The organism is Kinneretia sp. DJ1R-11, from assembly GCF_025717595.1.
Classification (GTDB): domain Bacteria; phylum Pseudomonadota; class Gammaproteobacteria; order Burkholderiales; family Burkholderiaceae_C; genus Paucibacter_A.
Map to the genome: position 1 here is coordinate 568369 of NZ_JAJIRR010000001.1, position 57671 is coordinate 626039.

General features: G+C 67.0%; 42 protein-coding genes (2 of these 42 only partly in view). 27 read left to right on the top strand and 15 right to left on the bottom strand.

Annotation, left to right across the window (positions count from 1 at the left end):
* The 12 genes from LNV23_RS02410 to LNV23_RS02465 all read left to right on the top strand — a co-directional run.
* Positions 1-396: the 3' end of a TerC family protein gene (locus LNV23_RS02410; protein WP_263561482.1), read on the top strand. The gene continues 597 nt to the left of window position 1, outside the view; the window shows 396 of its 993 coding nt (coding positions 598-993); its start codon lies off the left edge, out of view; it ends in the stop codon at positions 394-396.
* 493 nt (positions 397-889) lie between these two features.
* Positions 890-1366 (top strand): CopD family protein, encoded by a 477-nt coding sequence (locus LNV23_RS02415; protein ID WP_263561483.1) that lies wholly within the window; start codon positions 890-892, stop codon positions 1364-1366.
* A 347-nt stretch (positions 1367-1713) separates the two neighbouring features.
* The gene (locus LNV23_RS02420) at positions 1714-2256 is read left to right on the top strand and encodes a gamma carbonic anhydrase family protein (RefSeq protein ID WP_263561484.1); all 543 of its coding nucleotides are present in this window, start codon (positions 1714-1716) and stop codon (positions 2254-2256) included.
* A gap of 316 nt (positions 2257-2572) precedes the next feature.
* Positions 2573-4243: an OFA family MFS transporter gene (locus tag LNV23_RS02425; protein ID WP_263561485.1), complete on the top strand. Its 1671-nt coding sequence runs from the start codon at positions 2573-2575 to the stop codon at positions 4241-4243.
* Positions 4244-4395: 152 nt separating this feature from the next.
* A complete protein-coding gene (locus LNV23_RS02430; protein WP_263561486.1) occupies positions 4396-4848 on the top strand; it encodes a formate dehydrogenase subunit gamma in 453 nt (150 codons plus the stop codon).
* Complete coding sequence (locus LNV23_RS02435; RefSeq protein ID WP_263561487.1) at positions 4848-6416, top strand: formate dehydrogenase beta subunit; 1569 nt, start codon at positions 4848-4850, stop codon at positions 6414-6416. The genes LNV23_RS02430 and LNV23_RS02435 overlap by 1 nt, the downstream gene beginning before the upstream one ends.
* Before the next feature lie 27 nt (positions 6417-6443).
* Complete coding sequence (gene fdhF, locus LNV23_RS02440; protein WP_263561488.1) at positions 6444-9356, top strand: formate dehydrogenase subunit alpha; 2913 nt, start codon at positions 6444-6446, stop codon at positions 9354-9356.
* Positions 9346-10272 (top strand): formate dehydrogenase accessory sulfurtransferase FdhD, encoded by a 927-nt coding sequence (fdhD, locus tag LNV23_RS02445; RefSeq protein WP_263561489.1) that lies wholly within the window; start codon positions 9346-9348, stop codon positions 10270-10272. Before fdhF ends, fdhD begins: the two co-directional genes overlap by 11 nt.
* A complete protein-coding gene (locus tag LNV23_RS02450) occupies positions 10262-10489 on the top strand; it encodes a formate dehydrogenase subunit delta (protein ID WP_171827186.1) in 228 nt (75 codons plus the stop codon). The genes fdhD and LNV23_RS02450 overlap by 11 nt, the downstream gene beginning before the upstream one ends.
* A gap of 107 nt (positions 10490-10596) precedes the next feature.
* Positions 10597-10842 carry a hypothetical protein gene (locus tag LNV23_RS02455; protein WP_263561490.1) on the top strand — a complete coding sequence of 82 codons (246 nt, stop codon included), beginning with the start codon at positions 10597-10599 and terminating at the stop codon, positions 10840-10842.
* Between the two features lie 63 nt (positions 10843-10905).
* Positions 10906-11457, top strand: coding sequence for a GNAT family N-acetyltransferase (locus LNV23_RS02460; RefSeq protein WP_263561491.1), 552 nt, complete (start codon positions 10906-10908; stop codon positions 11455-11457).
* Between the two features lie 143 nt (positions 11458-11600).
* The gene (locus LNV23_RS02465; RefSeq protein ID WP_263561492.1) at positions 11601-11810 is read left to right on the top strand and encodes a hypothetical protein; all 210 of its coding nucleotides are present in this window, start codon (positions 11601-11603) and stop codon (positions 11808-11810) included.
* An 8-nt stretch (positions 11811-11818) separates the two neighbouring features.
* Here LNV23_RS02465 and LNV23_RS02470 read toward each other — a convergent pair whose 3' ends face one another.
* From LNV23_RS02470 to LNV23_RS02495, 6 genes are all read right to left on the bottom strand, one after another.
* Positions 11819-12367, bottom strand: a complete 549-nt coding sequence (locus LNV23_RS02470) for a GNAT family N-acetyltransferase (protein ID WP_263561493.1) — start codon at positions 12365-12367, stop codon at positions 11819-11821.
* Between the two features lie 56 nt (positions 12368-12423).
* A complete protein-coding gene (locus tag LNV23_RS02475) occupies positions 12424-12747 on the bottom strand; it encodes a hypothetical protein (RefSeq protein ID WP_263561494.1) in 324 nt (107 codons plus the stop codon).
* Positions 12748-12941: 194 nt separating this feature from the next.
* On the bottom strand, positions 12942-14312 hold the full coding sequence (locus LNV23_RS02480) for a patatin-like phospholipase family protein (RefSeq protein WP_263561495.1): 1371 nt from the start codon (positions 14310-14312) through the stop codon (positions 12942-12944).
* Between the two features lie 60 nt (positions 14313-14372).
* On the bottom strand, positions 14373-15803 hold the full coding sequence (locus tag LNV23_RS02485; RefSeq protein ID WP_263561496.1) for a TolC family protein: 1431 nt from the start codon (positions 15801-15803) through the stop codon (positions 14373-14375).
* An 11-nt stretch (positions 15804-15814) separates the two neighbouring features.
* Positions 15815-18880, bottom strand: coding sequence for an efflux RND transporter permease subunit (locus LNV23_RS02490; RefSeq protein WP_263561497.1), 3066 nt, complete (start codon positions 18878-18880; stop codon positions 15815-15817).
* A gap of 31 nt (positions 18881-18911) precedes the next feature.
* Positions 18912-20030 (bottom strand): efflux RND transporter periplasmic adaptor subunit, encoded by a 1119-nt coding sequence (locus LNV23_RS02495; RefSeq protein WP_263561498.1) that lies wholly within the window; start codon positions 20028-20030, stop codon positions 18912-18914.
* A 326-nt stretch (positions 20031-20356) separates the two neighbouring features.
* Between LNV23_RS02495 and LNV23_RS02500 the strand changes: the two genes are divergently transcribed.
* The 3 genes from LNV23_RS02500 (at position 20357) to LNV23_RS02510 (ending at position 23123) form a co-directional block, all read left to right on the top strand.
* Complete coding sequence (locus LNV23_RS02500) at positions 20357-21403, top strand: AraC family transcriptional regulator (RefSeq protein ID WP_263561499.1); 1047 nt, start codon at positions 20357-20359, stop codon at positions 21401-21403.
* Positions 21404-21468: 65 nt separating this feature from the next.
* Positions 21469-22296: a ChaN family lipoprotein gene (locus LNV23_RS02505; RefSeq protein ID WP_263561500.1), complete on the top strand. Its 828-nt coding sequence runs from the start codon at positions 21469-21471 to the stop codon at positions 22294-22296.
* A 122-nt stretch (positions 22297-22418) separates the two neighbouring features.
* Positions 22419-23123: a glycine zipper 2TM domain-containing protein gene (locus LNV23_RS02510; protein ID WP_263561501.1), complete on the top strand. Its 705-nt coding sequence runs from the start codon at positions 22419-22421 to the stop codon at positions 23121-23123.
* A 16-nt stretch (positions 23124-23139) separates the two neighbouring features.
* Here the strand turns inward: LNV23_RS02510 and LNV23_RS02515 are convergent, their stop codons facing one another.
* The 4 genes from LNV23_RS02515 to LNV23_RS02530 form a co-directional block, all read right to left on the bottom strand.
* The gene (locus tag LNV23_RS02515) at positions 23140-23781 is read right to left on the bottom strand and encodes a Crp/Fnr family transcriptional regulator (protein WP_263561502.1); all 642 of its coding nucleotides are present in this window, start codon (positions 23779-23781) and stop codon (positions 23140-23142) included.
* 70 nt (positions 23782-23851) lie between these two features.
* Positions 23852-25189, bottom strand: coding sequence for an ATP-binding protein (locus LNV23_RS02520; RefSeq protein WP_263561503.1), 1338 nt, complete (start codon positions 25187-25189; stop codon positions 23852-23854).
* A 47-nt stretch (positions 25190-25236) separates the two neighbouring features.
* Positions 25237-25929 carry a response regulator gene (locus LNV23_RS02525; protein ID WP_263561504.1) on the bottom strand — a complete coding sequence of 231 codons (693 nt, stop codon included), beginning with the start codon at positions 25927-25929 and terminating at the stop codon, positions 25237-25239.
* A 330-nt stretch (positions 25930-26259) separates the two neighbouring features.
* Positions 26260-27195 carry a GNAT family N-acetyltransferase gene (locus tag LNV23_RS02530; protein ID WP_263561505.1) on the bottom strand — a complete coding sequence of 312 codons (936 nt, stop codon included), beginning with the start codon at positions 27193-27195 and terminating at the stop codon, positions 26260-26262.
* 73 nt (positions 27196-27268) lie between these two features.
* On the opposite strand from LNV23_RS02530, the gene pyrF reads away from it, so the two are divergent.
* From pyrF to LNV23_RS02570, 7 genes are all read left to right on the top strand, one after another.
* Positions 27269-28117, top strand: a complete 849-nt coding sequence (pyrF, locus tag LNV23_RS02535) for an orotidine-5'-phosphate decarboxylase (protein WP_263561506.1) — start codon at positions 27269-27271, stop codon at positions 28115-28117.
* Between the two features lie 182 nt (positions 28118-28299).
* Complete coding sequence (locus LNV23_RS02540; RefSeq protein ID WP_263561507.1) at positions 28300-31593, top strand: PAS domain-containing hybrid sensor histidine kinase/response regulator; 3294 nt, start codon at positions 28300-28302, stop codon at positions 31591-31593.
* 534 nt (positions 31594-32127) lie between these two features.
* Positions 32128-32607, top strand: coding sequence for a cache domain-containing protein (locus tag LNV23_RS02545; protein WP_263561508.1), 480 nt, complete (start codon positions 32128-32130; stop codon positions 32605-32607).
* An 87-nt stretch (positions 32608-32694) separates the two neighbouring features.
* The gene (locus LNV23_RS23940; RefSeq protein ID WP_318023201.1) at positions 32695-34239 is read left to right on the top strand and encodes a methyl-accepting chemotaxis protein; all 1545 of its coding nucleotides are present in this window, start codon (positions 32695-32697) and stop codon (positions 34237-34239) included.
* 57 nt (positions 34240-34296) lie between these two features.
* On the top strand, positions 34297-35013 hold the full coding sequence (gene ypfH / locus LNV23_RS02560; RefSeq protein WP_263561509.1) for an esterase: 717 nt from the start codon (positions 34297-34299) through the stop codon (positions 35011-35013).
* A 219-nt stretch (positions 35014-35232) separates the two neighbouring features.
* The gene (locus LNV23_RS02565; protein ID WP_263561510.1) at positions 35233-36873 is read left to right on the top strand and encodes an ankyrin repeat domain-containing protein; all 1641 of its coding nucleotides are present in this window, start codon (positions 35233-35235) and stop codon (positions 36871-36873) included.
* Positions 36874-37116: 243 nt separating this feature from the next.
* The gene (locus tag LNV23_RS02570) at positions 37117-37746 is read left to right on the top strand and encodes an FxDxF family PEP-CTERM protein (RefSeq protein WP_263561511.1); all 630 of its coding nucleotides are present in this window, start codon (positions 37117-37119) and stop codon (positions 37744-37746) included.
* Between the two features lie 59 nt (positions 37747-37805).
* Here LNV23_RS02570 and LNV23_RS02575 read toward each other — a convergent pair whose 3' ends face one another.
* Entirely contained in the window at positions 37806-38213 is a 408-nt protein-coding gene (locus LNV23_RS02575; protein WP_263561512.1) for a GNAT family N-acetyltransferase, read from the bottom strand.
* Between the two features lie 8 nt (positions 38214-38221).
* Positions 38222-40606, bottom strand: coding sequence for a winged helix-turn-helix domain-containing protein (locus tag LNV23_RS02580; RefSeq protein ID WP_263561513.1), 2385 nt, complete (start codon positions 40604-40606; stop codon positions 38222-38224).
* 370 nt (positions 40607-40976) lie between these two features.
* On the opposite strand from LNV23_RS02580, the gene LNV23_RS02585 reads away from it, so the two are divergent.
* The 5 genes from LNV23_RS02585 to LNV23_RS02605 all read left to right on the top strand — a co-directional run bounded on the left by LNV23_RS02585 (position 40977) and on the right by LNV23_RS02605 (position 54133).
* Positions 40977-45674 (top strand): beta strand repeat-containing protein, encoded by a 4698-nt coding sequence (locus tag LNV23_RS02585; protein WP_263561514.1) that lies wholly within the window; start codon positions 40977-40979, stop codon positions 45672-45674.
* Positions 45675-45708: 34 nt separating this feature from the next.
* Positions 45709-46578, top strand: coding sequence for a hypothetical protein (locus LNV23_RS02590; protein WP_263561515.1), 870 nt, complete (start codon positions 45709-45711; stop codon positions 46576-46578).
* A 46-nt stretch (positions 46579-46624) separates the two neighbouring features.
* Complete coding sequence (locus tag LNV23_RS02595; RefSeq protein WP_263561516.1) at positions 46625-49396, top strand: beta strand repeat-containing protein; 2772 nt, start codon at positions 46625-46627, stop codon at positions 49394-49396.
* Positions 49397-49538: 142 nt separating this feature from the next.
* A complete protein-coding gene (locus LNV23_RS02600) occupies positions 49539-53189 on the top strand; it encodes a hypothetical protein (RefSeq protein ID WP_263561517.1) in 3651 nt (1216 codons plus the stop codon).
* On the top strand, positions 53186-54133 hold the full coding sequence (locus tag LNV23_RS02605; RefSeq protein WP_263561518.1) for an OmpA family protein: 948 nt from the start codon (positions 53186-53188) through the stop codon (positions 54131-54133). The genes LNV23_RS02600 and LNV23_RS02605 overlap by 4 nt, the downstream gene beginning before the upstream one ends.
* 262 nt (positions 54134-54395) lie before the next feature.
* Here the strand turns inward: LNV23_RS02605 and LNV23_RS02610 are convergent, their stop codons facing one another.
* The 3 genes from LNV23_RS02610 to LNV23_RS02620 form a co-directional block, all read right to left on the bottom strand.
* A complete protein-coding gene (locus tag LNV23_RS02610) occupies positions 54396-56099 on the bottom strand; it encodes a M14 family metallopeptidase (RefSeq protein ID WP_263561519.1) in 1704 nt (567 codons plus the stop codon).
* Between the two features lie 103 nt (positions 56100-56202).
* Positions 56203-56979 carry a LytR/AlgR family response regulator transcription factor gene (locus LNV23_RS02615; protein WP_263561520.1) on the bottom strand — a complete coding sequence of 259 codons (777 nt, stop codon included), beginning with the start codon at positions 56977-56979 and terminating at the stop codon, positions 56203-56205.
* A gap of 28 nt (positions 56980-57007) precedes the next feature.
* Positions 57008-57671: the 3' portion of a sensor histidine kinase gene (locus tag LNV23_RS02620; RefSeq protein ID WP_263561521.1), read on the bottom strand. It continues 497 nt past the right edge of the window; 664 of the gene's 1161 nt are visible here — the last part of the coding sequence; the start codon falls outside the window, past its right edge; it ends in the stop codon at positions 57008-57010.

The window sequence follows — 57671 nt, forward strand, 5'->3', positions numbered from 1 at the left end:
ACCAGGACGGGCAAGCTGGAACGCTTCGCGACACCGCTGTTCCTGGCGCTCGTGCTGGTGGAGTTCGTCGATCTGATCTTCGCGGTTGATTCGGTGCCGGCCATCTTCGCGATCACCACCGACCCCTTCATCGTCTACACCAGCAATATCTTCGCGATCCTGGGCCTGCGCGCGCTCTACTTCGCGCTGGCAGCAATGATCCACCGCTTCAAGTACCTGAAGTACGCGCTGGCCCTGGTGCTGGTGTTCATCGGCAGCAAGATTTTCCTGGTGGGCATCATCGGCAAGATCCCGGCGGTGATCTCGCTCAGCGTGACCTTCGGACTGATTGCCGGGGGGGTCCTGGTATCGCTGTGGAAGACGCGCGGGCAGCCCGCGGTCGCCGAGTCCACATGAGGCTGCCAAACGTGCAGCAGCCTCGCGACGCAGCCGCTGCCGTGCGTGAGGAACGGGGTCGATGCAGGCGATGGCACAAGCCCACGGCACGGAGGCGCACGACCTTGCAACTGCTGGCCATGCCCCTGCCTGCCACAAGGGGTGGCCAAGCTCGAATTGCTGCGCCACTGGGCCCTGCGCGTGCGGGTCGGCTTGCCTTCTGCCTACACTCGGGCCGGGCGCCACGCCCGGGCCCGACTGAGCCATCTCGCCATGTCCGGCCCGAGGTGGGCGACGGCGCTCGCGCTTGGGCTTGGGCTGATGGCCATCATCGTCGCGATGCCGATTCCCTCGGCAAGCTGTTTGCGGCCGGGGCGCTGATGTTCATCGAGCTGGGGCTGGTGTTTCGCGATGGGCTTGGCAGTGGCGGCCACGAACGGCCTGCTGCTGACGGCATGGGTCTGAGGTGGCGAGTGGCTTCTGGACTGGGTTTGAACTTGAACGGGACTGATCGATGATTTACGCGACTCTCAAGACTTTGCACGTGCTGTCCATCGTCGTTTGGATCGGTGGCATGGTGTTTGCACACTTCTTCCTACGACCGGCGGTCGCTCAACTGGAAGCACCGCTGCGCCTGCGGCTGATGCACGATGTGCTCGGGCGCTTCTTCCAAGCGGTGCTGGTGGCCTCGCTGCTGACTCTGGCCAGCGGCGTGTGGATGCTGGGTCGTGTGGCCAAGCAAGTGGTGCAGTCGGGGGGCAACTTCGAGATGACGCTGGCCTGGACCGTCATGGCGGTGCTGGGTGTCGTCATGGTGGCGATCTTCATGCACATCCGTTTCGCGCTTTACAAGAGGTTCAGCCGGGCTGTAGCAGTGTCTGAGTGGGCCACGGCTGGCGCGGCCCTGGCGCAGATTCGCACATGGGTGTCCGTCAACCTCGGCCTGGGTGTCCTGGTGGTGATCGTGGCGCTGATGCGCTGGTCGACGTGAGTCCGGAGCCGGCAGATCATTGGCCACATACTGGCGCATAGCTGTTGCGGACAAGTACGAGAGTAGGTTTTTGATTCGAATCGAGGATTTGAATGGGTGGTCCACATTTGACTCGGCACCGTTGGAGCAGCAGTTGCTGCTCCAGAGCCGGGGTGGCCTGGGCAAGGAAAGCTGCATGGTGCAGGGCTGCAGCCAACTCGTCGTCCTGAGTTCTGCGTTCTGCCTTGCGCACACCTATGAACGAGATGTCCGAAAATGAGCTTTAACCTATCAGTCAAGCGCGGACCGCCTGCGGCGTCCGATTACTCTGGACGTTTTTCGGTGCCACACACACCACCCGCTCAAGCATGTCTTTAAGCACATACCTCGGCGCTCAGCCATCTCTTGCAGCAGGCGTATACGTCCATAGCTCAGCCCAAGTGATAGGTGACGTGAAAGTCGGTCGCGACAGCTCTATTTGGTGTAACACCGTGCTGCGGGGGGACGTCAATCACATCGTCATTGGCGATTGCAGCAACATCCAAGACTTCGCCATGGGACATGTATCCCACAAAAGCACGGCCAAGCCGGCCGGCTCGCCACTCCTCATCGGAAACTACGTCACCGTCGGGCACTCGGCGATCCTTCATGGATGCACGATCGGCGACGAGTGCCTCATTGGAATGGGCTCGATCATCATGGACGACGTCATCATCCAAGCCCACGTCATGGTGGGTGCAGGCAGCCTTGTGACGCCGGGAAAAGTGCTTGAAAGTGGCTACCTGTATGCAGGCAGACCGGCAGTACGGGTGAGGGCACTCACCGTGGAAGAGATGGTCTATCTCAAATACTCTGCCGAGCACTATGTACGCGTCAAAGACAACTACGCGTCCGAAGCGAGCGGCGGCTAGAGCCTGTTAACACTACGTCGATCGGCCGGGAAGGCGTTCCTTGGGACATCCATTCCTACGGCGTTGCCGTCTCAACATGGCGGGCCTGCTGCGAACGGCAGATCGAGTTCAGCTGAAGCCGGCCGGTCGCCCTCGCAGGCCACCATGCGCCCGAGGCTCGCTTCTCCGCCTGGCTCGGGCAAACCCTGATTTTCCAAACTGATCGCCCCATTTCCCGAATCAATTGGACGGGCGGCGGCCGCGCGGCCAACACTCCGCCTGCACCGACGAGTGCACAAGCAAAAACGATTCGGAGACAAAACTTATGTCCACTGTGATGACAGGCGAGCCTGGCCGCCTGAGCGGGGCCAAATCCGGCTTCCTCGACAAAGAGCGCATCATTGCCGCCCCCGGCTTCAACCGCTGGCTGGTGCCACCGGCCGCCCTGGCCATCCATCTGTGCATCGGCATGGCCTATGGCTTTTCGGTGTTCTGGCTGCCTCTGTCCAAGGCGCTGGGCATCAAGGAGGCGATCAAGTGCGGGCCCGATGTGGGCTTCTTCCAGGAACTGTTCATCAGCAGCTGCGACTGGAAGATCTCCACCCTGGGCTGGATGTACACCTTGTTTTTCGTGCTGCTGGGCAGCTCGGCCGCCATCTGGGGCGGCTGGCTGGAGCGGGCCGGCCCGCGCAAGGCCGGCGTCGTCAGCGCCCTGTGCTGGTGCGGCGGCATGCTGATCTCGGCCCTGGGCGTGCACCTGCATCAGTTCTGGCTGATGCTGCTGGGCTCGGGCGTGATCGGTGGCATCGGGCTGGGCCTGGGCTATATCTCGCCGGTGTCGACCCTGATCAAGTGGTTCCCGGATCGCCGCGGCATGGCCACCGGCATGGCCATCATGGGCTTTGGCGGCGGCGCCATGATTGGCTCGCCGCTGGCGGCCGAGCTGATGAAGCAGTTCGCCACCCCCACCGACGTGGGCGTGACGCAGACCTTCATCGTCATGGCCCTGGTGTACTTTGTCTTCATGATGGGTGGCGCACTGTCCTACCGCGTGCCGGCCTCGGGCTGGAAGCCGGAAGGATGGACGCCGCCCAAGGCGCAGGCCAGCAACACCATGATCACGCAAAACCATGTGCATGTGAAAAAGGTCTGGGGCATTCCACAGTTCTGGCTGATCTGGATGGTGCTGTGCATGAACGTGTCGGCCGGCATCGGCGTGATCGGCATGGCCAGCCCCATGCTGCAGGAGGTCTTCGGCGGCAGCCTGATTGGCTTGAGCGGTGAGGCGGCCAAGTTCGGCAATCTCGACAAGACGCAGCTGACAGCCATCGCCGGCGTGGCGGCGGGCTTTGCGGCGCTGATCAGCCTGTTCAATATCGGCGGCCGCTTCTTCTGGGCCAGCTTGTCGGACAAGCTGGGCCGCAAGATGACCTATGTGGTCTTCTTCGTGCTCGGTGGCCTGATGTACGCCAGCATCCCGGGCAGCGCCATGGCCGGCAACAAGCTGCTCTTTGTGGGCGCGATCTGCATCATCCTGAGCATGTACGGCGGCGGCTTTGCCACGGTGCCGGCGTATCTGGCCGACCTCTTCGGCACGCAGATGGTGGGCGCCATCCACGGCCGCCTGCTGACCGCCTGGGCCACCGCCGGCGTGCTGGGCCCCATCGTCGTGAACTACATGCGCGACTACCAGCTGGGCCTGGGCATCCCGCGCGAGCAGGTCTACAACCAGACCATGTACATCCTGGTGGGCATGCTGGTGATCGGCCTGATCTGCAATCTGCTGGTGCGGCCGCTGGACCCCAAGCACTTCATGAGTGCGGCGGAGCTGGCCGAGGAAAAGCGCCTGGCGCATGACCGCGCGGTCGCCTCCGAGCTGGGCAATGTCACCATGACCCATCACCAGAGCAGCCTGGCCCTGGTGCTGCTGGCCTGGGCTGCGGTGGGCATTCCGCTGGCCTGGGGTGTGTACCGCACCGGTCTGAGCGTCACCAAGTTCTTCAACTGAAGGCCTGAACGCATGAAGTCAAGCGAGACGAGCCCGATATGACGAGCAGCCGACCCCACCGGGTCGGCTTAAGCTCAGCGGCGGGCTCGCTCTCTTGCTCTCTCTCAGTCTGTTTTGCACTTGCTGTCTTCGCTTTACCCCACAATTTCCCCATGGACGAATCAATACACGAACTGCTGGCCGCGCACCCGGCCCGAGACGGCGCCCTGCTGCCCCTGCTGCATGCCGTGCAGGAAGCCCTGGGCCATGTGCCGCCGGCCGCCGTGCCCCTGATTGCCGAGCACCTGAGCCTGTCCCGGGCCGAGGTCCATGGGGTGATCAGTTATTACCATTTCTTCCGCAGCACAGCGCCGGGCAAGCAGGTGCTGCAAGTCTGCCGTGCTGAAGCTTGCCAGGCGCGCGGCGCCGAAGCGCTGCTGGCCCATGCCGAGGCGCGCCTGGGCTGCGCCTCGCACCACACGCGCGCCGATGGCGCGGTGACGCTGGAGCCGGTCTACTGCCTGGGCCTGTGCGCCTCGGCCCCGGCCCTGCAGATCAACGAGCGCCTGCATGCCCGCATGACGCCGGCCAAGCTCGACGCCCTGCTGGCCAAGGAGGGCCTGTGATGACGAGCGCTATCGTGACGAAAGTGTTTGTGCCGCGCGATTCCGCCGCGCTGGCGGTGGGCGCCGACGAGGTGGCCGAGGCCTTGCGCCATGAATGCCAATGCCGCGGACTGAGTATCGAGCTGGTGCGCAATGGCTCGCGTGGCCTGTTCTGGCTGGAGACCCTGGTTGAGGTGCAGACGCCGCAAGGCCGCATCGCCTACGGCCCGGTCGAGGCCGCCGATGTGCCGGGCCTGCTCGATGCCGGCCTGCTGCAGGGCGGCGAGCATCCGCTGCGCCAGGGCGTGACCGAGCAGATCCCTTTCCTGGCCCTGCAGGAGCGATTGACCTTCCGCCGCGTCGGCGTCATCGACCCGCTCTCGCTGGCCGACTACGAAGCCCACGAGGGCTGGGCCGGCCTGCGCCGCGCGCTCAGCCTGGACGGCAGCGCCATCATCCAGGAGATGCTGCACTCAGGCCTGCGTGGCCGCGGCGGCGCGGCCTTCCCGGCCGGCATCAAGTGGAAGACCGTCCGCGAGGCGCAATCGGCACAAAAGTATGTGGTCTGCAACGCCGACGAAGGCGACTCGGGCACATACTCCGACCGCATGACCATGGAGGGCGATCCCTTCATGCTGATCGAGGGCATGACCATCGCCGCGCTGGCGGTGGGCGCCACCGACGGCTACATCTACATCCGCTCCGAGTACCCACATGCCATCGCGACGATGAACGAGGCCATCGCCCGCGCCACCGCGGCCGGCTTCCTCGGCGACAGCGTCTGCGGCAGCGGTCAGGCCTTCCATCTGGAGGTGCGCAAGGCGGCGGGCAGTTATGTTTGCGGCGAAGAGACCGCCATGCTGGAGAGCATCGAAGGCAAGCGCGGCGTGGTGCGGGCCAAGCCGCCGCTGCCGGCGCTCTCGGGCCTGTTCGGCCAGCCGACGGTCATCAACAACGTCATCACCTTTGCCAGCGCGCCCATCATCCTGGCGCGCGGCGCTCAGGCCTACCGTGACTTTGGCGTGGGCCGCTCGCACGGCACCCTGCCCTTCCAGCTGGCCGGCAATATCAAGCATGGCGGTCTGGTCGAGAAAGCCTTCGGCCTGACGCTGCGCGAGCTGCTCTACGGCTTCGGCGGCGGCACGGCCAGCGGCCGGCCGATCAAGGCGGTGCAGGTCGGCGGCCCGCTGGGCGCCTACGTGCCCGAGTCGCAATGGGATGTGCCGCTGGACTATGAGGCCTACGCGGCCATGGGCGCCGTGGTCGGCCACGGCGGCATCGTCGTGCACGACGACACGGCAGACCTGTCCCAGCTGGCCCGCTACGCCATGGAGTTCTGCGCCATCGAGTCCTGCGGCAAGTGCACGCCTTGCCGCATCGGCTCGACCCGCGGCGTGGAGGTCATCGACCGCATCCGCAAGAACCAGAACCGCGCCGAGCAGGTGATCCTGCTGCGCGACCTCTGCGACACCATGACCCACGGTTCGCTCTGTGCCATGGGCGGCATGACGCCGTTCCCGGTGCTCTCGGCGCTGAACCACTACCCGCAGGACTTCGGTCTTGCCGCGCCCGACCAGGCCGCGGCCTGAACACGGCCCGCTCAGGAGCAGATCACCATGTTGGATCATCTCAAGCAAGACATCGACCACGGCACCCCGCGCCGGGAATCGACCGAAGAAGTGACGCTGGAAATCGACGGCTTCCCGGTCACCGTGCCCAAGGGCACCTCGCTGATGCGCGCCGCTGTGGACGCCGGCATCAAGGTGCCCAAGCTCTGCGCCACCGACAGCCTGGAGCCCTTTGGTTCCTGCCGGCTCTGCCTGGTGGAGGTGGAGGGCCGCAAGGGCTATCCCGCCAGCTGCACCACGCCGGCCGAGGCTGGCATGAAGGTCAAGACCCAGAGCCCTAAGCTGCAGGATCTGCGCAAGGGCGTGATGGAGCTCTACATCTCCGACCACCCGCTGGACTGCCTGACCTGCTCGGCCAATGGCAATTGCGAGTTGCAGGACATGGCCGGCGTGACGGGGCTGCGCAATGTGCGCTACGGCGTTGGGGCCGCGGCCGGCGCCCACCACTGCGATTCGAAGAAAGACGAGTCCAACCCCTACTTCACCTACGACCCGAGCAAGTGCATCGTCTGCAACCGCTGCGTGCGCGCCTGCGAAGAGACGCAAGGCACTTTTGCGCTGACGATCTCGGGCCGCGGCTTTGAGTCGCGCGTGTCGCCGGGCCAGGACCAGCCCTTCATGGAATCGGAATGCGTGAGCTGCGGCGCCTGCGTCGAAGCCTGCCCCACGGCCACGCTGCAGGAAAAGTCCGTCATCTGGCTGGGCCAGCCCGAGCACAGCGTCATCACCACCTGCGCCTACTGCGGCGTGGGCTGCGGCTTCAAGGCCGAAATGAAGGGCACGCAAGTCGTGCGCATGGTGCCCTGGAAGGACGGCAAGGCCAACGAAGGCCACAGCTGCGTCAAGGGCCGCTTTGCCTGGGGCTATGCCACCCACCAGGACCGCATCACCAAGCCCATGATCCGCGCCAGCATCCAAGACCCCTGGCAAGAGGTCAGCTGGGAGGTGGCGCTGAACCACGCGGCCAGCGAGTTCCGGCGCATCCAGGCCAAGCATGGCAAGGATTCCATCGGCGGCATCACCTCCTCGCGCTGCACCAACGAGGAAACCTACCTCGTGCAGAAGCTGATCCGCGCAGCCTTCGGCAACAACAACGTTGACACCTGCGCCCGCGTCTGCCACTCGCCCACCGGCTATGGCCTGGGCCAGACCCTGGGCACCTCGGCCGGCACGCAGACCTTCAAGTCGGTGGAGAAGGCCGATGTGATCATGGTCATCGGCGCCAACCCGAGCGAGGCGCACCCGGTGTTCGCCTCGCGCATGAAGCGCCGTTTGCGCGAGGGCGCCAAGCTCATCGTCGTCGACCCGCGCCGCATCGACCTGGTCAAGTCGCCCCACATCCAGGCGGCTCACCATCTGCAGCTCAAGCCCGGCACCAATGTGGCGGTGATCACCGCCCTGGCCCATGTCATCGTCACCGAGGGCCTGGTCAATGAAGCCTATGTGGCCGAGCGTTGCGACCCGAAGAGCTTCAATCAGTGGCGTGAGTTCGTGGCCCGGCCCGAGAACTCGCCCGAGGCGCTGGAGGCCGCCAGCGGCGTGCCGGCGGCCGAGCTGCGCGGCGCGGCGCGGCTGTACGCCACCGGCGCGAGCGATGGAACGGCCGCCGTCACGCGGCGGCCGAATGCGGCCATCTACTACGGCCTGGGCGTGACCGAGCACAGCCAGGGTTCGACCATGGTGATGGGCATTGCCAACCTGGCCATGGCCACCGGCAATGTCGGCCGCGAAGGCGTGGGCGTGAACCCGCTGCGCGGCCAGAACAATGTGCAGGGCAGCTGCGATATGGGCAGCTTCCCGCATGAGCTGCCGGGCTACCGCCATGTCTCGGACAGCAGCGTGCGCGCGCAGTTCGAAGCGGCCTGGGGCGTGAGCATCAACCCCGAGCCGGGCCTGCGCATCCCGAATATGTTCGACGCGGCGCTCTCGGGCAGCTTCAAGGGCCTGTACTGCGAGGGCGAGGACATCGTGCAGTCCGACCCCAATACGAAACATGTGGCCGCGGCCATGATGGCCATGGAATGCGTGGTGGTGCAGGACATCTTCCTGAACGAGACCGCCAAGTACGCCCATGTCTTCCTGCCCGGATCGAGCTTCCTGGAAAAGGACGGCACCTTCACCAATGCCGAGCGCCGCATCAGCCGCGTGCGCAAGGTCATGCCGCCGCTGGCCGGCTATGCCGATTGGGAGGTGACCCAAAAGCTGGCCCAGGCCCTGGGCTACCCGATGGATTACAAGAATCCCGAGGAGATCATGGCCGAGATCGCCGCGCTGACCCCGACCTTCGCCGGTGTCAGCTACGAGAAGATCGAACGCCTGGGCAGCGTGCAATGGCCGTGCAACGAGCACACCGAAGAGGCCGGCACGCCCATCATGCACGTGGACAAGTTCGTGCGCGGCAAGGGCCGTTTCATCATCACCCAGTACGTGCCCACCGATGAAAAGGTGACGCGCAAGTTCCCGCTGCTGCTGACCACTGGCCGCATCCTGAGCCAGTACAACGTGGGCGCACAGACCCGGCGCACGCCCAACAACCAGTGGCACAGCGAGGACCGACTGGAGATCCACCCGCATGACGCCGAAGAACGCGGCATCAAGGACGACGACTGGGTCGGCATCGCCAGCCGCGCAGGCGACACCGTGCTGCGCGCCACCGTCACCGAGCGGGTGCAGCCGGGCGTGGTCTACACCACCTTCCACTTCCCCGAGTCCGGTGCCAACGTCATCACCACCGACAACTCCGACTGGGCCACCAACTGCCCCGAGTACAAGGTGACCGCCGTGCAGGTGATGCCGGTGCAGCAGCCGTCCGACTGGCAGCGCGAGTACAGCCGCTTCAACCAGGCCCAGCAAGACGCGCTGCAACAGGCCCGCCAGCCCGAGGGCGCCCATGGCAAGTGAGCGCAGCGGCAAGCCGCCAGCCCCGGCCCCAGCGCTAAGCGCCGGGGCGGGCGCGGCGCGGCCCACGTTCTGCGAGGGCGCACGCGTGCTGCCGGTGCAGGGCGTGCGCGCGGGCGCGGCCTTTGCGGTGGACGACTGGGTGGCCGAAGAGGTGCCGGTGGCCCTGGAGTACAACGGCATCTCGCATGCGGTGATGCTGGCCACGCCGCTGGACCTGGAAGAGTTCGCGCTCGGATTTTCGCTCAGCGAAGGCATCCTCAGTGCACCGCATGAGCTGTTCAGTGTCGAGGAAGAAAGCAGCGAGCAAGGCATCACCCTGCACCTGCGCATCGCCGGCGAGGCCTTCGCCCGACTGAAAGACCGCCGACGCTCCATGACCGGCCGCACCGGCTGCGGGCTCTGCGGCACCGAGAGCCTGGCTCAGGTGGCGCGCCATCTGCCGGAGCTGGCCATGCCGGGCCAGGGCCGGCTGTTCAGCCGCGCTGCGATTGCCCGGGCCATGGGTCAGTTCGTCGAGCACCAGACCCTGCAGCAGGCCACCGGCGCCGTCCACGCGGCTGCTTGGTGCTCGGCCGAGGGCGAGGTGAAATGGCTGCGCGAAGACGTCGGCCGCCATAACGCCCTGGACAAGCTGATCGGCGCCCTGGCTCGGCATGAAGTCAAAGCCGGTGAAGGCTTCATCGCCGTCACCAGCCGCGCCAGCTTCGAAATGGTGCAGAAGACCGCCAGCGCCGGCGTGCCCCTGCTCGCGGCCGTGTCCGCCCCCACCTCCTTCGCCGTGGCCACCGCCGCGCGCGCCAATATGACCCTGGTCGGCTTCGCCCGCCGCCAGGACCTGGTCGTCTACTGCCACCCCGAGCGGCTGGACCTCCACGACTCCGAACCTCAGCTTCTGCACCCTCCCCATGGACATTGAAAAACTCGTCCGCATGGCCAACCAGATCGGCACCTTCTTCCAGGCCATGCCCGACCACGCCGAAGCCCTCGACGGCATCGCCACCCACATTCAAAAATTCTGGGAGCCGCGCATGCGGCGGGAGCTGCTGGCGGCGATGGAGGGCACCGGCGCAGCCAGCGAGCTCCTGCCCATCGTCAGAGAGGCGATTGAGTTGCGCCGGGCCAGCTTGGCCTGATCGAGAAGCGCGGTCAACCGGCTTTCATCTGCAACGTTCATGAATCACCTGCTCCATGTTCTTGAGCCGGCAATTCGAAGCAACGATTGAAAGAAAGCCAAAGCACCATGACCACGCTGACCCTCACCTTCAATGGCGCACCGCTTCAGGCTCGCCAGGCCTTGGGTGAACTGCTCTTGCGTTTCAAGAGCGCCTACTTCGTCGAGCGCAGCAACACCGAGTTTCTGGTCACCGCCGATGAAGCCACAGCCTCGGAACTGGCCCGGCAGAAACAATGGTCGAGCGCGGTTTCCCACAGCGAAGCAGGCAAGAGCCCGAGCATGGGCACAGTGGCCCGCAAGCGCACGCACTGAGTGAGTGAGTGAGGGGGCGCCGGCAGCGGCTAAGCTGAGCGCCTGGACACCTGACCTGCCGCCATGCCCCAAGCACCCCTCTCCGGTCTCACCATCCCCAGCTTCGAGTCCGAGCGCCTGCGGCTTCGGCCTTTTGCCGAGGCGGATTTCGAGGGAATGGCCCGATTCTTTGCCGACCCAGTCTCGGCCACCTACGGCGGGCCCTGCGGGCGCGACGAGGCCTGGCGCAAGTTCGCGGCCTATTTCGGGCATTGGGCTTTGCGTGGCTACGGCCCCTGGGCGCTGGAACGCAAAGCCGACGGTGTGTTTCTGGGCCTGTCAGGGCTCTGGTTCCCGGAGGGCTGGCTGGAGCCCGAGATCACCTGGGCCTTGCTCCCCGAAGCCCAAGGCCAGGGCTATGCCACCGAGGCCGCCCGCGCCGCACTGCGTGCGGCATACAGCGACTTTGGCTGGCGCAGCGCGGTCAGCGTGATCGCATCGGGCAACCAAGCCTCGGTCCAGGTCGCTGAGCGCCTCGGCGCCACGCTGGAGCGCAGCATCCCCTTCCGTGGCGGCGAAGGGCTGGTGTACCGGCATCTGGGGCCTGAGGCGCTTGAGGCCTCGCACCCGCACTGAAGGCCAGCGCCGTCACATTCAGTCAAAGTCGCTGCACACAAGGGCCACGGACAAATCCGGCTCAGTTTTTGACAATGCGTCTCCTTTCCCTGAAGCCCGCTTCGTTCCGTCCATTTCAATGACGAAGCACGCAGAGACGACGCATGAAGATCCTGAACCCCAACCACAAGCACCTCGATTTTTCTTGGGTGAAGCTAACTGCTTCCGCCCGCAGCACGCTGACGCTGATCGCAGCGGTGGTGGCTTTGTCGAGCGTGTCGACACTCTTCGCCCTCTTGCTCTTCACCAAGGCTGCCGCCGCCTCGGAACCGGGCGCCGCCAACACAGCCCTGGCTGCAGAAGAGTCGCTCTGAACGCGAACTCAGGCCTCGGTGCGAGGCATGGGCAGTGCCAGTGACATGTGCACCTTGCCCTTGAGGCCAGCGTCGGTGCGAATCGCCTCCGCCTGAATGCCCCAGGTGACGAAGCCCACGGAGCGATACAGCCGAAGTGCGGGTTCATTGCCTTCGGTCAGAGTCAGGTTCAAAGACAGGATGTTCGGTCGCGACGCCGCGGCCGCCAATGCCGCCTTCATCAGCGCCAGACCTACGCCCTGTCCACGCTGAGAGGCTTGGACATACATGCCCAGCACCAGCGCTGCATGGCGGGTCTTGGGTTTGGCCGAGTACTCCAGTGCCACCGTGCCGACCAATTGCTCGTCTTGCCACGCCCCCAAGCTCGTGGCCAGGCCGACAGCGCTGCCGATCCGCTTGATCCACCAGGACTCGGGTTCCGCGCGGCGTTCGGCAGCCGTGGTCGTGAACGCATCCGGCGCTTGCTCGTAGGCCTCGAGCATGAGGCTGCGGTAGGCGCTGGCGTCTGCGGCGGTGAGGATGCGGATCGGGGGCATGCCGGGCTCGATGAAATGCATGGCGGAAGACAGGGAACCCGCGGAGCCCCCTGCGAACTTGGGATCTGTGCAGAGGCCTAGGAAATCCGGATCCGAAACTCGGATTCGATCTCCTGGTCCGCTGCTGCAGGCAAGCACTCGAAGGCGCGGATGGACTCCGCAATGGCACGGCGGAAGCTCTCGGGGCCCTTGCCCTCCACCGTGATCTGCTCGATGGCGCCGTCGGCCTTCAACAGATATCTCGCCTTCATGAAGAACTCGCCGTTCGGCAGCCGCTTGTCGCTGAGCTGCGGCGGTGGCATGATCGGGCAGCGCCAGCGCTCCAATTTTGATGGAGCCGCGCTGGCCGCCGAGGCCACCGCGCTCAACATCACGGCCATGACAAATTCAAGAGCTCTCATCTTTTCTCGTCCTGCAATCTCGCTTCGCCAGGCGTTTCCGCGGCGAAACCCACCCCTGAGATGAAGCCAGCATGGCGCCAGATTCTCACAGGCATTTGAGCATGGAAAATCGGCTTCACCGGCGATCCAACGCCAAGAATGAGCGGCATACCAACGCGGCAGCGGCAAGACATTGCAGGCCTTCAATACGTCCCTCAGTTCGGCGCGGGCTCCCGAAGCCGCAGCAAAGCACGCTCCAACTCGACAAACGCTTCGGCGCTGCGCAGGGCGCGGCGGCCGGCGGCTTGCAGCTCTCGCACATCCGCGGCTTCGATGGTGAAGGCGGTGGGCACGCGCAGCAGTCGGTCGCGGATGCGGTCGTCGCGCTCGTCATGCAGGCTGATGCTGACCACTTGCAGCTCCGCATCGGCCGCGAAGGGGCTGCCCGGCTGGCCACGGCTGCGCTGCAGTTCCCCGCGCCAGCGGCGCAGGTCGTCGCCGAGGATGCCCAAGGTGATCTGTGATTCGCGGGCGCCGGCCCCAAAGATCAGCGACTCCAGCACCTGGCCCGTGCTGGGCACGCGGTCGCTGCTGTCGATGCGCTCGGCCAGGCCCCGCTCGGAGTTCACCGTCACCAGCACCAGCTGACGGATCGATCCGGGCGGCGCGTCGGCAAAGTTGGCGTGCATGGAGCCACGAGCCACCAGGCGGTCGAGCAAAAGGCGCACGCCCAGGTTGTCGGTCACGCCGCCGTCCACCAGGTGGATGAAGGGCCGCTCGGCCGCATTGCGGTAGCCCTCGACCGAGCGCTTGAGCAGCTCAGCGCGGTAGCTGCCCGCCGCGCCGTCGCTGGCCAAGGCAGCGCGCGCGGCGCCATCGGGGCAATGGCTGGCATGGTTGCGCACCGTCATCGGCGACAGCAGCAAGGGCACGGCCGAGGAGGCGGCCACCGCGAAGGACAAGGGGGTGCTGTCGAGATCGGAGCAGATCAATTCGAACTGCTCGGCCGTGAAATCAAAGGGCGCGCCGGTGGTGAGATCGGTGGCGGTGATCATCAGTTCGGGCGCGCCGGGGCGGCGTCGGACATCGGCAAAACTCATGCCGCGGTACAGCGCGTCCAGACGCGCAGCCAGGATCTGGCTGCGCCCATACCAGGGCGAGCTCAGCTGGTAGAGCCGCTGTGGCCAGAGCAGCTCCTGCAGCAGCCGGCCCTCAAAGGGCGCGAGCAGAAAATCATGCTCAAAGCGGGCCAGGCTTTCATCCCCCAAGGCGGCGTAATGTGCGGCCAGGATGCTGCCGCCGGACACCCCGCTGATCAGGCTCACCTCGTCGAGCAGGTTGGTGCGGCGCCCCGGCAAATCGAACTCGGTCGCTTTCAAGGCCTGCAGCACGCCCAAACCAAAAGCCGCCGCGCGAGCGCCGCCGCCCGAGAGCGCCACGGCCACCACCACCGGCCGCGCAGGGGCGGATGCCGGCGCCACCAGCGTAGCGGCAGTGGGCGCCTCTGGGGCGCTGGGCAAGCGCACTTGGTTGATCCAGGGCCGGTAGCTGGAGCAGGCACTGAGCAGCAAGGCAAGGGCGAACATCGCCGCCGCCCGTGCGGCGCGCCATCGCCGGCCTGCTTCTTGGAAGAGCCCCGCCATGCCTCAAGCCGGCTGCCAGGCACCCAGGGCCAGCTGCACCTGCACGAAGGCCTGCAAGGCCTGGGCCTGTTGCGACAGGCTGCGCTGGCGCGCGTCCAGGCGCTGGGCCTCGGCGGTCAGCGCCTGAATGGCCGGCTCCATCCCGGCGCGCTGGCGCTCGCGGGCATAACGCGCCGCCTCGGCGGCTGCTCGCTCGGCCGCCTGGGCTTCTTCCCAGCCGCGGGCCTTAGCGTTCCAACCGCGCAGCGACGAGTCGCCTTCGGCCAAGGCCTGCAGCACGGTCTGCTCAAACTGGGCCCAGACCCGCTCGCTGCCGGCCCGGGCTGCAGCCTCGCGTGCCTGGCGGCGGCCGGCATCGAACCAGTCCCACTGCAGAGCCGGGCCGGCGGCATAGCGCAGGGCGCCCGCCTGGCCCAGGCGCGAGGCGCTCTCGTTCAAGCCCACCGTGGCCGCCAGGCTCAGGCGCGGCAGGTGGGCGCGCTCGGCCAGCACCTGCTGGCCCAGGCTGGCGCGCAGGGCAGCATCGGCACGCGCCACCTGGGGCAGCTTCTGCAACCAGCCCTCGCCGAGCTGCACGCTCTGTTGCAAGGGCAAGGCCGGCAAGGCCTGCGGCTGGCGCAAAGCCGCCAGCTCACGATCCAGGGCCGCCGGCGCATGGCCGCACAGCAGGGCGATGGCGACCAGAGTTTGCTGCAGCTGGGCCTGCAGGCCGGCGCGCTCGGCGCTGCGCTGGGCCTGCTCGGCCTCGACAGCGCGCAGCTCGCGCGCATCGGCCAGGCCGGCGTTCACACGCGCCTGCAGCTGCTGGCGGCGGGCCTCGGCCAACTCCAGCTGCTGGGCACTCAAGCCTTCCAGCTGCTGCAAGGCGCGCAGCTGCACATAACGGTTGACCAGCTCGGCCTGCACCAGGGCCTGGGCGGCATGGAGATCGGCTCTCGCCATGTCCAGCTCGCGCTCGGCCACGGCCTGTGCGGTGGCCACGCGGCCGAACAGATCGAGCTCCCAGCTCAGGCTTTGGCTGAGGCCGATCAGGCGCTGCTCGGGCGGGCGCGGCTGGCCGCTGCGGTAGGGGTCGACCTCGGGCATGGAGGCGCGCGAGACCTGGGCCGTGGCGCCCAGGCTGGCCTGCGGGCCTCCCTCGCGGCGGGCCAGGCCGGCCAGGGCGCGGGCTTCCTGCACGGTGGCCAGCGCGGCCTTGAGGTCCAGGTTGCGGGCTTGCGCCTGCTCGACCAGGGCGTTCAGTTGCGGGTCTTGCAAGGCCTGCCACCAGGCGGTGCTGGCCATGGGGCCGGGCTGCAGCCCGGCGGCGGCCGGCAGGCGGCTGTCGTGGCGTGCTTGCAGCGCCGGCAGCTGGCTGGGCGGCGCCACGCTGGCGCAACCGACCAGGCTCAGCGCCAGCAGCAAGGGAAAGAGAGGCGTTTTCATCGGCAACATGGCAGGCAAGTTCAATGGCTGACCGTCGCCTGGGGCGCCGGCACACGGTAGAAAGCGGCATACAGGGCCGGGATCAGGCCCAGGGTGATCAAGGTGCCCAAGGCCAGACCGCCCATCATCACCACAGCCAGGCTGGTCCAGACCGCGCCGCCGAAAAAGTAGAGCGGCATCAGGCCCAGGATGCAGACCGCCTTGGTCATGACGATGGGGCGCAGGCGCTTGGAGGCCGCATCCTCGATCGCGGCGGCGGGCTCCAGGCCATGGGCGATGGCCTCGTCGATGGCATCGAGCAGCAGCACCGCGTTGTTGACGATGATGCCGGCCAGGGCCAGCAGGCCCAGGGTGCCGACAAAGGTCAGGGTCGTGCCGGTGAGCTGGAGCGCCAGCGCCGCGCCGATGCTGACGAAGGGGATGCTGGTCATCACGATCAGGCTCTTGCGCAGGCTCTCGAACTGCCAGACGAAGAGCAGGAACATGGCGACGACGCAGGCCGGCAGCAAGGCGGTGATGGCCTGGTTGGCGCTGGCGCCCTCTTCGATTTCACCGCCCAGCTCGATCTGCACCCGGCCGTCCTTCTGCAGACGATCCAGCTCGGGCTGCACCGCATCGGCCAGGCTCTGTGCCGTCCAGCGGGCATGGCGGGCGCTCAGGGTGACCACGCGCTTCTGGTCCACGCGCTGCAGCACCGAGGGCTGGCCAGCCAGCTCGACCCGAGCGATCTGGCCCAGCAGCACGCGGCCTTGCCCATCGGCCCGTTCCAGCGGCGCTGCCTGCAGCTGCTGCAGCCGCTCGCGCAGCTCCAGCGGGCCGCGCACCAGCACCGGCAGCAAGGTGTCGCCCTCGCGGAACTGCGTGACCGCCTCGCCCGAGAGCAGGCGCTCCAGGCTGCGCGCCACCTCGGCACTGCTGATGCCGGCGGCGGCCGCCTTGACCTGATCCAGCTCCACGGCCACATGCAGGATCTGGCGTTCGGCATCGCTGCGCACTTCCACCATCTCGGGCAGGGCATTGAGGGCTTGGCTCAGCTGCTCGGCGGCGGCGCGGTGCGAGTGAGCATCGCTGCTGCTGATGCGGAACTCGGCCGTGCCCGATTCGGTCGAGCCCATGGAGAAGCGCTTGGGTTCAAAACGCACCTCGGGGAAGAGCGCGGGCAGCTCGCTGCGCAAGCGTTGCAGCGCCTGCTCATGGCTGTAGCCGGGCGCCAGGGTCAGCACGGCATAGGCGCGGTGGCTGGCCGGCGTGGGCGGGTTGAGCGCCAGGATGAAACGCGGGCCGCCATCGCCCACGTAGACGGCCTGGCTTTGCAGCTCGGGAAAGCGCTTGTCGTCGCTCAGGGCCTGGCTGATGCGCTGGGCCGTGGCCAGGGTGGTGTTGCCGCTGGTGTCGGGTGCGAGCTCGATGGCCATCTGCAGCTGGCGGCGCTCGGAGGCCGGCATCAGCTCGGACGGCACATGGGCGAAGAGCCAGCCGGCAGCGGCCAGCAGCGCCACCATGGTGCCGATGTATTGCGTCTTGTGGCCCAGCACCCAGCGCACCTTGCCGCGATACCAGCCGGTCAGCGCCTCGACGGCAAGCGCCATGCGGCTCAGCTCGGCATGGTGGTGGGCGAAGCGCTGGCACAGCAGCGGCGTCACGGTCACCGCCAGCAGCAGGGACAGCAGCAGCGCAATCGCCATCACCAGGCCCAGGCTGCGCAGGTACTCGCCCGTCTCGGTCTGGCTCAGCACCAGGGGCATGAAGGTCAGGATGATGGCCAGCGATGACACCAGCAAGGGGATGAACATGGTGCGGCCGGCCGCGGCGGCGGCCGAGCTGCGGTCTTCGCCCAGGGCGAGGCGGCGCTCCATGTCCTCGGCCACGACGATGGCGTTGTCCACGAACAGGCCCAGGGCAATGATGATGGCGCCGATCGAGATGGTGTGCAGCTCGATGCCCAGCAGCTTCATCACCACCAGGCTGCCCAGCACCGTGGTGGGCACGATGGCCCCGACGATCAGGCCGGTGCGCAGGCCCAGGAAGAGCACCACCACCCCCATGACGATGATGGTGGTCTCCAGGAACACCTGGCTGACCTGCTTGAGCTGCTTGGTGACGATCTGCGCCTGGTCGGTGATGGGCACCAGCTGCATGCCTGCCGGCAGCTGGGCCTGGATCTGCGCCACCTCGCCGCGCAGGCGCTCGGCAAAGCTGATCACATTGAGGCCGCTGTCCATGGCCACGGCAATCACCGCGGCCGCCTGGCCATCGACAAAGGCGCCGGTGGACGCCGGATCTTGCGGCACGCGCTCGATGCGGGCCAGCTGGCTCAGCGGCAGCCAGCCGCCGCCGGGCAAGGCTACGGGCGTGCGGCCCAGATCGGCAATCTCCTGCGCATCGCCGCTGACCGTCAGCGCCAGCTCGGCACCGCCCACCTGGGCGCGACCAGCCGGAGCCAGCACATTGCGCTCGGCCAGGGCCTTGGACAGGGCCGCCACCGACAAGCCCTTGGCTTGCAAGGCGGCGATGTTGGCGACCACCTGCACCTGCTCCTCGCGCAGGCCATGCAGGCTGACCCGGTCCACACCGTCCAGGCGGTAGAGCCGGTCGCGCAGCTGGCGGACCTGTTCGCGCAGCTCGCCAGCGCTGTAGCCGGGTCCGGTCAGGCCCAGCGTCAGCACGGCAACGCGGCCGAACTCATCGTCCACCAGCGGGCCGGTCGCGCCTTGCGGCAGGCGCGGCTGCAGCTCGGTCATGCGGTTGCGCAGGCGCTGCCAGACGCCGGGCAGGGCCTGGGCGCTGACCTCGGGCTTGAGCTCCACATAACTGAACACAAAGCCGGGTCGCACCGTGGTCTTGATGCGCTTGACCTCGGCGATGCTGCGAATGGCTTCCTCGGTAGGGCGGGCCACCAAGTCCTCCATGCGCTCGGTGCTGGCACCGGGCACCAGGCTCAGCACGGTGGCGGTGCGGATGGTGACTTGCGGTTCTTCGGTGGACGGGAAATCCAGCGCCAGCCACAGGCCCGTGAGGACCAGCAGCAAGGCGGCGAGGAATGCGAATCGCGGGCGCTGGAGCGCGTAATCGGAAAGACTGCTCATGATGGGTGGGTTCTGACGGCTCTTTCCGGGCTCAGCGCAAGCTGCTGACGGGCTTGACGCGGGCATCGGCCGCCAGGCTGTGGCCGCCAGCCAGCACCACGCGCTCGCCGGCCTTCAGGCCCGACACCACCTCAACCAACTCAGCGCTCGTGGCACCCAGGCGCACCTCCACGCGCTCCAGCGACTGGCCGTCGGCCTTGAGGCGCAGTACCTTGGCGGCGCTTTGTGCGCTCGGGCCCTCGATGGCCCGCAAGGGCACCCAGACCGTGCCGCTCACGGCCGCCGGACCGAGCAAGCGCAGGGACACGGTGTCGCCCACGCGGGCCTGCTCCGGCAGCTCAAAGACCGCACGGCGCGCACCGCCAGCTTCCTGGCGCGCAGCCAGGCGCAGCAGGCGGCTGTCCAACTCACCTTCAGCGGTCAACAGGCGGGCCTGCTGGCCCACGCTCACGCCCCTGAGGCCTGCGGGCAGCAGGGCCCAGAGCTCGCGCCCGGCGCCGTCTACCGTGATCACGGGCAGGCCCGAGCCCACCGCCTGGCCCACTTCCAGCTGGCGCACAGCCACCACGCCGTCAAATGGCGCGCGCAGCTCGGCCTGGGCACGGTTCCAGGCGCTGTTTTCGCGCTGCGACCGGGCGGCGGCCAGTGCGGCCTCGGCCATGCGCAGTTCGGCTTGTGCGGCCGTCCATTCGGCTTCGCTGGCGGCCTGGCGCTCGCGCGCGGCCTGCAGGCGCTGCTGCTTGCGGCGGGCCTCGTCCAAGCCCGCTTGCAGGCGCTGGATCTCGGCCTGGGCGGTGCCCAGCTGGGCTTGCACCGGCGCCGGGTCCAAGCTGGCCAAGAGCTGGCCGCGCTTGACCGCATCACCGGGCTCCACCAGAACCTGGCGCACCAGGCCGGACAGCGCAAAGGCCAGCTCGGCGCGCTGACGGGCGTGCACCTCGCCGATGAACTCCGGGCCCTGACTGGCGGACGACTGAGCGCTGGCCACCAGCACAATGCGCGGCGGCTGGCTGGCGGCAGCGGCCGCACTTTCCTCCTTGGCTGCCGGGCTGCAAGCGGCCAGGCCGAGCAAGGCCAGCGCCAGCATGCACAGCACATGGGCAGAAGGAACAATGGGCATGCGCTGGGCAGGAGAAGAAGAAGGTGACATGGCGGTTTACTTCGAGGACGTCGGTCTGAGGCGAGGAGGCATTGGCTCATTCGTGAACGGGCGAACTCTAGTGGCACCATTTCCCTGATCAAGGAACTATTTCGGCCATGCATGGCGCACTTTCGGACAAGCAATATGACGCTGCTGTCACAGTGCGAATTGCGCCCGCATTGCGGCGTGTTTTTGAATTTACATAGGTAATAAGAACACTCCAGCCGCGAAAATGGCCTTGTGAGGCAGCCACAGCGTGCGTCCAAGATGGCACAAAATCGGTCAAACTTTTCAGTTATCCGTTCTGTTCATCTCCAGTTCCGTGATCATTCCCCATGAGCTTCAAGAGCCCCCTGTCTGAGAACGAGGCCCATGCCGACCCGCGCAGCCAGGCCAATCTGGTGCCCTCGGTGGCGCGCGTGCTGCTGGCCCTGGCCGAGGAACGAGGCCTGTCCATTGAGCGCCTGTGCCGTGGCCTGGGCCTGACGCCGCAGACCCTGGCCGAGGAAGACGTGCTGATCTCGCACCAGCAAACCCGGACTCTGATCCTGCGGGTACAGCAGGAGCTGAACGAGCCGGCCTTGGGCCTGGCCGTCGGTGCGCGCGAGACGCCGGTGTCATGGGGCCTGGCCGGCCTGGCCATGCTCAGCTGCGAAACCCTGGGCGAGGCGGTCAGCTACGGGCTGGAACGCCAGACCGTCATAGGCACCATGACGCCGCATTTGCTCAGTATCGAAGGCGATCGCCTCTACCTCAGCTCCACCCCCCACATCTTCGACCGCGAGATCGAGAGCTTTCTGGTCGAGGAGTCTTTCGCCGGCGTGGTGGCGGTGACGCGGGCTATGGTGGGTGCGAACTTCAAGCCACTACGGATTGAGTTCGCCTTTGCCTGCCCGGCACAGCCACGGCTGTACGAGCGCTTCTTCCGCTGCCCGGTTCATTTCAATGCCGACGAGCACCGCATGACGGTGGACGCGCAATGGCTGCAGATGCGCATGCCCGGTTACGACCGGCTCAGCAGCGAGCTGGTGCGCAAGCAGCTCAACCGCCTGCTGCCCGCGCCCATCGGCCGCGACGATCTGCTGGCCTCGGTGGTCAGCCGCATCCGCTACGGCCTGCAGGACAGCCCCTCGCAGCGCGAGATGGCGGCGCAGGTCAATGTCAGCGAACGCACGCTGAGACGCCGCCTGGTGGACCAGAACGCCAGCTACCGCGATCTGCGCGACGAAGCCCGCTACGAGCGCGCACGCGACCTGCTGATCAACTCAGAGCTCAGTATCAGCGAAGTGGCCCAGGCTCTGGGCTATGCCGACCCGCGCTCCTTCCGGCGCGCCTTCAAGCGCTGGTCGGGCGAGTTGCCCACGGCGTTTCGCGCCAGCTGAACGCCGGCTCGCCGTGGCAAGATCAGCCCCCCGTTCTCGGCCGCAATTCTTGGCAAAGGTATGCAATGAAAGCTCTGACCCTGGCCCTGGTTCTCGCGCTGGGCGGCCTGAACAGCAACCCGGCCCTGGCCGCAGACGGCGGCGCGACGGGCGTCCGCTTCATCCTGCTCGGTGAAGTGCACGACAACGCCGAACAACACCGCCTGCGCGCGGCCTGGATGGCCGAGCAGCTGAAGGACGGGCGGCGCAGCACCGTGGTGTTCGAGCAGATCCCTGCAAAGAACGCGGCCGCCTTGGCAGCGCTGCCGCCCGAGGCGCTCACGGACGTCGAGGCCCTGGTGGAGCTCGCCCAACTGGACAAGAAGAACTGGCGCTGGCCGCTGCACAAGCCCCTGTTCGAAGCCAGTCTTCATGCTGGCGCGGCGGTGGCCGGCGGCAACCTCAGCCGCGAGGAGCTGCGCCCGCTGATGAAGGGCGTGTCGGCCGAGACTTGGCCCGCTGATCTGCGCCGCCTGCTGGAGCAGACCCCTTGGGGCGAGGCCCAACAGACCGCCATGATCCAGGCCATCGACGAAGGCCATTGCGGCGCCCTGCCTGCGGCCATGCAAGCGCCCATGGCCCTGGCTCAGCGTGCGCGTGATGCCGCCATGGCCCGGGCCATGCTGGCGGCACGCGAAGGCGGCGCCCAGCGCGTGATCTTGATTGCCGGCAACGGCCATGTGGACCGCGAGCTTGGTGTGCCGCGCTATCTGGAGGCGGCCGGTGTACCAGCCAGCGAGATCCGCGCCATCGGCTATCTGGAGCAAGGGCAGGAAGGCCCGGGCCGCTTTGACAGCCGCGTGCTGACGGCGCCGGCCGAGCGCGAAGACCCCTGCAAATCGCTGCGGCGCTGAGGCTAGATGCCAGCGCCGGTCACAGTTGGTCAAACTCGGCGCACGCAAGCGCTACAGACATTCAGGGCGAGGTTTTTGACAATGCTGTTCATCGACACAACAGCTTCATCGGAGACCTCACCATGCACGCACTGGCCACCACCCTCAGCCCCTTCCAGCGCAAATTCAGCAGCCGCCTCGCCCGCCCCCAAGCCCGGCCCCTGCAGAACCTGCCCGTGTTGGCGGAACAGGCCATCGCCGACCGCAGCGCGGCGCAGAACATTGCCGCCAGCGCCCTGGCACTGGCCTTGAGCGCCGTCTTGTTCGCCGGCCTGCCCGCCGAAGTCCGGGCGCAAACCCTGGCCCCGCAAGCCAGCAGTGGCAGCAGCACCTTGGTGCGCGTGATCTCATCCACCCCGAATCTGGAGCGCATCACCGAGACGCGCCAGCAGTGCAGCTATGAGACCCAGCAGGTGGTGCAGCCGCCCGTGGCCAGCCAAGCCGGCATGGGCAGCACCGGCGGCGCCTTGCTCGGCGCCCTGGCTGGCGGCCTGCTGGCCAGCCAGGTCGGCAAGGGCAATGGCAAGCATGTGGCGATCGCCGCCGGCAGCGCCACCGGCGCCCTGATCGGCAAGAACATGGCCGAACAGTCAGGCTCGACGGCGAGCTACCCCAGCTACAGCCAGCAGCAGGTGCAGGTCTGCCGCCCGGTCAGCGTGCAGCGCGAGCAGGTGCGCGACTACTCGGTGCGCTACGAGCACCAAGGTCAGGAGTACCAAGTGCAACTGCCTCAGCAACCAGGCCAATGGCTGAAACTCAATATCAGCCACACCGTCCAACCGGTTTAAGGCTGACGCCCGGGGCTCACCAGCCCGGCGGCAGCTTCTTCAGCAAGACCATGCGCCGGCCCTGGCGCTCGATATAGCCACCCTTGACCAGCTGCTGCAGGATGCGGCTGATCATTTCGCGTGAGGCACCGACGCGTTCGGCCAGGTCTTGCTGGGTCAGCTTGTGCGGCACAACCAGGCGGCCGCTGGCATCGGGCTCGGCCATTTCCTGCAGCAGCTTGGCCAGGCGCGAATAGACGTCGTCCAAGGCCAGGCTCTTGACGCTGTCGGTCGCGCGGCGCAGCAAGCCGATCAGGTGGCGGATCAGGTGCAGAGCGAAATCCGGGTGCTGCGCCAGGAAGGCGCGCATCTCGGTGCCGCGCACCAGCACGCAGTGAACCGGCTCCAGGCTCTGCACCGAGGCCGAGCGGGGCGACCCGTCGAGACTCAGCTCGCCGAAATACTCGCCCGGACCCAGAGTGTTGTAGACCACTTCACGGCCCTTGGCGTCGGTGCCGAACACTTTCACCCGACCCGAAAGCAGGATGTAGAAAGCGTCGGTGGTGTCGCCTTCGCGCAGCAAGGTGCTCAAGGCCGGAAAGGCGCGTACATCACCGCGCCGGGCAATCTCGCGCAACATTTCGTCCTGCAACACGTCGGTGTATGGGCTCAACATCATGGTCGGTTCAGGGATGAATTCCGGGCTGGGTTCGGTTGGCCGTTCAGGCATTTGCGCAAACAGTCCGGCGCTATTCTCTGTCAGGCCAGCGCATCAACAGGCGAGCGCCGGCCAATTCGGGCGCTTTCTGCATCAAGGCCTGGCCGCCATGGGCTTCGGCAACCCTGCGCACGATCGCCAGACCGAGGCCGAAGCCGCGGCTGCCGCGCTCCTTCGGGCCGTCCAGGCGCTTGAAGGGCGTGAACACGGCCTCGCGCTGGGACTCGGGCACGCCCTCGCCGTCATCGTCCACGGCCAGGCAAATCTGACCGCGCTCGTCCAGCCAAGCTGACAAACGGATCCGCTCGCGCGCATGGCGGGCCGCATTGCGCAAGCCGTTGCGCAATGCATAGGGCAAGAGGCGGGCGTCGAAGCGCAAGGGCTGCGGCCCGAGACGAATGTCGGTACTGAGCTGCTTGCCGTCCAACAAGGGAGCCAGGCTGGCCGCTTCCTGGGCCAGCAAACTGCCCAGGTCGCCGGGGGCGCAGGCCACTTCAAGTGCCCCCATGTCCAAGCGGGCCAGCATCAGGCTGGCGTCGATCAAGGCATCAAGTTCGTCGATATCACGCTCGCAGGCCTGCACTGCGAGCTCGCGGCGGCCGGCATCGTCCTCATCCACCAGGGCGTCAATAGCGAATCGCAGGCGGGCCAGGGGTGTGCGCAACTCATGCGAGACCGCACCGGTCAGTTCGCGCTGGGTGGCCAGGGCCATGGCCAGGCGCTCCAGCGTGGCGCGGGCACCGGCGGCCAAAGGGGCAAACAAACGACTCTCGGGCTCGCGGATGGTGATGTCGAAACGGCCGGCTGTCATGCCCTCAGCCGCCTGTTGCAGGGCTCGCATATCGCGCCAGACCGGGCGCAACAGCCAGGCGGCCAGCCCAAACACCGTCAGGCCCAGCAGCAGCGAAGCCGCGAGCTGCAGCCAGAGCTCGCGCGGCACCTGCAGATGACCGGCCGGGTGGCCGTCAGCGTTCAGCGGCCCGAGCAGCAAGACCTGACCCCCGACTTCGTTAAGCCCGGGCAGGGAGGCATAGATGCGCCGGTTGAAGCCCTGCACCACCAATTCACCACGGCTCAAGGTCACCAAGTCCTCAGGCCGCAAGCCGGCCGCAGGCACCAGGGTGACCGGGTAGGCGAACAATTGATCCAGCACCTGCACCCGGCGGGCACGCTGCTCCGGCTCCAACGGCGCCAGCTCGTGCTGCAGCATGTCCACCGTGCCGCGCATGAAGCGACGCACATAGTCATCGGTCACGCCGTCCACGGCCAGCATCAGCAGGCCCTGGACCAGCAGCACCAGGGCCAGCACCGACACGCCAAGGCCCAGGGCGACCCGGGTCATGGGTGAACGGATGCTGAGGGCGGGCATGGCGGGGCAGAGTGGGGGGTCAGGCGATCCGTTGATTGATCCATCGATCAATCACGCGCGAACAGATAGCCCTGGCCGCGCACGGTCTTGATGCGCTCGGCGGCCTGGGCGTCGTCGCCGATCTTCTTGCGCAGGCGCGAGACGCGGGCGTCGATGGCGCGGTCCAGGCCGTCGAACTCCAGGCCGCGCAGGCCTTGCATGATGTCGTCGCGGCTGACCACCTGGCCGGCCCGCTCGGCCAGAAAGAGCAGCAGCTCGTACTCGGCCGTGGTCAGCTCGACCCGCTCGCCGCCGCGCAACACATCACGTGCCGCGGGGCGGATCAGCAGCTCGCCGAAGCGCAAATTGGCGTCGTCGTCTGCCTCGCTGGCCGCCGCCACCTCGCGGCGCAGCAAAGCCTTGAGGCGGGCCAGCAACACGCGCGGTGCCACCGGCTTGGTGATGTAGTCGTCGGCGCCGCCCTCCAGGCCCAGGACCTGGTCGATGTCGTCGTCGCGCGCGGTCAGCATCACGATGCGGCCATGGAACACCGGCCGCACATCGCGCAGCACATCGAAGCCGTCCTTGCCGGGCAGGTGGCCGTCCAGCAGCACCACATCGAAAGGCTGTTCGCGCATCAGGCGCTCACCCTCGGGGCCGGTGGCGGCGAGGCTGACCTCGTAGCCGGCCTTGCGCAATGCCTCAGCCACCAGTTCGGCCAGGCGTTCATCGTCTTCCACGAGCAGGATGGAGGAGGCCATAGTTCAGAGGGTCATGTCTTGACAGCCCGCAGTGTAGCCAGCCCCTTGCGGCGCAACCCCGCTTTCAAAGCTTGAGAATTTTTGTAGCGAGCGGCGGCACGGCTAGGCTGAGCCCGGACAGAAGCAGTCCTGAGGCCTGCTTCTGCCTGGCGAAGGCCGAGGCCTCTGGCCGAGGCGGACGGAGCGCAGGAACCGGAACGTACTTCCTGTACATGAGGATTCCGACAACGAAGTTGCGGCGAGACTCATATTCGCAGAGCGAATGTGATGTCGGAGCCAACACCGGACCAACGACGCATGACAGTCGCGCAGTAGAAAATTCACAAGCCCTCAAGCTTGATCTTGCCAGGCCATGGCGGCGATCTTCCAGCGCCGCCCCGGCTTGACCAGCTGCACGGTCTTCTCGCCCGCGCCCTCGAAGGGCTCGCCGTCGAGGATGCCGCTCTTGCGGTAGCGCAGCCAGACTTGCGCAACCCGGCCGCTGATCTGCACCTGCTGCTCGGTTACCCACTCGGAAAACTCCTGCAGGCGGCCGCCTTCGGCGAGCATGCGGGCGCGCGGCTCGACGAAGTCACGCACGCTCATGCGTTCCACGCCGGCCGGCTCCCCGGTTGCGTTGGCACGGCTGAGCACCGCCTCGGGCAGCAGAAAGAAAGGCAGGGCCGCCAGCGGCGCGAGGCGGCCGACCCGGTTGTCGAAGACGGCAAAGAAGCGCGCCAGCAAGTCGCGCACCTGACCGTCGTCATTGAGGCGCCCGGCCTCGCCGACGCCGTAGAGATGGCTGGGCTCGGGGCTTTCGCCCAGAGGCCCAGTGGACAGCAGGTGCATGCCGATGTCCTTCAACACCGCGCCCGAATCCTCGTTGAAGGTGGCCGTGGTGCCGAACAGCAGGGGCTCGCCCAGCACCTCATGGGCATAGGCGCGGCAGGCTCGGGCGGCCTCGCGGGCATATCCGGCACCCTCATAGCGCGGCAGCAGGGCGTAGCCGATGTCGGGCGCCTGCAAGTGATCGCGCTGCAAGAGGCCGCACATGCCGACCACCACCCCGTCACTGAGCCGCTCCACGGCCCAGAGACCCAGGCCCTGCGGCCAGTACCAGTTGTAGAGCTTGGCCGCCATCCAGTCATGGGCGGCGGCCAGATCGCTGACGCCGGGATCGCTGATATTGCGCTTCCAGCCGGCCTCGTTGATCTGCTCCAGCACATAGGGCGCATCGGCGGGCTCGAACCAGCGCAAGCTCAGTCTCTCGGTCTTCAACACCTGCATGATGGCGCTCCCGGATTGAAAAATTGGACAATATGCCACCCAGCCCTGCCACCACCTCAAGGTCATAGCCCCCATGAACTTCATCCAGCAACTGCACGCCGCACAAACCCTGAACGACTCGCTGCTGTGTGTGGGCCTGGACCCGGAACCGAACAAGTTCCCAGGCGCATGGAAGGGCGATACCTCGCGCATCTATGACTTCTGCTCGGCCATCGTCGATGCCACCAAGGACCTGGTGATCGCCTTCAAGCCGCAGATCGCCTACTTCGCCGCCCACCGCGCCGAGGACCAGCTGGAGCAGCTGATGGCCCACATCAAGCGCGTGGCGCCAGGCGTGCCCGTCATCCTCGACGCCAAGCGCGGCGACATCGGTTCCACCGCCGAGCAGTACGCCCGCGAGGCCTTCGAGCGCTACCAAGCCGACGCCGTGACGCTCTCGCCCTTCATGGGTTTTGACTCGATCGAGCCCTATCTGCGCTACCCGGACAAGGGCGCCATCCTGCTCTGCCGCACCTCCAACCCCGGCGGCAGCGATTGGCAGAACCAGCGCCTGGCCGATGTGGCAGGCCAGCCGCGCCTGTACGAGCATCTGGCCCGTTTGGCTCAGACCGACTGGAACCAGAACGGCCAATTGGGCCTGGTGGTGGGCGCCACCTACCCGGCCGAGATCGCACGCGTGCGCGAGCTGGCACCGACCCTGCCGCTCTTGATCCCGGGCGTGGGCGCCCAGGGCGGCGACGCCGAGGCCACGGTCAAGGCCGGCTGGCGCGCCGGCGCCGGTGGCCGCGAAGGCCAGGGCGGCCCCATCATCGTCAGCAGCTCGCGCGCCGTGCTCTACGCCAGCGCCGGCGAGGACTTTGCCGCTGCCGCCCGCCGCGTGGCCCTGGCCACGCGCGAAACTCTGAACGCTGCCCGCCGCTGAGTCTCGGCGGCAGGGATGCCACTTCCTGCACGCTTTGCGCCCGGCCGTGCGTCGGCGGCGAAATAGCGTGGTTTTACCCGTGCAGTCCCGATGTTCAGGCGCCCCGGAGTCGGGGAGACTGCGTTGTTCGTCGGGGGCAGGCCCCGGCGTGAGCGGCATTGCCGCCAAGCCAGGGCGCAGATGTGAGCAGCAGCGGTACCGATTCCCTCGATGATTTGAGCAGCCTGGTCGGCCAGGACCTGAGCCCGGCCGAGCAGCAGGCCGCCATAGAGCGCAAGGTGCGCTGGCATGCCGTGCGCTTGTTCCTGATGACTTGCGGCGTGATCATGTTCTGCGGAGCCCTGGTGCTGCTGCTGACCCGCCCGGGCAATGAACCGCTGGACGGCTTGCTGCCACCGGCCGCCTGCGCCTTGCTCGGCGGCCTGAGCTTTCTGAGCCTGTGGAAGCTGCCGCGCCAGCATGGCGGGGCCGTGGTGGCCAGCTTGCTGGCCCTGGTGATCGGCGTCGCCACCCTGATCGCAGTCTCACGCGGGGTCGGCCTGTACTCGATCGCCCTGGCCGTGGGCGGGCTGATCGCCGCGTTCGCAACCGGCATGCTGGGCCTGCGCATTGGCCTGGCCCTGGCCGGCCTGGGCCTGGCCGCCATCCTGGGCTTGGGCTGGGCCGAATATCAGGGCTGGGCGACCAGCGTCACGGCCATGCAGCCCCTGGGCACGCGCATCGCCATCCACACTTTGCTGCTGTGCGCCGGCGTGTTGGTCGGCGTGGCCACGGAGCGCATGGTCAAGCGCTCGACCAAGGCCGCCAGCGACCGCAGCGCCCGTTTCCGTGGCCTGCTGAGCATGGCGGCCGACTGGTACTGGGAGATGAACCGCGACTACCGCTTCACCCATCTGGCCGAGGACAAGGCCGGCAGCTCGGGCCTGGACCTGCAGGCCCGCCTGGGCAAGACACCCTGGGAGGTGGACCAGATCGGACTGAACGACGAGGACATGGACGCGCACCGCGCCGACCTCGAATCGCACCGCCCCTTCAACGGCCTGGTGGCGCGGCGCCGCGCCCTGGACGGCAGCGTACGCTATGTCTCCATCAGCGGCGAGCCACGTTTCGACACGGCCGGCAATTTCCGCGGCTACTGGGGCGTGGGGCGCGATGTCACGGCCGAGGTGCAGGCCGAACAGGCCATCCACGCCACCGAGACCCGCTACCGCGAGCTGTTCCGCCGCTCGCCCAGCCCCCTGGTGCTACATCGTTGGGGCCGGGTGCTGGACGCCAACCCGGCCGCCATGGCCATGTTTGGCTACACCCAGCGTTCGAGCATGATCGGCCAGGACCTGTTCTCCCACTACGAGCCCGGCGACGACGAACGCGCTCGCCAGCGCGCTGCCAAGATCGAGGCCATGCCGGTCGGCGGCATGCTGCCCATGGCCGAGTTCCGCTTGCGCACCCTGTCGCGCCGCCACCGCCTGGTGCAGGCCACCAGCGTGCGTGTGGACGCCGCCAGCGGCCCGGCCACCTTGTCCTTCTTCATCGACCAGACCGAGCAGTCGCGCGCCCAGGACGCCCTGCGCCGCAGCGAGGGCCTGCTCTCGCATCTGGTGGCCACCAGCCCCGATGTCATCACCCTGACCGAAGTCGCGTCCGGCCGCTACGCCATGGTGAACAAGACCTTCGAGCGCCTCAGCGGCTACAGCAGCGAAGAGGTGCTGGGGCGCAGCTCGGAAGAGCTGGGCATCTGGAAGAACCGCGCCGAACGCGAGCACATGCTGGAGCTGATCCGCACGCAAGGCCGGGTGTCGGAGCTGCCGGTGACCTTTGTCTGCAAGAACGGCGAGGCCATTTCCATGCTGATGTCGGCGGCGCCGTTTGCGCTCGACGGCCAGCAGTACCTGGTCATCAACGCCCGCGATGTGACCGAAACCGAGCGCACGCGCCTGGTGCACCAGGCGATTCTCGAAAACGCCTCGATCGGCATCACCCTGACGCGCGAGCAGCATTTCGTGCAGGCCAACCGACTGGTCGAGACCATGTTCGGCTGGCCACCGGGCGGCTTGGTCGGCCAGCATGGCAGCGTGGTCTGGCCCAATGCCGAGGACTACAGCGCCATCGGGCGTGAACTGGGCCCACGTCTGGCCCTGGGCGAGCAGGTCGAGACCGAACGGCCCATGCGTCGGCGCGACGGCACGACCTTCCTCTGCCGCCTGCTGGCACGCGCCGTGGACCTGAATCACCCGAGCCGCGGCGGCACCATCTGGATCATGGAAGACGTGACCGAGCGCCGCCGTGTCGAAGCCGCCCTGGCCCAGGCCAAAGACGAGGCGCAGGCCGCCAACCGAGCCAAGAGCGCCTTCCTGGCCAACACCAGCCACGAGATCCGCACGCCGCTGAACGGCCTGCTGGGCCTGGCCCGCATGCTGCAGCAGCCCGACTTGCCCGAGGCCACGCGGCGCGAGTACCTGGACCAGATGCTGGACAGCGCCGAGAGCCTCTCGGGCCTGATCTCCGACATCCTCGACCTGTCCAAGATCGAGGCCGGCCGCCTGACCCTGGAGGCTGCGCCCTTCGCCCTGCGCGACATGCTGGCCACCATGCGCATGGCCTACCTGACCCTGGCCCATGCCCATGGCCTGGCCTTCAAGATCGATGTGGCGCCCGAGATCCCGGCCTGGGTGGTCGGCGACCAGGTGCGCATACGCCAGATCCTCAGCAACTACTTGTCAAATGCGCTGAAGTTCACCGAGTCGGGATCGGTGGCCGTGCGGGTGATGGCGCTGGCCGGCGAGCGCGTGCGCATCGAAGTCAGCGACACCGGCCCCGGCATTGCGCCCGAGCTGCATGAGCGCCTGTTCGAGGCCTTCACGCAAGCCGACGAATCGACCACGCGCCGCTACGGCGGCACCGGCCTGGGCCTGTCGATCTGCCGCGAGCTGGCCACCCTGATGGGCGGCGAAGTCGGTGTGCAGAGCGCGCCGGGCCAGGGTTCGACCTTCTGGGCCGAGCTGCCCCTGCCCGCGGCGTCCACGCCCATCAGCAGTCAGCCACGCGAGGCACGCGACAACCAAGACCTGCAAGGCCTGCGCGTGCTGATGGTGGAAGACCACCCGGTGAACATGATGATTGCCGTGGCCCAGCTGCAGCAATGGGGGCTGGAAGTCTCGCAGGCCAACGACGGCAGCCAGGCGGTCGAAGCCATCTTTGCTGCTGCCAGCATGGGCCGGCCTTTCGACGCGGTGCTGATGGATGTGCAGATGCCGGTGATGAGCGGCCACGAGGCCACCCGCCAGGTGCGCCAGCGTTTCGACGCCGAAGCGCTGCCCATCGTCGCCCTGACCGCCGCCGCCCTCGTCTCCGAGCGCGACGAAGCCCTGGCCGCCGGTATGAACGAGTTCCTGACCAAGCCCATCGACGCGCCCAAGCTGCGCGCCACCCTGGTGCGCCTGATCGGCCACAAGGACAACGACCAGACGCGTTCCTGAGCGCCGCGCCGGCCTAGCCCGGATGTTTCACGAGCTCGGCCCTGGCCGGTCCGCAGCACCGATGAGCACGATGATCTCTCGCTTCGAGCTTCGATCCATTTTGGACACTGGGCCTACGCGGGCTTGCGCGGCCCAGACCTTGCCCCTGACGCCTCAACTCCTCGCCGATGCCACTGGGCATCGGCTGCGGCCTGGATGCACGCAATTCCCGCGTCCCTCGTGAAATAGCTAGAACAGAACACAACACCGCCCGTCTAAAGCGCGGAAATGCGCCTCCGAAACGGCCGCTTCGATGCAGCGGGCTCAGTCCACAAGAAGGAAGATGGCTCAGCGATGGGTGCCAGGCCGGTGCACAGCGATTGGGGCCCGCGGAGATTCAATGCCATGCGCGGTTCCCTGCTGGCACCGAAAGGCTTAGGATGAAACGAGCCGAAGGGGCAGGTCTGCAAGGCTCGCCCTGAAGCAGAGCTCTCGGTCAAGCGCCGGGGCCTCTGGCCTGGCCCTCCGTCGTTCACCCTCAATCAGGAGCAACCGATGACATTCTTCAGCGCACTCAAAAAAGTTCTGCACATGATGCTGGCCAGCCTGGCCAGCCTCGCCTTGGCGGGCGCTGCGCATGCGGTCGAGAACGGCACGGCGGCGGAGGCTGAAGCCATGGTCAAGAAGGCAATCAGCTACATCAAGGCCCAGGGGCCAGAGAAGGCCTACGAGGAATTCACCAACGGCAAGACGTTCAAGGACCGGGACCTGTACATCATCGTCTACGACCTGAACGGCAAAAACCTGGCCCAAGGTGCCAACCCCAAGCTGGTGGGCAAGGACCTGATCGGCCTCAAGGACCCGGATGGCAAGCCGCTGATCCAGATGTTTGTGGACCTGGCCAAGACCAAAGGCAAGGGCTGGGTCGAAGGCTATAAATTCCTCAACCCGGTGTCCCAGAAGATCGAGGGCAAGGCCATGTATCTGGAACGCGTCGGTGACACCCTGGTCGGCTGCGGCATCTACAAGAACTGAAGCCGGCCCAGCCTGCGCACTGTTGCAACGCCCATCTGCCACCCTTGAAGGCTGGCAGGTTTTTGAACGGCCTTCCGGAGCATGCGGATGAACTTACGCGATATGAAAATCGGCCTGCGCCTGGGCCTCGGCTTTGGCGCCATTCTGCTGGCCGCCATCGTGCTGCTGCTGGGGGCGCTGCTGAGCAATCGCTCCAGCAGAGCCACACTTCTGGATACCCTGCAGCGCTCGGTCGCCCGCGAAGAGCTGGCATTCGAAATGCGCAACTCCCTGCTCAGCAGTGCTGTTGCGGTGCGCAATATGGGTCTGCAGACCGAAGTCAGCGGGGTACAGAAGGACGAAGCGGAAGCGAAAAAGCAACGTGCCGCTTACCTCGCCGCCAAAGGCAAGTTGGAGTCGGCCGAGCTCGTGGCCGAAGAGAAAGCCATCTTCGCCCGCCTGGCCGACATCGATCAGCAGATGGATGTGCAGTTCAAGGAAGCCGTCGATCTGGCGGCACAGTTCAACACCGAACAGGCGGCCAAGGTCATCACCAGCAAAATCGATCCCTTGCTCAACAAAGCGGTGGTCGAGCTGCTGGCCTTCATCGACCTGCAAAAGCAGCGTGGCAGCGAGGCGACCGCCCAAGCCAATGAGCGCAACGCGACCACCGTCGGTGTGATCAGCGTGGCCGGTGTGCTGGTCCTGGCCATGTCGGCCCTGATGGCCTGGCGCCTGACGGTCAGCATCACCCAACCGCTGCAAACAGCCCTGGGAGCCACTGCCCGCGTGGCCAACGGCGACCTGGTCAGTGAAATCGAGATCAGCGGCAAGGACGAGGCCGCGCAGTTGCTGAGTGGCCTGCGAGATATGCGCAACGGCCTGGCCCGTATGGTCAGCGAGGTCCGCAGCGGCGCCGAGAACATCTCCACCGGCGCCAGCGAAATCGCCAGCGGCAACTCCGATCTGTCTCAGCGTACCGAAAGCCAGGCCAGCAACCTCGAACAGACGGCCGCCTCTGTCGAGCAGCTCAGCGCCACGGTGAGAAATAACGCTGAAACTGCACGCCAAGCCAATGCGATGGCCAGCTCAGCCAGCACGGCTGCGGTCAAGGGCGGCGAGGTGGTCGGTCAAGTCGTGGCAACGATGCAAGAGATCAGCACCTCGTCGAAGAAGATCTCCGACATCATTGGCGTCATCGATGGCATCGCCTTCCAGACCAATATCCTGGCGCTCAATGCTGCGGTCGAAGCGGCACGGGCCGGCGAACAAGGGCGCGGCTTTGCCGTGGTTGCCAGCGAAGTGCGCAGCTTGGCCGGGCGCTCGGCCGAGGCCGCGCGGGAAATCAAGACCCTGATCGGCGCCAGCGTCGAACGGGTCGAAGTCGGCAGCCGCCTGGTGGGTGCAGCCGGCGAATCGATGGGCGATATCGTCGATCAGGTCAAGCAAGTCGCCAGCCTCATCAACGAGATCAGCAGCTCCGCTCAGGAACAGACCAGCGGCATTGGCCAGATCAACCAGGCGATCACTCAGCTGGATCAAGTGACCCAGCAGAACGCCGCCCTGGTCGAGGAAGCGGCGGCAGCCGCCGAGAGCCTGAATGGCCAAGCGGCGCGCATGGTGGAAGTGGTCAGCGTCTTCAAGCTTCGCTGAGTCGGAAGGTCCGGGGTCGGCAGGGGCGGACTTTCAAGCCCAGCGACAATCCACGCCATGAGTACCCCCCAACGCTCCCAAGCCCTCGCCCTGCTGCCCGACAAAGGCCTGCCCGAGCTGCTGTTTCTGCTGCTGCACGGTGCCGGCGCCGACGCCGCGCAGATGCGGCCGCTGGCGCAGGCCCTGCGCGCCCAGTACCCGCAGGCGGCCGTGGTGTCGATCAACGGCCCCGAGGGCTTCGACCAGACCCCCGGCAGCGCTGAATCTAGCAAGGGCCAGCAGTGGTACTCGCTGCAAGGCGCCAGCGATGACGACCACCCCGAACGTGTGGCCGCCGCCCTGCCCGGCTTCGTCGCCACCGTGCGCGCTTGGGCTGAGCAGTTCGACATGGCCTGGGAACGCGTGGCCCTGGCCGGCTTTTCACAAGGCGCGGTGATGGCCCTGGAGGCGGTGCAGGCCGAGCCACAGCTGGCCGGGCGCGTGCTGGCCTTCTCTGGCGCCTATGCCAGCCCGCCGGCCCACGCGCCAGACCAGGTCAGCCTGCACATCCTGCACGGCCAACGCGACCCCGTACTGCCCTACCAGGACCAGGTCACGGCCGCGCGCCGTCTGGTGCAGCTGGGCGCCGATGTCACGGCCGATGTGCTGCCCGAGCTGGGCCATGAGCTGCACGCCGAGCTGATCGCCCGCGCCATGGAACAGCTGCGCACCTTTGTGCCGGCACGGGTGTGGAAGGCGGCGATGGAGGCGGCCAAGGAACAAAAGCTGGACTAGCCAAAGCCAAGCACCACCGCGCGGCCATGCCGTTATGGCACACTCGAGGCCACAGCGCCTGCCGGGGCGCTGCTGGATCCGCAGGCAGGGCTGAGCCCACCCGGCAGGACGCGCGTGCTCAAAGACACGACGCGTCCACAGCGCCACCAGCCATCCCCTGCCTTTGTGCGGCCTGAACACGCGGATCTCGGGCACTCATTCGCATGGAGGTGTCCCTTGATGACCCGTCACAACGGGGCTGCGCCGCAGCCCGTTCAACTTTCTCTTCCCGAAGCCGCCGATCTGCAGCAGCTGAAGCGCCGCGCGCGCGAACTGCTGCGCGCCTGGCGGGCCGGCGAGGCCGAAAGCCTGGCGCGCGCCGCGCCTCACCACCGGGCGGACCCGGCTACTCCGCCGCGCCTGAGCATGGCGCAGTTGGTGATCGCACGTGAAATGGGCTTCCCCAGCTGGCCAGCCCTGCAGCGTGCCGTCCATGCGCAGCTGGAGGCGCGCCAGCTCGACCAGACTGCCCTGCTCACACGCGCCCTGACCCTGGCCATCGGCCGCGGCTGGGACAGCCCTCAGCCGGAACGCGCGCTGGCCCTGATTCAGCAGCAGCGGCATCTGAGCCGCGCCTGCCCGCCCGGTCTGCGCACCGCGATGGCCCTGGTTCAGGGCGATCTGGATGCAGTCGCTGCCCTGCCCGATGCCATGCAGCTGCTGCCGCCCTTCGACGCGCCGGCCTTGGCGTACGTGTGCTTCTCCAGCCTGCATCGCCTCGGCGAACCTTGGGCCACAGGCCTGCTGCGCTGTGCGCAGGCCTTGCTCGCCCGCTGCCCCAAAGGCGCCTTGAGCGCCATGCACATGCCGGACCTGGAAGCCGGTGTTGCCGAGCCGACGCCGATCCGCCTGCCCTTGCTCTACGGCGCCATCAGCCGCGCACGCAGTCCCGCGCTGGCCGCCACCTTGCTGGCCGCGGGGGCAGAGCCCAACGACGGCGAGTCGCTGTACCACGCCTGCGAGGACCCCGACCGCGGCCGTGCCGCACTGCAGATCCGCCAGTTGTGCGCCCACGGCGCGCGTTGGCAGGGCACGAATGCCTTGCTGCGCATGCTCGACTTCGAGGACCCCAGCGGCCTGGCTTTAGCGCTGAGCCTGGGCGCCGATGTCAATGAAGCTGGGCCGCAGGGCGGCGCTGCCTTGCACCATGCTTTGCGCCGGGGTCGCTCGCTCGAATGCCTGCGCCTCCTAACATCCCAAGGTGCCGATCTCGCGGCCCGCGACGCCGAGGGCCGCACGCCCGCCACCCTGGCGGCCCTGCTGGGCGAGACTGAGGCACTCGCGCTGCTGGCGGCGCGAGGCGCGCAGCCAGAACTGCCCACGGCAGGCGAGCGCTTCCTCGCCGCCTGCGCGGCTGCCGATGGGGGCACGGCGCGGGCCTTGCTCGATGAACAGCCCGAGCTGCTGCAAAGCTTGAGCGCGCAGGAGCTGCGCCTGCTGCCCGACCAAGCGCAGCGCCGCGCCGGAGCCTCGGTGGCGCTGATGCTGTCGCTGGGCTGGCCGGTCGCCGCGCCCGGTGATTGGGAGGCCAGCGCCCTGAACCAGGCCGCATTCAACGGCGACGCGGCCTTGATTCAGCTGCTGCTGGCGCATGGCGCCCAGTGGCAGGAACGCAATGGCTATGGCGGTGATGTGATGGGCAGCTTGCTCCACGCCGCCGCGCACCTGCCGCAGCCCGAGGGCGATTACCTGGACTCGCTGCAGCGGCTGCTGGCCGCGGGCGCGCCTTCGCCCTCGGATGAAGAGTGGGACGAGCTGCCTGCCGAAATGCAGGCCTGGCTGGACGCTCAGGAGTGCGGGGACCGAACTGTCGATCCCTAAGGGTCAAGGTGTCTTGCTGCGCGGGAGGCAGGCTCAGGAGGAGCCGCCCCGCGCCCGGCCGGACCGACACGCAGAGTCCGAACAGATCAGCTGGGTACTTTCGTTTCACAAATCATGGTCTGAACGGTTCAGAAAACTTGCCGGAGCGGATGCTCTGGCTTTCATGAGTGCTCGCGATAGTGGACTTCCAAGCGCGCTGAAGGCGCACCGACCCGCCCGTCCATTTCCGATTCAGGAGTTCTCATGAAGATTCAGCTCACACGCGCCACTGTGGCCATGCTCTCTCTGACCTGTGCCGTCGCCGCTGCCCAGGCCCAGCCTGTGGCCAGCAAGCAGGTCAACCTGGGCGGCCTGTCCACCGCATCACTGAACTACGGCAACAGCTTCACCGTCAATGCCGGCATCGTCTCATCCGCCGGCGGCAATTCCTTCGCACAGGCCGCCACGTTTTACGACAGCTATGTCTTTTCGGTGCCGGATGCCAGCTACAGCAGCTTCACCGCTTCCCTCGATCTGGGCAACTTCTTCGCCATCCAAGGCCTGCAAGCGCGCCTGTACAGCGGTGCGCCGGTCACGCCCGGCACGCCTGTGTCCAGCGGTGGTGGCTCGGTGTTGCAGGTTTGGAGCGCCGCCCAGAGCAACGCCAGCAGCACGGTGGCCGCCGGCGCCGGCGCCTTCAATATGATCAACCTCAACGCGCTGGCGGCCGGCAGCTACACGCTTGAAGTGCGCGGGCAGGTGACCGGCACGGCCGGTGGCTCCTATGCCGGCGTGATCAATGTGGCCTCAGCCGTGCCGGAACCTTCGACCTATGTGCTGCTGGCCCTGGGCTTGGGCCTGGTGGGCTTTCGCATCCGCCGCCAGCATCGCTGAACCCAGAGCAAGGCGCGCGTCCGACCGCGCCCTTGCGGTCGGCGCCCAGTTGCCCAAGCTCAGCCGCGCCGCCCCGGCCGCTCCATGGCCACGGCGGAGCGGCTGAAGCCGATCTGCTCGTAAAAGCCCGCCACGCCCTCGCGACCGGCGCGCAGCACCCAGGTCATTTCCGGGCGATCGCCCATGGCGTGCTGAACCAGAGCGCGACCCACGCCCCGCCCACGCCGCGCTTCATCGACCACCAGCATGGAGATGTAGCCATTGAAGATGCCGTCCGTGAGTGCGCGCAAAAAGCCGATCACGCGATCACCGTCTTCGCCGTGCTCCACCGCCACCAAGGCCAGCTGCGACTGGCTCAGCAAGCGAGCGAACAACGCCGGATCGGCCACCCGTGTGGCCCAGCCGTTAGCAGACAAGAGGGAGCGGGCGGCCTCGTGCTCGGAGGGCAGGATGGGACGGATGTGCATGCCGATGCTCAAGTCTGTAGCCTTTGCCGCTGCAGGCGATTCGAGTCCTCGATACGGGCCAGCACCGCCTTGAACCGGGGTAATTCACGCAGACTTTGCAGTGCCGGGTCTTGAACCAACCACCAGCCCCGTCGCCAGCCCAGGCGCACCGCGTCTTCCAGGGCTGCCAGCGCCGCATCAGGCTGGCCGCGCAAGGCAGCGATGCGGGCGCGGTGGTAGCCGATGGCGTGCCAGACATTGCCCTGTTTGGCATATCGCTCTACATAGCTGGAGGCTTGCTCGATGAAGGGTTCGGCCTGTTCGCGGTGATCGGTCGCACTGTAGATGACCGCCACATCGAGCAAGGCATGCTGGCCCAGAAAGGTGCTCCATTCGTCGTAAAGTGGCACGGGGTCGGCCAGAACCAGACCGATCACAGAGCTCAAAGTCTTGTAGGCCTGCTCGGGCTGACCCAGCACTACGCGCAGCAAGGCGGTCTCGATGACGGCATCGCGCTCCTTGCTCTGCACCGGTAGTGCGTCGACCGCCTTGCGCAGGGCCGGCTGGTCTTGCGTGCAGACCCACAGCCGCGCAGCCGAGACCTGCGCCCACACTGGTTGCGGGCTTTGCGCCTGGAACTGGGCAAAGGCCTGCTTGGCTTCGTCAATCAAGCCCAGATCCAGGTAGATCCAGGCCAGCTGATCCCAAAAGTAGGCGTCCTTCGGCTTGATCGTGAGGGCTTGGCGATAGCCCTGCACGGCTTCATCGAGCCGCCCTCTGGCAAAGCCAATGATGCCGAAACCCCGAGCGCCGTTGGCATGCTTAGGCGCCAGGCTGAGAGCGCGTCGGTAGGCCTGCTCGGCAAGTTCGTAGCGGCCTGCGTTCGTGGCGGCCCACCCTGTCAAGTGCTGTATTTGCGGCGATAGGGGACTCAGCTCGGCCGCCCGGCTGTAGTACGCAAGCGCGCGAACCGGCCAGCCAGCCTTGTTTTCTGCGGCCCCAGCCCAATACAACAGGCTGGCGTCATGAGGCGCCTTGGCCAAGGCCCGCTCATGCCAAAGCCGGGCCTCGTCATGTTCACCTCGATAGGAATGAAGACTGCCCTGGACACCCTGGGCCAAAGGCAGCACGGGGTCCAATTGCAAAGCCCGGTCAATCAGGGGCTGGGCGCGCGCATCCATGGCGCGAATGCTCAAACCGTTCCCATAGTGATACTCGCCAATCCAGGACGAAGCCTGACCTACATAGGCCAGAGCAAAGCCGGGGTCTGCATCGATGGCGCGTTGATAGTAAGTGCGGGCCTTCAGAATGCCCTCAATTTGGCCGCCGCGTTGATGGTGCAAGCCCAGCAGGTAGAACTCATAAGCATCGGCCAAAGGCACCGGTTTCGCGTCGGCCGGCAGTGGTGTCACGCCCAGGGCCCCAAGGGCCGCATTGGCGACGCTCTCGGCCAGGCTGCCCAGGGCGGCGGCGGGCGACTCCAGCACCTGCTGCCAGAGCACTTCGCTGTCCGCCGCACGGTGCAGGCTGAGCTTGAGCGTGAGGCCCTGCTGCAAGCGCCGCAGCTCACCCCAGAGCACATGGGTCACGGCCAGTTGCTTGGCCTGCGGCGCCAGAGCCTGGGCACTGCGGAACTGGAAAGACGTGGCGCGGGCCGCCACCCGAATCTGCTGATGGCGAGACAGCGCGCTGATCACACTTTCGGCCAGACCTTCGGCGAAGGGCTGCTCCAACTCCTTCGGTGAGGCGTCATCAAAAGGAAGGACGGCCAGGGTGATGTCACCGGCCGGCATGCGAGCAGCACGCTGCCAAGCCCACCATCCGCCAGCGCCGAGCAAGGCCGCCGCAGCGGCCGTGCCACCGAGCAAAAGACGCCGGCTTGGGACGGATGGCAAGGATGGTGCGGGGGAGGCAGGAAGGGTGGGAGGGGCGGGCGGCACAAGCGGCGCCACAGCTTGATCGGTCGCGCGTCGCTTTGGTTCAGGTTCAGTCTCAGGCTGCAAGGGCGCTGATATCGACCCCGCAGCCGGGGCAGGAGTTGCAACGGCCACCACCTCGCTGACCGCAGCCACCAGGCGATAACCCTTGCGCGGCACGGTCACGATATAGCGCGGCTGGCTCGCCTCATCGCCGAGCACGCTGCGCAGCTGCGAGATCGACTGGTACACCGAACTAGGGGTTACTACCAGATCCCCCCAGACCTCGTCGAGCAGCTGATCCAGGGTTACCAGCTGCTGCGGCCGGCGCGCCAGCGCCATCAGCAAGCGCATCTTGCGCGGCTCCAGCTTGAGCACCTGCTCGCCCCGCCGCAGCTCGTCCAACACCGGATCGGCCTGCCATTCGCCGATCTGCAGGGTCCGCGCGACCGGGGAATCGACGCCTGCGCCCGGCGTTAGAGACTCGACCCCGCTCATGAGAAGCACCTGTAAGCCATTGATTTCATTGATAAATAAAACCTTGAGAGAAGCGCAAGAGTTCCGTAAGGACTTGCCGGGCGTGGCCGCCGACCATGGCGCCCTATCGACATCAAGCCAGGGAGTCCCGATGAGCAACAAGCAGCCTCAGCCAGAGTTTCGGAGTCGCACACAAGACCAAGGCAGCGAGCCGGGAGATTGTGCGGGAGCGCAGCACGAGGCCCGGGACGCTCGCCCCCCTAACTTGAAGTTACACGGGGTAGTTCATTCTCGGCCTTGCGCCCTCGCTGAAGTTCTTTCAAGACGGAGCCAAGCCGCCGCCACAAACCCAGTGCGGCAAGTCCGGAGCGCGATGGCTGCGAAACCCTCTTTGACACGCCTCACCCTGGCCTTGCTGCCCTTGCTGTACATCGGCCACGCTCACACGGCCACGGTCACCTGGGTTGCCGGCCTCGAAGGGAGTTGGAGTTTGGCATCCAACTGGAGCGGGAATGCCCTGCCCACAGCACTTGACGACGTGCGCCTGGGGCCGAGCAACGTCTCCATCGACGGGTCGCAGGCAGCAGCTAGTCTGATCGGTACGGGCGCCCTGCGCATCAACCGATTCAACGCCAGTTTGACACTCAGCGGCTCGGCAGAGCTCGGCAGCTTGGAACTGGAGTTGGGCAGCTTCAACAGCCAGGGCAGCACAAGGGTCAGCGGACGCTTCCTATGGGAGGAAGGCGTTTTGTCAGGCGCCGGCAGCACGCTCGTGCTGGGGCCATCCCAATTGGGGAGCGGCCTATTTGAGCGGCGCAGCCTCACGGGCGGACACACGCTGACCCTGGCGGGCAATACGGTGCAGGGCGGCAACCATGGCCAGGACATCAGCGGCGGCAGCCGCATCGTCAACCAAGCCAGCTGGCTAGATCAAACGTCCGCCAACATCGATTTCGGATCCGTGCTGTCCAGCACAGGCCCAATCAATCACTTCGACAACCAGGGAAGCTTCATCAAGTCCGCCGGCTTCACGACAACTTTCAATGACGGTGTTGCGTTTAACAACAGCGGCCGGGTGGACGTGAACGGCGGCACCCTGCGCCTCTTCGGGGGCGGCAGCAGCACCGGCAGCATCCAGGTGGCCGAGGGCGCCACCTTGGCCTTTGGCAACGGCAGCACCTTCACCCTGGGCCCAGCGGTCAGCAACGCCGGCACCCTGACGATCGAGGCCAATGTCCGCGCTGCGCAAGGGCTGCAACTGGCCGGCAACGTCGCCGTGAACTCGGGCGAGCTGAGCCTCGGCGCGGCCAGCAGTTTCGTCAATGTGAGCCTGAATCGCCTCGGCGCCATCACCTCGTCTGCGCCCCTGCTCGTGACTGGCAACTTGGACTTGACGGGCGGCTTCCTGAGCGGGTCTGGCACGACACGTTCGACCGGAGAGTTGCGGATTTCGGGCAGCGACAGCAAATTCCTCAACCTGTCCAATCTGGTCGCGGCCGGCAGCACCCGGCAGACGGGGACGGGGCGTGTGGCGATCGGGGGCGCTGTTCAGAACTTGGGGACTTGGTCGGAGCAGGCGACGAGCAACAACCTGATCGACGGCATCGGCGGCGGCGCCAGCTTTGACAACGCAGGCACTTTCAACAAAGACTCTGCCTTCATCACCACCCTGGGTGGCAATGGCCTGGTGTTCAACAACACCGGCACGGTGAATGTGAATGCCGGCACCTTGCGCATTGCCGGGGGAGGCGGCGGCAGTTTCAGTGGGCAGATCCTTGTTAGACCCGGCGCGACACTTGAATTTGGCGGCACGGGCGTCTTCGACTTGCGCAACCAAGTCAACAACGCCGGAACCGTCACCATCAGCGGGGGCACAGTCAACGCCTCAAGCTCTCTGAATTGGGTCAGCGGTCAGACGGTGTTGGATGGTGGCGCGCTGAACCTGAGCGCAGGAAGCACCTTCGCAGCGCTGACCATGAATGATGATTCGGTTCTCGGCATCTTCAACACCGTGGCACGGGTCCAAGTGATGCAATGGAACGGGGGACGCCTGATGGCTCGGGGCACTACCGTTGTGGACCGACTCACCTTGGACGGCCAGACTGTCAAGACTGTCGACGCCGTCCACTCACTGAGTCTGCCCGGCACCACACTGCTCAATGCGGGCACCCTGCTGATCAATTCGCCATTCAGCCATGACAGCCGTGGCCATTTGTCCATCGCCAGCGGCGCCGAACTGCAGGTCAACCACGCCAGCTTCACCAACGCCGGCACCCTGGCCGGCTCGGGCACGGTGCGCGCGCTGGACACCCTCAGCAACTCTGGCGTTCTGGCACCCGGTGGGGCGGGCCAAGTCGGCCAGTTGCAGCTGTTGGGCAACTTGGCCACCCACGGCAGCTTGCAGGTCGAGCTGGGCCGCAGCAGCGCCGACCTGCTGGCGATCAGTGGCAATGCGGACCTAGGCGGCACGTTGACTTTCTCCGTGCTCAGCGGCCAGCGCCTGCAGCGGGGCAGCAGCTTCACGGTCGTGAGCTGGGGCCAGCGCACGGCCGGCAGCGAGTTCGCCAGCCTGGACTTCTCCCAAGCCTCAGGCTACCGCTTCGCCACGGCCTACGGCGCCAAAGGCCTGGACGTGACCGTCACGGCCGTACCCTTCAACTGGACCGGCGCCGCCAGCGGCGGCTTCTGGGACGTGACACAGAACTGGAACAACGGCAGCGATGGCCTGCCGCAAGCGGGCGACACGATCCTGCTGGGCAGCGCCGACACCCGCCTGCGCACGACCCAGGCAGTGGGCGAGATCACCGGCACCGGCACGCTGCGCCTGGACGGAGGCAGCCACCTGATCCTGAGCGGCAGCAGCAGTGGCCGTGTTGGCGGCCTGGCGCTGCTGCAGGGCGAACTGAGCAACCAAGGCCGCTTGGTGGCCAGCGGCGAAAGCAGCTGGGTCGGCACCCTCTTGCGTGGCAGCGGCGGCGTCACCCGCATGGAAGACAGCCTTGCCATCGCGGGCCCCAACTTTGATGGCACGCCGACCCTGCTCGACAACCACACGCTGGAGATGGCCGGCACCACGACCTTCACCGGCCGGCGCGGCCTCTCCATCGGCCAGGGCTCACGCCTGGTGAACGAAGGCACATGGTTGGACCAGGCCAGCGCCAACGTCAACTTCGGCAACTTCAACGGCGGCGCGAACGGTGTCTTCGTCAACCAGGGCACCTATATCAAGGCCTCGACCTTCACCACCGAGATCGGCAACGGCCTGAAGCTGAACAACACCGGCACGGTCAAGGTCGAAGCCGGCCTGCTGCGGATCAGCGGCGCCGACAGCAGATCCACCGGGCATCTCGACATTGCCTCGGGCGCCGAGCTCAGCCTGCTCAGTGGCGACCTGAAGCTGGGCGGCACCGTGAAGAACGCCGGCACCCTGAGTTTTGACGGCGGCGTGGTGACGCTGACGGGCGACGTTACGCTGCAAAGCACCGGCCTGACGCGGCTCAAGGGCACGATCAGCAACACCAGCGCCTTCGTCATCGACGGCAGCACCGACTGGATGGAAGCCAACCTCACCGGCAGCGGCAGCACGCGCATGAACGGTGCCGTGACGCTGTCCGGCAACAGCGGCCGTGGCCTGACCGGCGGCCAGACCTTGGAACTGGCCGGCAGCACCACGCAGACCGGCACCGGCAGCCTCAACACCGGCGGCGGTTCGCGTGTGGTCAACCTCGGGACCTGGGTGGACGCAGCCAACGGCAATGTCGGGCTGGGCAACTTCGCGGGTGGTGCGGTCAGCCGCTTCGACAACATCGGCACCTTCACCAAGACCTCGGCCTTCGTCACCGACATCGGCAATGGCCTGCTGCTGAACAACACCGGCGCGATCAACATCAAGGCCGGCACTTTGCGCATCAGCGGCGACGCCAGCCTCACGGCCGGGCAGATCCAGATCGCCAGCGGCGCCATGCTCGACCTGCCCAGCGGCAGCATCGCACTCAAAGGCACGATTCAGAACGCGGGCAGCTTGGCCCTGAATGGCGCCACGGTCTTGGTCGCGGACAGCGCCACCGTGCAAGGCGGCCTGACAACGCTCAACAGCAGCACGGTCCACAACACCGGCCGGCTCGTGCTGAGCGGCAACACCGACTGGCTGATGGCCCACCTGACGGGCAATGGCAGCACGCGGATGGAAGGCGCCGTCACGCTGTCGGGCAGCAGCGGTCGCGGCCTGACCGGCGGGCAGACGCTGGAGTTGGCCGGCAGCACCACGCAGACGGGCACCGGCAGCTTCAACACCGGCGGCGGTGCGCGCGTAGTCAACTTCGGCAGCTGGGTGGAGGCGGCGAACGGCAACGTCCACCTCGGCAACTTCCAAGGCGGTGCAGCCAGCCGCTTCGACAACCAAGGCAGTTTCACCAAGACCTCGGCCTTTGTCACCGACATCGGCAACGGCCTAGCGCTGAACAACACCGGCACCATCAAGGTCAACGCCGGCACGCTGCGCATCAGCCAGGCCTTCAACAACCAGGGCCAGCTGAACGTGGCGGCCGGCGCGGAAGTTGCCAGCACCGTCGTGGACTTTGCCAACGCCGGCACCCTGGCCGGCGACGGCACGGTGCGCATGGTCAACGCGTTCTCCAGCCTGAGCAACACCGGCATCTTGGCGGCCGGCGGCCTGAAGGACGCAGGCACGCTGAGCCTCGTGGGCGGCCTGACGCAGCAAACCGGCGGCATCTTTCTGGTCGACCTGGGCAGCACGGCGGCCGGCGGCTTTGATCTGCTGACCATCAGCGGCGCGGCCTCGCTGGCCGGCACCCTGGCCGTCAACCTGCTGGACGGCGCGCACTTCAATGTGGGCGACAGCTTCACCGTCATGACCTGGAACCAGCGCCTGAACAACAGCCAGTTCGCCGGCCTGGACCTGACGCAGGCCGGCGGCTACGACTTCGCGACCGAGTACGGCGCCAACGGCCTGACGCTGCGCGTGACGGCGGCCGTGCCCGAGCCGGGCAGTTGGGCGCTGATGGCCGCAGGCCTCGCGGGCTTGGGCTGCTGGAGCCGGCGCCGGACGGCCACGCGCCGCAGCGCCTGACCCCCGCACAACGAGCGCCACCAGGGAGACCGCCATGTCCAAAGCACTCGATGAGTTGCTCACCAAACTGCCGCAGTGGCTGGGCCAGTTCACGCACTGCCTGACCCACCCCAGCCAGGTCTTGAGTGAGCAACTGGCCACGCCCGCCACGCCGACGGCCGACGACAAACCCGCGCCCCATCCCGTGACGGACGGGGCGGCCTTTCTCATCCTGTCCTTCGCTGTGGCAGCGGGCGTGAGCATCGCGTTCCCGGTGGCCAGCATGTCGTCACTGGAGGCAGTCAAGGCCGACGGCCCGCTGGCCCAGAGCGCGGGCGTGCTGCGCGATCTCTTCGTCCTACTGGGCGCCGCAGCCCTGGTGCATGGCGGCAGCCGGCTGCTCGGCAACCGCCAGGGCTTTGCCGGCTTTTTCCGTGCGGTGGCACGCTTCAGCGGCGTCACCCTGGTGCTGATGGCCCTGGTCGGCGCCCTCACCAACCTCGGCATGGCCGACCCGACGGTGGCGCGCAACTGGCAGGAGCTGCGGCAACTGACCGAGGCCTTCGCCGCGCCAATGGAAACGGTGCTCTGCAAGATCGATCCCAAGACCGGACAACTGCCACCGGGCACCGATCTGGGCGCCTTCAAGCCCGAGGCCCTGCTCCAGGCCCAGGCCCTGTTCCAGGAGACCATGAGCCGCCCGATGGTGCTGATCGCCGCCGGCCTGCAAACCCTCTGCCTGACTGCCCTCTGCCTGTGGCTCGGCTGGGTGTGGTGGCGCTACCTGCGTATCTGCGGTCTGAGCCCCGCGCGCGCCCTCGCTGCCAGCGCCCTAGGCGCCGCCGCGCTGGGTGCCAGCTACTTGCTGCTGTCGCTGATCGACGGCGGGCAGATGAACTCCCAATTGATGCAGCGCTGTTCGTGAACACGTGCTCGCTGGCCCTGATCCCCGAAAGCACTCTGGAAAACCGATGAAACCCTTGACCATCAAACACACCGCCCTTGCCTTGGCGCTCGCGCTGGCCAGCGCCCAGGGCGCCTGGGCCGGCACCACCACGGTGGCGCTCACCGGCAGCGCCGCGCCCGGCACGGGCAGCGGGGTGAGCTTCGCCAGCCTCAACGTACCGCAACTCAACAGCACCGGCCAGGTGGCGTTCAGGGCGACGCTCAGTGGTGCGGGCGTCACCGGCAGCAACGACGGTGGAATCTGGCGCGACGGCAGCTTGATCGTGCGCGAGGGTAGCGCAGCGACTGGCGCCGGCAGCGGGGTGAGCTTCTCCGCCTTCAGTTCGATCCAACTCAACGCAGCCGGTCAGGTTGCGTACTCAGCGGCATTGAGTGGCAGCAACATCACACTGGGCAAGAACGACAGGAGCCTGTGGCTCGGAAACCAGCTGATCGCACAGACGGGCAATGCGGCTCCAGGCGCGGACAGCGGCGTCACCTTCGCTTCCTTCAGCCCCGGGAAACTCAACGCGGCAGGTCAGGTGGCTTACCAAGCCCAGCTCACAGGCCCAGGCATCAGCCTGGGCACTGATTCCGGCATCTGGCGTGACAGCAACTTGGTGGCGCTCGAAGGCAGGCCAGCGCCCGGGGCTGGCAGTGGTGTGAGCTTCTCCTTCCTGGAACTTGAAGATTTCAATGCGGCAGGTCAGGTGGCCTACCGGGCCAACCTCACTGGCACGATCGTCAGCTCGGTCAACGATGTCAGCATCTGGCGAAACAACGCCTTGATCGCCCGCGAAGGCAGTAGCGCCCCGGGTAGCGTCGCCGGGCTGAACTTTGGCAACCTCACCTCGCCCCAGCTCAACGCCTTCGGTCAACTGGCCTTCCAGAGCGCGCTCACCGGCACCGGCGTCGTCACCAACGCCAACGACATCGCCATCTGGCGTGGTGACACCTTGATCGCCCGTAGGGGCGAGGCCGCCCCCGGCACCGCCAGCGGTGTCAGCTTCATCTCTTTGCTCGCGCCAAAGATCAATGACGTGGGCCAGGTGGCTTTCGGAGGCGTTCTCACCGGTGCCGGCATCTCGCCGGACAACAGGGTCGGCATCTGGCGCGACACCACGTTGATCGTTCGCAGCGGCCAGACCGCGCCCGGAACGAGCGGCGGGGTGCGTATCGCCGACATAGGCAGCAACCCCGAGCTCAGCGCGGGCGGCCAGGTGAGCTTTGCAGCGGACCTCGCGGGCACGGGCGTCTCGAGCGCCAACGATCGGGCGCTCTACGTGGCCGACGGCGTGGAGTCCATCCTCGCTGCCCGTACCGGAGACGCCCTCGCTGGATCCACGATCATTTCACTCGCGACCTCCAGCGCGAGCTTCAACGACAAAGCCCAGCTGGCCTACCAAGCCACCCTGGCCGACGGGCGCTTCGGCGTGTTCCTGTTCACCCCCACACTGCACTGGCGCAGCGGCACCGGCGGCAACTGGGACGACGCCGCTCGATGGACACTGGGCGTGAACCCGAGCGACGTGCACGACGTGATCGTGGACGCCGCCAGCAGCCTGGGCATCACCGGTCCCAGTGGCGCCGTGAAGCTGAAGTCCTTGCAGGTCGGCACCGGCGCCGGCCTGGTGACACTGCAGATGGCCGGAGGCTCCTTCGACGCAGCGGACCCCGTGGTGATCGGCCCGCGCGGCGTTCTGACCGGCACAGGCAGCTTCTCGCGCCTGGTGATCAACCAGGGCACGGTGCAGGCCGACCGTCTCGTGATGAGCGAGAGCCTGAGCAACGCCGGCCTCGTGCGCGGCGTGGCCGGTGGCCCGCGCCAAGGCGCAGGCCTGGAGGCCAACCTGCTCAACCAGGCCGGCGGCCGCGTGCTGGTGCAGCCGGGCGAGACGCTGCAGCTGCGCGGCGCCAGCCACCGCAATCTGGGCGTGTTCGAGATCAACCAGGGCCGGCTGGAAGTGACGGGCAGCCTGCTCAACGGCAGCGGCGGCCTGATCGACCTGAACGGCGCCACCGCCGTGGCCAGCGGCGCCTGGAACAATGCCGCCGGCGCACGCATCCTGCTGGGCAATGCCCGGCTGACGGTCAGCGGCGGGCTCAGCAATTCAGGCCAGCTGCTGGTCACCTCGGGCGATAGCGATGTGTTCGGCGACCTGAGCAACGAGACGGGCGGGCAGATCATCTTGTCGGGCCAGGGCAGCACCACCTTCTACGACGCCGTGGAGCTGCAGGCGAACAGCGAGCTGCGCACTTCGGCCGGCGCCACCGCCGTGTTCTTCGGCGCCGTGGCGCAGCGCAGCGGCGCCCTGCTCAGCGGCACGGGGCACAAGTACTTCGAAGGCGGTTTCAGCGTCGGCAACTCGCCCGGCCTGGGCGAGGACGGCGGCGATGTCAGCTTTGGCGCCGCCAACGTCTATCTCGCCGAGCTCGGCGGCACCGAGCTGGGAAGCAGTTATGACCACTACCGCGTGGCCGGCACGCTGACGCTGGGCGGCACGCTCAGGCTCGCCTCCTTCGCCGGCTTCAGCGGCCAGGCGGGGCAGAGCTTCGATCTGTTCGACTGGGGCACGCTGCAGGGCCAGTTCAGCAATATCGACAGCAGCGGCCTGCTGCTGGCCGAGGGCACGCAGCTCGATCTGTCGCGCCTCTACATCGACGGCGTGATCGGCGTGACGGCCGTGCCCGAGCCCGCGCAATGGGCTTTGATGCTGCTGGGCGGCCTGGGCTTGCTGGCCTGGCGTCGCAAAGGAGCGCCGCGGAGTGTTTGTTCGCTTTCGCGACGAGACCTCTGACCCTCCACCGAGCGTGGACAGTTCGATAGATGGTGTCCTCGCCCTTTTCTTGCAGCGACACATACGCTGAGCCCCAACCTGCCGCAGATCCTGCGAGCCGCTGCGCAGCTGCTGCGCGAAGAAAAAAGAAAGCGACTGAGCCATGCCAAATAGTCTTGTACTCAAAGGCGAGGTCTTCTCGCTGGACGCCTCCGCGGGCTTTGATGAAGGCCTGATCCGAGGCAATGTAGGAGCTGGCGCGCGACTCCAGTTCGACACGCAGCAGAGCCTGTGCCACGGGCTGGCGGTGCAAGCGGCCGCGCAGGCCCGGGCCGATGCTTCCGCGCAGCTCGGTCTGTTCGGTTTGCTCTCGGGTGAAGCCGAAGGCGCCGCCTTCGCCGCTGCTGGCGTCAAGCTGGTCGCACAGGCCACGATCGACCCTTTCGACAAGGCGGGCCTGGAAATCAGCGTGGAGGCCTATGCAGAGGCCTCCGTCGCAGGCCGGCTGGCGGTGTCCTTGGACTTCCAAGACCTGGCCCGACTGGCCTCCGAGAAATTGGACGGGCCGGCCCTGGAGATCTTTCTCGCCCTGTTGCGCGAGATCAAGCTGGGCGCTGGCGTGTGGGCGCGCATCGCCGCCGCTGCAATGGCTCGCGGGCATCTGACCCTGCAACTGAGCCTGGCGGACGACGACAAAGCCGGCTTCGTGATCGCAGGCAGCCTGGCGGCCGGCGCCGGTGTCGGCATGGGCGTGGACGTGTATGCCGGCGCCCGCTTCGAGAGCCCGAAACGCTTCTTCCTGAATGCGGTGGACATCGCCATGGGCGCGCTCGTCACCGAGGCGCGGCGCTATCTGCCGCCCAGTCTGCGTGTGCACCTCGCGGCCCTGGAGTTCGCGCTGCCGGCCTTGCTCAATGCCTCGTATGAGATCGCCCAGATCGACTCCGCCAAACTGGGCGCAAATCCGGCGCTGGCTGGCGAGGTCTTTGCAGCCTGCATCACGGCCGAGTTGCAGAGATTCGTGCTCGACAAGCTGGCACTTGGCGCAGCCACCCTGGTCGCCGCACGGCTTGACGCGATCGCGAACCGCCTTTCGGCAGCGCCGCTGCCTGACGCAAAGGCGCGCGCCGCGGCTGCTGCCGTGCGGGCTGCCATGGAGCTTCTGGAGGGCAAGGCGCTGACGCTGACCAGCGCCAGCGAGGCCCTGCCCGCGCTCGTGGCCGTACTCGACGCGGTGGACGCGGCCGGGCGCAGCATCTGGCGCCCTGCGCTGGCCGCCATGTGGCTCAGCCTGGCCGCTGCCGACGCGCTGCGCAAAGGTGTGGTCGCCCGTACCGCCAGCGCCAGTGCCGGCGTCATCGGGCTGGCGACGCAAGTCTCGCAGGCGATGTCGATCGAGATCCGCGATGTCCCGGCCTTTGTCCAAGATGAGCTGCAAGCGCGGCTCGGCATCCCGCGCTCCAGCAAGCTGGACTTCAAGATTCTGGTCGCTTGGCTGGTCGATACCAAGTTGCTGCCGCAGCTGCGCATGGCGGTCCCCGAGGTCTCGCCGCTGCTGGACCTGATCGAGCGCGAACTCGACATCTCGGATGTGCTCACGGCTGCGCTTCGAGGTGACATCAAGGCCGCCTACCCGCCTTGTCGTGCTCTGGCTTCGCGCCTGCTTGACGAGTTGCTGATCAAGCGGCTGTTGCCACAGATCGCGAGCCTGATGCCGGACAACGAACCGGGGCGTTTGTGGGCCGAAGAAGTGGCTGGCCCCAGCTTGCTCATGGTGCGCAACTTCGTGTTGTCGCGCCTGGACGATGCCGTGGCCGGCCGGCTCTTTCAGCAAGAGCCGCTGCGTGCCGCCCTGGGCCTGATGGTGGGCAAGATCGTGATCAGTCATGTGGTGGTGCTGCAAGACATCCTCGTGGACCACATTCGAGACAACGTGGCACAGGCGGCCCGAGATCTGTCTGATCAACTCAGGGACGGGAAGCGCACGCCGCTGGTCAACGCATTCAACACCCTCGCCCAACCTCTGTTGGCGGTCGCCAGCACGGTCATTCCCAAGGCTGTGGTCTTGGAAGCCAGCCAGGAGCTGGCTGCTGATCTCTTGCTGGTGCTGGCCAGCGCGACCGGCGAACAGGTGTGGACCGACGCCCGCCGGGCGCAGGAGCGCGATCTGCTGCGCCGCATCCTGTTCAGCGTCTACGGAGAGGCCGACAAGGCTGACCCCAACACCTTCATGGCCGATGTGGCCGCCTGCACCTATTTGCCAGCGCCACAAGCCGTGTTTGACATGGTGAAGCTGCAAGCCGAGATGATGGCGGCCACCCTGGGTCACACCTTGCCCGCCACGCTGGCAGCGATCGACCGCTTCTTCAGAAGACTGGGTGACAGCGCCATTCAGCAGATTGAAACTGGCATGGCTGCTGCCCTGGCCAGCTTGCGCGACGACCTGGTCGTGATCGGCAAAACCCTGGTGGCGCTGGGCCGACAAGCGGAAGCGCGGCTGGCCGAGGTCGAGCGCTTCACGCGCGAGATTTCCCGGCAGCTCGGCATTGCCGCGACGGCGTGCCGATCGGCCGCCAGGCGCAATCAGATCCTCGACCGGCTGCAACGTGAGGGTGCAGCCAACGCGCGCACTCTTGCACGGCAGGTGCCCGGCTTCGGCATGCTGCCCCGGGAGGCCCGGGCATTGGCACTGACCGCGGCAACGAATGCATTTGGGACCGGCTTCGCGGCCGTCAGGCCCGCCCTCAATGGCGTGCTTCAAGTCTTGGGCGAAGTCGGGGACGACATCGCCCGGCTGTTCGCGGCTGCGGCCGATCTGGCGGCCTTCCTGGCCAGTTTGACCAAAGCGATCACCGACCGACTGAACGCCGCCGTTCGCGCATTGGCGAATCTGAAACTGCCGCGTGAGATTCCCATCCAAGCCATCATCGACGCGGCAGTATCGACCCTGAGCAATTTGCCCCTGATCCGTGATGCCCTGAGCGCCGCATTCGGGGCTCGCCAGAACGAGCAAACGGCCAAAGATCGTCTGCGCCAGATTCGCACCGAGATCGCGAAAAAGGAACTGCTGCAAGACGCCAAGGAGAAGGCGCTGGATGCGGCAACGGTGGGCGGTGCGCTGGGCCTGAGCATCTGCAGCCCGGTCGGCGTGTCGACAGATCCTCAAGCCAACTGCACGTATCACACCAACATCCCGCTGCGCATCACCGTCGCGGGCATTTCTGCAAAGTCCAACAAGGCCATGGACGGCCGGGTGGTCCTGCTGCTCAACGGTCAGCCACTCACCGTTCCGGACAGCGCCTGGCAACTCGACAAGGGGCTGTTCCGCCTGTCGCATTCGCTGAGTGTGTCGAACCCGGGCGTCAAGCCGGGGCTCAATGTCTTGGAGTGCGCCTGCGCCGGCGGGGGGCGCCCGGCCCAACGCGCGCGTAAGACCTTCCTGGTGAACAAGACCGCCCCACCGACCGACGGCCTGAGGGTGAGCGTAGCGAACGGCGCCATCGTGATCAGCGGCAATGCAGCAGCCGCGACACTGCAGGGCTGGCGGGTGATCGTGCCCGGTGGCCGCGTGTTCACCGGCGTTTTGAAGCCAGGGACGCCCACCATCATCAGCAAGCTGGTCAGCAAGCCCACAGCGGGCGCTGGCCCGAGCCCGGTACTGCGCCCCTCCCTACCGACGACCATTTCAATCCCAAGCATCGGCCTGAACACCGAGCTGCGCCCCGTCACATTGGCCCCATGCTTGAGAGCCATCACCGTGATCGACGCCGCCGGACGCCACCGCCTGGACCACTTGACTGGAGACGAGCAATGAGCAGCAGCCAATTCATGGCCCCTTTGAAGCCTGCCTTGAACCGCCTGCTGGGCGTGCTGGAAGACCGGCCCTTGGACGGACGCACGATGAACACGACGTCCATGTTGACCGACTTCGGCATCAACAGCGCGGCCTTGACCGCCGAACACGATCGGCAGATCGCGGAGATCGCGGCGTTCATGCTGAAGCGGCCGGAGGCCTGCATCGTCAGCCTCGTCGGCCGGGCCAGCCAGACCGGCCCTGAAGCCAACAACCGTTCCTTGGCCGCAGCCCGAGCCGAGCAGGTGGCCCTCGCGCTGCTGGCGCACGGTCTCGCACCCTCTCGCATCGGTGCGACCCTGTCCAATGGCTCCCGCCTGCCCTTGATCAGCATCCCGGGACAAGAGGCGGGCCTGAACCGCAGCGTCGAGCTGATGCTGGAATGGCCGGCTCGCATGGCCAGCCCCGCACCGGCGGCCACCGCCGCCACGTCGACCGACTGGGTGCTGGATCTGACGCTGAGCATGACCGTCTCTACCGGGCGCCTCAAATTGCCCCTGGCGGGGCAGGTGCAGCTCGGAGAGCTCAAGCGCCTGGACGCGTCGGGTCAGGTGCTGGAAACCAAGAGTGCCCATCTGTTCATGGGGGGCTTGGATTGGGGCACCTCGTTCAAGGAGATCGAAGCCTTGCCCATCTTTGCCTCCTTCTCGACAGGCACGGGGCTGGGAGGCGAAATCTACATGCCGAACCCACCGGGCGCCGTCGATGCCAGCTGGTTCGATGGTCGCTGCGTGATGATCTTCGGCATGTCGGCCAGCGTCGGCGTCGGCCTTGAGGGCACGGTCCTGCTGTTCCCCAGCGCCGGGGAGTGGCCGGGCACCTTCTACGCGCAAGTCACGACCGGCTTTCAGGCAGGGGCCAGCGTTCTGACCGCACTGGTGGGCGTGCTCACGATTGGCGACTGATGCTGTGGTTCAGGCGCCGTGCGGACGCTGCGCGCTCAGCCCACCCGCTGGCAGGCGGTCGGGCCTTCGATCGGCGTCCGACAAGCCACTTGGCCGAACCCGGACACGGACAGTCCTGAGGACTGTCCGTGCCTGGCGAGGGCCAAGGCCTCTGGCCTTGGCTTGTCCTCGGTCCTCGCTGCGCGCTCAGCCCGCCCGCTGGCAGGCGGTCGGGCCTTCGATCGGCGTCGGACAAGCCACTTGGCTTGTCCTCGGTCCGATCTCAGTCCAGCACCACCTCGGTCCGCACGGTGCCCGCCCGATCGGCGCTGGCGCTGAGTGCCAGCCGCGTGCCCTTGGGCGCGCGCACCACCCATTCGCCGATGGCGCGGTCGGCGGTCAGCTCGCGGCTGGCCAGGAAGGCGAGCTGCGAGCTCTTGGGCGCATGGCCTTCCAGCTGCGGGCCTTCCATGCGCTCCTTGCCACTGACCAGGCTGACGGTGGCATCGCCGGGCGGCAGGTGGATCTCGAACATCACGCCGCGCACCACCTTGCGCTCCAGCGCGCGCTGGGTGACATAGGCCGGCAGATAGCCGCTGTTGGCCACGGCCAGGCGGATGCGCCAGCTGTCGGGGCCGAGCGCGCGCACCTCCGTGCGCAGCAGCTCCAGCTTGGGCAGGCTGAGCGCGATCTGGTTCATCCAGGCCGGGAAGCGCGCGGCCTCGCGCTCGCGCAGGGCGGGCGGCGGGTTGCGCCAGTAGTTCATCTTGTCCCAGCCACCGATCTCGACCTGGCCCAGCTGCGGGTGCAGAAAAGGTTTCCAGTCCACATGGGCCTGGCCACCGCATTGCTCATCGCTCCACTTGAGCAGCTTGAGGTCGTCCTCGACGGGGTGGTCGCGGTACCAGTCGATCCATTTGTAGCCCTCAATGCCAGCTTCCTTGTTGGGCGACCAGAGCTCGACCACCCAGAACAAGGCGCCCAGGTGCTCGTAGACCCAGTCCTGCGTGCCGGTGATGACATCCTTGGGGTGGTATTTGAAATCGTGCCAGATGCTGACGGCGGGGTAGCCGCTGAGCTTCTCGCCGAGGGCCGAGAAGCGTTTGTAGCTCCACAGGTCCTCGGGGATCATGTCATCGTCGCTCTGCGTGCCCATGGGCCGCAGGATCACGCCGCTGTGGGTGTGGAAGCTGATGGCTGCGCCGATATTCGGGTGGCTGCTGATGAACTCCACCATGGCCCGCACCTCGGGCTCGCTGGTCGGGAAGGGGCCGGCGCCCAGCTGCTTGTACTCCTGCCGCCATTCGCTGGGGAAGTTGCGGTTCAGGTCCAGGCCTTCGCGGTCCTTGTTGACGGTGACGGTCAGGCCGTCGTGGTTCTTGATGAAGCCCTCGGGGATCAGGCGGTAGTAGTCGCCGCCGAACTCGCCGGGCTCGCGAGCCACCATCAGGCGCGGCTCGGTCGGATGCTTTTTGTAAGTGCCATGCGGGTCGGGCACGCGCATGCTGAGGATGCGGCCGTCGCCGTCCACGTCTTCGGGGGTCAGGCCGTCGACCGGGTGCTCGTCATAGGGATAGGGCCGGGTGCTGGAGCGGATGTGGCGGGGCCGGTCGGCCAGGGCCAGCTCGGCGCCATCGGGATTCAGGCGCGGCACCATATAAATGACCCGGCTGTCGAGCAGGTAGGTGATCTGCGGGTCGACCGCAAAACCGCTGAGCAGCTGGTGCAGGTAGTACAGGCAGGTGGTCGAGGCGGTCAGCTCAGCGGCGTGGATATTGCCGTCCAGCCAGAAGGCGGGCTTGTCGATGTCAGCGCCGCTGGCGGTGTTGGTCAGCACCAGCACCCAGATGTCGCGGCCCTCATGGCTGCGGCCAATGGAGCGCACCGAGACCAGATTGGGCCGGGCTTCGGCGTAAGCGAACAGCAGCTCGGTGAGGGCTTCGTAGCGGTAGAACTGGTCGAATCGGGGGGTGGGCAAGGCGGCCATGGCTGCTCGTGGGTATGCGGTGCCGGCCATTGTGCCGAAAGCCCGTGGCCGTTGACCCCGGGGCTGACCCTGCCAAGACGGGCGCAGCCGCCTGGCGAACGCTTCACTGCCCCTTGAACAAACCCTGGAACTGGCGCGACACCGGCAGCTTTTCTTCGCGGCCTTTGAGCGTGATGTGCATGGAGTTTTCGTCCACGCGCACGGCGCTGGCGATGTGGCGGCTGTTGACCAGCACGCTGCGGTGCACCTGCCAGAACAGCTCCGTGTCCAAGGTGGTCAGCAGCTCCTTGAGCGGGGTGCGGATCAAGGCCTCGCCGCCGTCGAAGACGACCCGGGTGTAGCGGTTGTCGCTCTCGAAATAGACCACGTCTTCGGGCGCGATCAGCTTGATCTCGCGGCCCAGCGAGGCCTGGATGGGCTTGGGCTTGTGCGGCGCCACGGCGGGCAGCAGCTGCCGGAGCAGGGCGTTCAAGTCGGGGCCACTGCCACCCTCTTTTTGCAGCCGGGTCTTGAGCCGCTCGATGGCCTGGCCCAGGCGGGTGTCGTCCACCGGCTTCATCACATAGTCGACCGCACCGGCATCAAAAGCCGACAGCGCATGGTCACCAAAGGCGGTGACAAAGACCACTTGCGGCGGGCTGGCGGTGGCGGCCATGCGGCGGGCCACTTCGATGCCGGTCAGTCCCGGCATACGGATGTCGAGGAAGCAGACCTGGGGCTCATGGGCCAGGAAATCGTCCCAGGCGTCGACACCATGCTCGCTGGCGGCCACGATCTGCAGCTCGGGCCAGAGGCGCTGCAGGGCGGCACGCAGCTGCTCGCGCGGGCCTTCTTCGTCGTCAGCAATCAGGGCGGTGACAGCAGGTGTGGCGATATTCATCAAAAGTCCTCGCAGAGTTCAGTCAAGTTCAGCTTCGGGGCTGCGGCGCACGCACCCAGACCAGCGCCCGGCAGCCGCCCTCAGGCCGGTGGCTGAGGCTCAGCTCGGCATGTTCGCCGAAGGCCTGCCAGAGGCGCAGGCGGCTGTTCTGCAGGCCCAGGCTGGCCTGGGCATCGCGCAGCATGGCAGCCGGGTCCAGCGGCGGCAGCTGCAAGAGCGCGTCCGAGGGCCCGGGGCCATCGTCCAGCACCTCGACACACAAGCCGCCCTCGGCATGCAGGTAGGCGCGCAGCTGCAGCTCGCCACCGCTGAGCTGGGCTTGCACCCCATGTTCCACGGCATTCTCCACCAGGGTCAGCAGCACGCCAGGCGGCAGCTGGGCGGCGGCGGCGTCCGGGGCGATATCGAGCGCAAAGCGCAGACGCCCGCCCAAGCGGGCCTGCATCACCTCCAGGTAGCGACGCACGGCCTCGGCCTCTTCGCCGACCGAGAGCAGGGGCCGGTCGAACAGGGGCAAGGTCGCGCGCAAATACGAGGTGAGTGACTGCAGCAAAGGCGCGGCGCGATCGTCCTTGACCGCCACCCAGTGCTGCAGCGAGGCCAGGGAGTTGAACAGAAAGTGCGGCTGGATCTGGGCGCTGCTGAGGCGCTGGGCCAGCTCCAGCTTTTGCTCGCGTAGCGCTTCATCGTGC

What these genes read in the sequence shown, in the direction of transcription:
- LNV23_RS02415 (WP_263561483.1), top strand. Translation starts at nt 890, where the DNA reads ATGATTTACGCGACTCTCAAGACTTTGCACGTGCTGTCCATCGTCGTT.
- LNV23_RS02420 (WP_263561484.1), top strand. Translation starts at nt 1,714, where the DNA reads ATGTCTTTAAGCACATACCTCGGCGCTCAGCCATCTCTTGCAGCAGGC.
- LNV23_RS02425 (WP_263561485.1), top strand. Translation starts at nt 2,573, where the DNA reads ATGACAGGCGAGCCTGGCCGCCTGAGCGGGGCCAAATCCGGCTTCCTC.
- LNV23_RS02430 (WP_263561486.1), top strand. Translation starts at nt 4,396, where the DNA reads ATGGACGAATCAATACACGAACTGCTGGCCGCGCACCCGGCCCGAGAC.
- LNV23_RS02435 (WP_263561487.1), top strand. Translation starts at nt 4,848, where the DNA reads ATGACGAGCGCTATCGTGACGAAAGTGTTTGTGCCGCGCGATTCCGCC.
- fdhF (WP_263561488.1), top strand. Translation starts at nt 6,444, where the DNA reads ATGTTGGATCATCTCAAGCAAGACATCGACCACGGCACCCCGCGCCGG.
- fdhD (WP_263561489.1), top strand. Translation starts at nt 9,346, where the DNA reads ATGGCAAGTGAGCGCAGCGGCAAGCCGCCAGCCCCGGCCCCAGCGCTA.
- LNV23_RS02450 (WP_171827186.1), top strand. Translation starts at nt 10,262, where the DNA reads ATGGACATTGAAAAACTCGTCCGCATGGCCAACCAGATCGGCACCTTC.
- LNV23_RS02455 (WP_263561490.1), top strand. Translation starts at nt 10,597, where the DNA reads ATGACCACGCTGACCCTCACCTTCAATGGCGCACCGCTTCAGGCTCGC.
- LNV23_RS02460 (WP_263561491.1), top strand. Translation starts at nt 10,906, where the DNA reads ATGCCCCAAGCACCCCTCTCCGGTCTCACCATCCCCAGCTTCGAGTCC.
- LNV23_RS02465 (WP_263561492.1), top strand. Translation starts at nt 11,601, where the DNA reads ATGAAGATCCTGAACCCCAACCACAAGCACCTCGATTTTTCTTGGGTG.
- LNV23_RS02470 (WP_263561493.1), bottom strand. Translation starts at nt 12,367, where the DNA reads ATGCATTTCATCGAGCCCGGCATGCCCCCGATCCGCATCCTCACCGCC.
- LNV23_RS02475 (WP_263561494.1), bottom strand. Translation starts at nt 12,747, where the DNA reads ATGAGAGCTCTTGAATTTGTCATGGCCGTGATGTTGAGCGCGGTGGCC.
- LNV23_RS02480 (WP_263561495.1), bottom strand. Translation starts at nt 14,312, where the DNA reads ATGTTCGCCCTTGCCTTGCTGCTCAGTGCCTGCTCCAGCTACCGGCCC.
- LNV23_RS02485 (WP_263561496.1), bottom strand. Translation starts at nt 15,803, where the DNA reads ATGTTGCCGATGAAAACGCCTCTCTTTCCCTTGCTGCTGGCGCTGAGC.
- LNV23_RS02490 (WP_263561497.1), bottom strand. Translation starts at nt 18,880, where the DNA reads ATGAGCAGTCTTTCCGATTACGCGCTCCAGCGCCCGCGATTCGCATTC.
- LNV23_RS02495 (WP_263561498.1), bottom strand. Translation starts at nt 20,030, where the DNA reads ATGTCACCTTCTTCTTCTCCTGCCCAGCGCATGCCCATTGTTCCTTCT.
- LNV23_RS02500 (WP_263561499.1), top strand. Translation starts at nt 20,357, where the DNA reads ATGAGCTTCAAGAGCCCCCTGTCTGAGAACGAGGCCCATGCCGACCCG.
- LNV23_RS02505 (WP_263561500.1), top strand. Translation starts at nt 21,469, where the DNA reads ATGAAAGCTCTGACCCTGGCCCTGGTTCTCGCGCTGGGCGGCCTGAAC.
- LNV23_RS02510 (WP_263561501.1), top strand. Translation starts at nt 22,419, where the DNA reads ATGCACGCACTGGCCACCACCCTCAGCCCCTTCCAGCGCAAATTCAGC.
- LNV23_RS02515 (WP_263561502.1), bottom strand. Translation starts at nt 23,781, where the DNA reads ATGATGTTGAGCCCATACACCGACGTGTTGCAGGACGAAATGTTGCGC.
- LNV23_RS02520 (WP_263561503.1), bottom strand. Translation starts at nt 25,189, where the DNA reads ATGCCCGCCCTCAGCATCCGTTCACCCATGACCCGGGTCGCCCTGGGC.
- LNV23_RS02525 (WP_263561504.1), bottom strand. Translation starts at nt 25,929, where the DNA reads ATGGCCTCCTCCATCCTGCTCGTGGAAGACGATGAACGCCTGGCCGAA.
- LNV23_RS02530 (WP_263561505.1), bottom strand. Translation starts at nt 27,195, where the DNA reads ATGCAGGTGTTGAAGACCGAGAGACTGAGCTTGCGCTGGTTCGAGCCC.
- pyrF (WP_263561506.1), top strand. Translation starts at nt 27,269, where the DNA reads ATGAACTTCATCCAGCAACTGCACGCCGCACAAACCCTGAACGACTCG.
- LNV23_RS02545 (WP_263561508.1), top strand. Translation starts at nt 32,128, where the DNA reads ATGACATTCTTCAGCGCACTCAAAAAAGTTCTGCACATGATGCTGGCC.
- LNV23_RS23940 (WP_318023201.1), top strand. Translation starts at nt 32,695, where the DNA reads ATGAACTTACGCGATATGAAAATCGGCCTGCGCCTGGGCCTCGGCTTT.
- ypfH (WP_263561509.1), top strand. Translation starts at nt 34,297, where the DNA reads ATGAGTACCCCCCAACGCTCCCAAGCCCTCGCCCTGCTGCCCGACAAA.
- LNV23_RS02565 (WP_263561510.1), top strand. Translation starts at nt 35,233, where the DNA reads ATGACCCGTCACAACGGGGCTGCGCCGCAGCCCGTTCAACTTTCTCTT.
- LNV23_RS02570 (WP_263561511.1), top strand. Translation starts at nt 37,117, where the DNA reads ATGAAGATTCAGCTCACACGCGCCACTGTGGCCATGCTCTCTCTGACC.
- LNV23_RS02575 (WP_263561512.1), bottom strand. Translation starts at nt 38,213, where the DNA reads ATGCACATCCGTCCCATCCTGCCCTCCGAGCACGAGGCCGCCCGCTCC.
- LNV23_RS02580 (WP_263561513.1), bottom strand. Translation starts at nt 40,606, where the DNA reads ATGAGCGGGGTCGAGTCTCTAACGCCGGGCGCAGGCGTCGATTCCCCG.
- LNV23_RS02590 (WP_263561515.1), top strand. Translation starts at nt 45,709, where the DNA reads ATGTCCAAAGCACTCGATGAGTTGCTCACCAAACTGCCGCAGTGGCTG.
- LNV23_RS02595 (WP_263561516.1), top strand. Translation starts at nt 46,625, where the DNA reads ATGAAACCCTTGACCATCAAACACACCGCCCTTGCCTTGGCGCTCGCG.
- LNV23_RS02600 (WP_263561517.1), top strand. Translation starts at nt 49,539, where the DNA reads ATGCCAAATAGTCTTGTACTCAAAGGCGAGGTCTTCTCGCTGGACGCC.
- LNV23_RS02605 (WP_263561518.1), top strand. Translation starts at nt 53,186, where the DNA reads ATGAGCAGCAGCCAATTCATGGCCCCTTTGAAGCCTGCCTTGAACCGC.
- LNV23_RS02610 (WP_263561519.1), bottom strand. Translation starts at nt 56,099, where the DNA reads ATGGCCGCCTTGCCCACCCCCCGATTCGACCAGTTCTACCGCTACGAA.
- LNV23_RS02615 (WP_263561520.1), bottom strand. Translation starts at nt 56,979, where the DNA reads ATGAATATCGCCACACCTGCTGTCACCGCCCTGATTGCTGACGACGAA.